This is a genomic window from Pseudomonas sp. HS6-2 (assembly GCF_049325675.2).
GTDB classification, from domain to species: Bacteria; Pseudomonadota; Gammaproteobacteria; order Pseudomonadales; family Pseudomonadaceae; genus Aquipseudomonas; species Aquipseudomonas putida_N.
The window spans coordinates 2,544,090-2,599,321 of the sequence record NZ_CM143906.1 but is presented as its reverse complement, the minus strand read 5'-3'; the positions used below and the strand labels follow the sequence as shown (position 1 = coordinate 2,599,321).

The 55,232-nt window shown below is 63.5% G+C and carries 54 protein-coding genes and 1 pseudogene (2 of these 55 cut by a window edge); 24 read left to right on the top strand and 31 right to left on the bottom strand.

The window, feature by feature from the left end:
- On the top strand, positions 1-703 hold the 3' portion of the coding sequence (locus tag ACOKS3_RS12225; protein ID WP_103446961.1) for a hypothetical protein. 29 nt of this gene lie to the left of the window's left edge; only the last 703 of its 732 coding nucleotides appear in the window; the start codon falls outside the window, past its left edge; the stop codon is at positions 701-703.
- On the opposite strand, the gene fnrB is transcribed toward ACOKS3_RS12225, so the two are convergent.
- Entirely contained in the window at positions 672-1,403 is a 732-nt protein-coding gene (gene fnrB, locus ACOKS3_RS12220) for a Crp/Fnr family transcriptional regulator FnrB (RefSeq protein ID WP_103446960.1), read from the bottom strand. The two genes, ACOKS3_RS12225 and fnrB, sit on opposite strands and share 32 nt — an antisense overlap.
- 180 nt (positions 1,404-1,583) lie before the next feature.
- Here fnrB and ACOKS3_RS12215 point away from each other — a divergent pair, with 180 nt between their 5' ends.
- Entirely contained in the window at positions 1,584-2,153 is a 570-nt protein-coding gene (locus tag ACOKS3_RS12215; RefSeq protein WP_103446959.1) for a GNAT family N-acetyltransferase, read from the top strand.
- A gap of 77 nt (positions 2,154-2,230) precedes the next feature.
- Here the strand turns inward: ACOKS3_RS12215 and ACOKS3_RS12210 are convergent, their stop codons facing one another.
- The 3 genes from ACOKS3_RS12210 to ACOKS3_RS12200 are packed head-to-tail and all read right to left on the bottom strand — an operon-like array spanning position 2,231 to position 5,159.
- The gene (locus tag ACOKS3_RS12210; RefSeq protein ID WP_422763211.1) at positions 2,231-2,818 is read right to left on the bottom strand and encodes a hypothetical protein; all 588 of its coding nucleotides are present in this window, start codon (positions 2,816-2,818) and stop codon (positions 2,231-2,233) included.
- A gap of 56 nt (positions 2,819-2,874) precedes the next feature.
- Positions 2,875-4,242, bottom strand: coding sequence for an MBL fold metallo-hydrolase RNA specificity domain-containing protein (locus ACOKS3_RS12205; protein ID WP_103446957.1), 1,368 nt, complete (start codon positions 4,240-4,242; stop codon positions 2,875-2,877).
- 2 nt (positions 4,243-4,244) lie between these two features.
- Positions 4,245-5,159 carry a universal stress protein gene (locus tag ACOKS3_RS12200; protein ID WP_422763085.1) on the bottom strand — a complete coding sequence of 305 codons (915 nt, stop codon included), beginning with the start codon at positions 5,157-5,159 and terminating at the stop codon, positions 4,245-4,247.
- A gap of 186 nt (positions 5,160-5,345) precedes the next feature.
- On the opposite strand from ACOKS3_RS12200, the gene ACOKS3_RS12195 reads away from it, so the two are divergent.
- The gene (locus ACOKS3_RS12195) at positions 5,346-5,894 is read left to right on the top strand and encodes a GNAT family N-acetyltransferase (protein WP_103446955.1); all 549 of its coding nucleotides are present in this window, start codon (positions 5,346-5,348) and stop codon (positions 5,892-5,894) included.
- A 28-nt stretch (positions 5,895-5,922) separates the two neighbouring features.
- Here ACOKS3_RS12195 and ACOKS3_RS12190 read toward each other — a convergent pair whose 3' ends face one another.
- On the bottom strand, positions 5,923-6,849 hold the full coding sequence (locus tag ACOKS3_RS12190; protein ID WP_422763084.1) for a universal stress protein: 927 nt from the start codon (positions 6,847-6,849) through the stop codon (positions 5,923-5,925).
- A gap of 200 nt (positions 6,850-7,049) precedes the next feature.
- On the opposite strand from ACOKS3_RS12190, the gene ACOKS3_RS12185 reads away from it, so the two are divergent.
- Genes ACOKS3_RS12185 through ACOKS3_RS12175 form a run of 3 tightly spaced genes read left to right on the top strand, consistent with a single transcriptional unit; the run spans position 7,050 to position 8,298 of the window.
- Positions 7,050-7,250 carry a hypothetical protein gene (locus ACOKS3_RS12185; protein ID WP_422763083.1) on the top strand — a complete coding sequence of 67 codons (201 nt, stop codon included), beginning with the start codon at positions 7,050-7,052 and terminating at the stop codon, positions 7,248-7,250.
- Complete coding sequence (locus ACOKS3_RS12180; protein WP_103446953.1) at positions 7,250-7,498, top strand: hypothetical protein; 249 nt, start codon at positions 7,250-7,252, stop codon at positions 7,496-7,498. Before ACOKS3_RS12185 ends, ACOKS3_RS12180 begins: the two co-directional genes overlap by 1 nt.
- Before the next feature lie 2 nt (positions 7,499-7,500).
- Entirely contained in the window at positions 7,501-8,298 is a 798-nt protein-coding gene (locus ACOKS3_RS12175; RefSeq protein WP_103446952.1) for a helix-turn-helix domain-containing protein, read from the top strand.
- Positions 8,299-8,439: 141 nt separating this feature from the next.
- Here ACOKS3_RS12175 and ACOKS3_RS12170 read toward each other — a convergent pair.
- Positions 8,440-8,827: pseudogene (locus ACOKS3_RS12170) on the bottom strand (chromate transporter); the annotation flags it as partial.
- Between the two features lie 239 nt (positions 8,828-9,066).
- On the opposite strand from ACOKS3_RS12170, the gene ACOKS3_RS12165 reads away from it, so the two are divergent.
- From ACOKS3_RS12165 to dsdC, 3 genes are read left to right on the top strand one after another with little or no spacing between them, the layout of a single operon-like run.
- A complete protein-coding gene (locus tag ACOKS3_RS12165) occupies positions 9,067-10,410 on the top strand; it encodes a GntT/GntP/DsdX family permease (RefSeq protein WP_103446951.1) in 1,344 nt (447 codons plus the stop codon).
- 34 nt (positions 10,411-10,444) lie between these two features.
- Entirely contained in the window at positions 10,445-11,794 is a 1,350-nt protein-coding gene (locus tag ACOKS3_RS12160) for a D-serine ammonia-lyase (RefSeq protein WP_422763082.1), read from the top strand.
- Positions 11,795-11,828: 34 nt separating this feature from the next.
- The gene (dsdC, locus tag ACOKS3_RS12155; RefSeq protein ID WP_103446949.1) at positions 11,829-12,767 is read left to right on the top strand and encodes a DNA-binding transcriptional regulator DsdC; all 939 of its coding nucleotides are present in this window, start codon (positions 11,829-11,831) and stop codon (positions 12,765-12,767) included.
- Between the two features lie 19 nt (positions 12,768-12,786).
- On the opposite strand, the gene ACOKS3_RS12150 is transcribed toward dsdC, so the two are convergent.
- Together ACOKS3_RS12150 and ACOKS3_RS12145 are read right to left on the bottom strand one after the other, a co-directional pair.
- Complete coding sequence (locus tag ACOKS3_RS12150) at positions 12,787-13,503, bottom strand: IclR family transcriptional regulator (RefSeq protein ID WP_103446948.1); 717 nt, start codon at positions 13,501-13,503, stop codon at positions 12,787-12,789.
- 238 nt (positions 13,504-13,741) lie between these two features.
- Positions 13,742-15,004 carry an OprD family porin gene (locus tag ACOKS3_RS12145; protein WP_422763210.1) on the bottom strand — a complete coding sequence of 421 codons (1,263 nt, stop codon included), beginning with the start codon at positions 15,002-15,004 and terminating at the stop codon, positions 13,742-13,744.
- Positions 15,005-15,337: 333 nt separating this feature from the next.
- On the opposite strand from ACOKS3_RS12145, the gene ACOKS3_RS12140 reads away from it, so the two are divergent.
- Together ACOKS3_RS12140 and ACOKS3_RS12135 are read left to right on the top strand one after the other, a co-directional pair.
- On the top strand, positions 15,338-16,258 hold the full coding sequence (locus ACOKS3_RS12140; RefSeq protein ID WP_422763081.1) for an SMP-30/gluconolactonase/LRE family protein: 921 nt from the start codon (positions 15,338-15,340) through the stop codon (positions 16,256-16,258).
- A 45-nt stretch (positions 16,259-16,303) separates the two neighbouring features.
- On the top strand, positions 16,304-17,644 hold the full coding sequence (locus tag ACOKS3_RS12135; protein ID WP_422763080.1) for an MFS transporter: 1,341 nt from the start codon (positions 16,304-16,306) through the stop codon (positions 17,642-17,644).
- A 4-nt stretch (positions 17,645-17,648) separates the two neighbouring features.
- Here ACOKS3_RS12135 and ACOKS3_RS12130 read toward each other — a convergent pair whose 3' ends face one another.
- Positions 17,649-18,875, bottom strand: a complete 1,227-nt coding sequence (locus tag ACOKS3_RS12130) for an MFS transporter (RefSeq protein WP_374755299.1) — start codon at positions 18,873-18,875, stop codon at positions 17,649-17,651.
- 80 nt (positions 18,876-18,955) lie between these two features.
- A complete protein-coding gene (locus ACOKS3_RS12125; RefSeq protein ID WP_422763079.1) occupies positions 18,956-19,633 on the bottom strand; it encodes an RraA family protein in 678 nt (225 codons plus the stop codon).
- 224 nt (positions 19,634-19,857) lie between these two features.
- On the opposite strand from ACOKS3_RS12125, the gene ACOKS3_RS12120 reads away from it, so the two are divergent.
- The 3 genes from ACOKS3_RS12120 (at position 19,858) to ACOKS3_RS12110 (ending at position 23,229) form a co-directional block, all read left to right on the top strand.
- On the top strand, positions 19,858-20,835 hold the full coding sequence (locus ACOKS3_RS12120; protein WP_103446943.1) for a hydroxyacid dehydrogenase: 978 nt from the start codon (positions 19,858-19,860) through the stop codon (positions 20,833-20,835).
- 82 nt (positions 20,836-20,917) lie between these two features.
- Positions 20,918-22,246, top strand: coding sequence for an MFS transporter (locus ACOKS3_RS12115; protein WP_422763078.1), 1,329 nt, complete (start codon positions 20,918-20,920; stop codon positions 22,244-22,246).
- Positions 22,247-22,374: 128 nt separating this feature from the next.
- A complete protein-coding gene (locus ACOKS3_RS12110; RefSeq protein ID WP_422763077.1) occupies positions 22,375-23,229 on the top strand; it encodes a LysR family transcriptional regulator in 855 nt (284 codons plus the stop codon).
- Here the strand turns inward: ACOKS3_RS12110 and ACOKS3_RS12105 are convergent.
- The 4 genes from ACOKS3_RS12105 to ACOKS3_RS12090 all read right to left on the bottom strand — a co-directional run bounded on the left by ACOKS3_RS12105 (position 23,226) and on the right by ACOKS3_RS12090 (position 29,682).
- Entirely contained in the window at positions 23,226-26,309 is a 3,084-nt protein-coding gene (locus tag ACOKS3_RS12105) for an efflux RND transporter permease subunit (RefSeq protein WP_422763076.1), read from the bottom strand. The genes ACOKS3_RS12110 and ACOKS3_RS12105 overlap by 4 nt on opposite strands.
- Positions 26,306-27,457 (bottom strand): efflux RND transporter periplasmic adaptor subunit, encoded by a 1,152-nt coding sequence (locus ACOKS3_RS12100; protein ID WP_422763075.1) that lies wholly within the window; start codon positions 27,455-27,457, stop codon positions 26,306-26,308. Before ACOKS3_RS12100 ends, ACOKS3_RS12105 begins: the two co-directional genes overlap by 4 nt.
- A complete protein-coding gene (locus ACOKS3_RS12095; RefSeq protein WP_422763074.1) occupies positions 27,454-28,887 on the bottom strand; it encodes an efflux transporter outer membrane subunit in 1,434 nt (477 codons plus the stop codon). The genes ACOKS3_RS12100 and ACOKS3_RS12095 overlap by 4 nt, the downstream gene beginning before the upstream one ends.
- A 114-nt stretch (positions 28,888-29,001) precedes the next feature.
- A complete protein-coding gene (locus tag ACOKS3_RS12090; RefSeq protein WP_422763073.1) occupies positions 29,002-29,682 on the bottom strand; it encodes a response regulator transcription factor in 681 nt (226 codons plus the stop codon).
- A gap of 134 nt (positions 29,683-29,816) precedes the next feature.
- Between ACOKS3_RS12090 and ACOKS3_RS12085 the strand changes: the two genes are divergently transcribed.
- The gene (locus ACOKS3_RS12085) at positions 29,817-30,503 is read left to right on the top strand and encodes a response regulator transcription factor (RefSeq protein WP_422763072.1); all 687 of its coding nucleotides are present in this window, start codon (positions 29,817-29,819) and stop codon (positions 30,501-30,503) included.
- Positions 30,484-31,851: a sensor histidine kinase gene (locus ACOKS3_RS12080; RefSeq protein WP_422763071.1), complete on the top strand. Its 1,368-nt coding sequence runs from the start codon at positions 30,484-30,486 to the stop codon at positions 31,849-31,851. Before ACOKS3_RS12085 ends, ACOKS3_RS12080 begins: the two co-directional genes overlap by 20 nt.
- A 40-nt stretch (positions 31,852-31,891) precedes the next feature.
- Here ACOKS3_RS12080 and ACOKS3_RS12075 read toward each other — a convergent pair whose 3' ends face one another.
- The 11 genes from ACOKS3_RS12075 to ACOKS3_RS12025 form a co-directional block, all read right to left on the bottom strand.
- Positions 31,892-32,113, bottom strand: a complete 222-nt coding sequence (locus tag ACOKS3_RS12075) for a co-regulatory protein PtrA N-terminal domain-containing protein (protein WP_422763070.1) — start codon at positions 32,111-32,113, stop codon at positions 31,892-31,894.
- A 363-nt stretch (positions 32,114-32,476) separates the two neighbouring features.
- Complete coding sequence (locus ACOKS3_RS12070) at positions 32,477-33,829, bottom strand: sensor histidine kinase (RefSeq protein ID WP_422763069.1); 1,353 nt, start codon at positions 33,827-33,829, stop codon at positions 32,477-32,479.
- Complete coding sequence (locus tag ACOKS3_RS12065) at positions 33,805-34,470, bottom strand: response regulator (protein ID WP_422763068.1); 666 nt, start codon at positions 34,468-34,470, stop codon at positions 33,805-33,807. The genes ACOKS3_RS12070 and ACOKS3_RS12065 overlap by 25 nt, the downstream gene beginning before the upstream one ends.
- 67 nt (positions 34,471-34,537) lie before the next feature.
- On the bottom strand, positions 34,538-34,948 hold the full coding sequence (locus tag ACOKS3_RS12060; protein ID WP_422763067.1) for a hypothetical protein: 411 nt from the start codon (positions 34,946-34,948) through the stop codon (positions 34,538-34,540).
- 16 nt (positions 34,949-34,964) lie between these two features.
- Positions 34,965-35,729 carry a COG4705 family protein gene (locus ACOKS3_RS12055; protein ID WP_422763066.1) on the bottom strand — a complete coding sequence of 255 codons (765 nt, stop codon included), beginning with the start codon at positions 35,727-35,729 and terminating at the stop codon, positions 34,965-34,967.
- A 98-nt stretch (positions 35,730-35,827) separates the two neighbouring features.
- On the bottom strand, positions 35,828-36,241 hold the full coding sequence (gene arfB, locus ACOKS3_RS12050) for an alternative ribosome rescue aminoacyl-tRNA hydrolase ArfB (RefSeq protein ID WP_422763065.1): 414 nt from the start codon (positions 36,239-36,241) through the stop codon (positions 35,828-35,830).
- A gap of 91 nt (positions 36,242-36,332) precedes the next feature.
- Positions 36,333-37,574: a cytosine deaminase gene (gene codA, locus ACOKS3_RS12045; RefSeq protein WP_103446939.1), complete on the bottom strand. Its 1,242-nt coding sequence runs from the start codon at positions 37,572-37,574 to the stop codon at positions 36,333-36,335.
- 4 nt (positions 37,575-37,578) lie between these two features.
- Positions 37,579-38,796: a PucR family transcriptional regulator gene (locus ACOKS3_RS12040; RefSeq protein ID WP_103446938.1), complete on the bottom strand. Its 1,218-nt coding sequence runs from the start codon at positions 38,794-38,796 to the stop codon at positions 37,579-37,581.
- Positions 38,793-40,058 carry a cytosine permease gene (codB, locus tag ACOKS3_RS12035; RefSeq protein WP_103446937.1) on the bottom strand — a complete coding sequence of 422 codons (1,266 nt, stop codon included), beginning with the start codon at positions 40,056-40,058 and terminating at the stop codon, positions 38,793-38,795. Before codB ends, ACOKS3_RS12040 begins: the two co-directional genes overlap by 4 nt.
- Before the next feature lie 239 nt (positions 40,059-40,297).
- The gene (locus ACOKS3_RS12030; RefSeq protein ID WP_103446936.1) at positions 40,298-41,194 is read right to left on the bottom strand and encodes a DUF2950 domain-containing protein; all 897 of its coding nucleotides are present in this window, start codon (positions 41,192-41,194) and stop codon (positions 40,298-40,300) included.
- Positions 41,191-42,654 (bottom strand): DUF3300 domain-containing protein, encoded by a 1,464-nt coding sequence (locus ACOKS3_RS12025; protein WP_103446935.1) that lies wholly within the window; start codon positions 42,652-42,654, stop codon positions 41,191-41,193. The genes ACOKS3_RS12030 and ACOKS3_RS12025 overlap by 4 nt, the downstream gene beginning before the upstream one ends.
- Positions 42,655-42,875: 221 nt before the next feature.
- Here ACOKS3_RS12025 and ACOKS3_RS12020 point away from each other — a divergent pair, with 221 nt between their 5' ends.
- From ACOKS3_RS12020 to ACOKS3_RS12010, 3 genes are all read left to right on the top strand, one after another.
- Positions 42,876-43,127: a hypothetical protein gene (locus tag ACOKS3_RS12020; protein ID WP_422763064.1), complete on the top strand. Its 252-nt coding sequence runs from the start codon at positions 42,876-42,878 to the stop codon at positions 43,125-43,127.
- 78 nt (positions 43,128-43,205) lie between these two features.
- Positions 43,206-43,589: a VOC family protein gene (locus ACOKS3_RS12015; protein WP_103446933.1), complete on the top strand. Its 384-nt coding sequence runs from the start codon at positions 43,206-43,208 to the stop codon at positions 43,587-43,589.
- Positions 43,590-43,693: 104 nt separating this feature from the next.
- Positions 43,694-44,413: a TorF family putative porin gene (locus tag ACOKS3_RS12010; protein ID WP_103446932.1), complete on the top strand. Its 720-nt coding sequence runs from the start codon at positions 43,694-43,696 to the stop codon at positions 44,411-44,413.
- Here ACOKS3_RS12010 and ACOKS3_RS12005 read toward each other — a convergent pair.
- Positions 44,410-45,288, bottom strand: a complete 879-nt coding sequence (locus ACOKS3_RS12005; protein WP_422763063.1) for a DMT family transporter — start codon at positions 45,286-45,288, stop codon at positions 44,410-44,412. The two genes, ACOKS3_RS12010 and ACOKS3_RS12005, sit on opposite strands and share 4 nt — an antisense overlap.
- Before the next feature lie 123 nt (positions 45,289-45,411).
- Here ACOKS3_RS12005 and ACOKS3_RS12000 point away from each other — a divergent pair, with 123 nt between their 5' ends.
- From ACOKS3_RS12000 to ACOKS3_RS11985, 4 genes are all read left to right on the top strand, one after another.
- Positions 45,412-46,053 (top strand): cupin domain-containing protein, encoded by a 642-nt coding sequence (locus tag ACOKS3_RS12000; protein WP_422763062.1) that lies wholly within the window; start codon positions 45,412-45,414, stop codon positions 46,051-46,053.
- Between the two features lie 220 nt (positions 46,054-46,273).
- A complete protein-coding gene (gene mrdA, locus ACOKS3_RS11995; RefSeq protein WP_103446930.1) occupies positions 46,274-48,166 on the top strand; it encodes a penicillin-binding protein 2 in 1,893 nt (630 codons plus the stop codon).
- 261 nt (positions 48,167-48,427) lie between these two features.
- On the top strand, positions 48,428-49,342 hold the full coding sequence (gene feaR / locus ACOKS3_RS11990) for a transcriptional regulator FeaR (RefSeq protein WP_422763061.1): 915 nt from the start codon (positions 48,428-48,430) through the stop codon (positions 49,340-49,342).
- A gap of 181 nt (positions 49,343-49,523) precedes the next feature.
- Positions 49,524-50,855 carry an alginate export family protein gene (locus ACOKS3_RS11985; RefSeq protein WP_422763060.1) on the top strand — a complete coding sequence of 444 codons (1,332 nt, stop codon included), beginning with the start codon at positions 49,524-49,526 and terminating at the stop codon, positions 50,853-50,855.
- A gap of 306 nt (positions 50,856-51,161) precedes the next feature.
- On the opposite strand, the gene ACOKS3_RS11980 is transcribed toward ACOKS3_RS11985, so the two are convergent.
- Together ACOKS3_RS11980 and ACOKS3_RS11975 are read right to left on the bottom strand one after the other, a co-directional pair.
- Positions 51,162-51,683, bottom strand: coding sequence for a nuclear transport factor 2 family protein (locus ACOKS3_RS11980; RefSeq protein ID WP_103446928.1), 522 nt, complete (start codon positions 51,681-51,683; stop codon positions 51,162-51,164).
- Positions 51,684-51,690: 7 nt separating this feature from the next.
- Positions 51,691-52,800 carry an amidase gene (locus ACOKS3_RS11975; protein ID WP_422763059.1) on the bottom strand — a complete coding sequence of 370 codons (1,110 nt, stop codon included), beginning with the start codon at positions 52,798-52,800 and terminating at the stop codon, positions 51,691-51,693.
- Positions 52,801-52,974: 174 nt separating this feature from the next.
- On the opposite strand from ACOKS3_RS11975, the gene ACOKS3_RS11970 reads away from it, so the two are divergent.
- Positions 52,975-53,454: a MarR family winged helix-turn-helix transcriptional regulator gene (locus ACOKS3_RS11970; protein ID WP_079228674.1), complete on the top strand. Its 480-nt coding sequence runs from the start codon at positions 52,975-52,977 to the stop codon at positions 53,452-53,454.
- A 29-nt stretch (positions 53,455-53,483) separates the two neighbouring features.
- Here the strand turns inward: ACOKS3_RS11970 and ACOKS3_RS11965 are convergent, their stop codons facing one another.
- The 3 genes in view from ACOKS3_RS11965 to ACOKS3_RS11955 are tightly spaced (at most 48 nt apart) and all read right to left on the bottom strand, a layout consistent with a single transcriptional unit that may run on beyond the window.
- Positions 53,484-53,981, bottom strand: coding sequence for a flavin reductase (locus ACOKS3_RS11965; protein ID WP_103446926.1), 498 nt, complete (start codon positions 53,979-53,981; stop codon positions 53,484-53,486).
- Positions 53,982-53,992: 11 nt separating this feature from the next.
- Positions 53,993-54,952, bottom strand: coding sequence for a PDR/VanB family oxidoreductase (locus ACOKS3_RS11960; RefSeq protein WP_422763058.1), 960 nt, complete (start codon positions 54,950-54,952; stop codon positions 53,993-53,995).
- Between the two features lie 48 nt (positions 54,953-55,000).
- Positions 55,001-55,232 carry the 3' portion of an SDR family NAD(P)-dependent oxidoreductase gene (locus ACOKS3_RS11955; RefSeq protein WP_422763057.1) on the bottom strand. The gene runs 500 nt beyond the window's last position, so 232 of the gene's 732 nt are visible here — the last part of the coding sequence; its start codon lies beyond the right edge, outside the window; its stop codon occupies positions 55,001-55,003.

The following is a 55,232-nucleotide window of genomic DNA, read 5'->3' as shown; positions in this document are numbered from 1 at the left end:
CTTGCTGCAAACGTTACCGGGCCCGGGCACCCAGCAATTCCTGCGCCTGGCCCTTTGCGGCCAGCCATGCAGCGAGGCAATGGCTGGCCAGTACTGCGTACTCAGCCAGCGTACCGAGTGCTGGCCATGCAGCTACGTGAGCCTGCCTGGCGTGGCCGGGCAATTCATTGTCAGTACCCACCATGCACAGCCCTTGGGCCACGCAGGGGACCGGTTCGACTATTCCGGGCCGCTTGGCAGTGCCTGGCCACTTCCGCTGCAAAGTGCGAAGTTGTTGGCCATCAGTCGCGCCGATGGCCTGCTGCCCTTGCTGGGCGCGCTGGATGAGATTGGCTGCTGGCTACCCTGGGTACAGTTGAAGCTGTCACATGACGGCATTGCGGCCGAACTGCTGCCAGACGATTGTCGAACCTGGCTGTCGGCGCTGCCACCATTGCCGCGTGACTACAGCGGCTGGCTGCAAACCAGGCACTTGCTGACAACTTTCCGCCCGGACACGGTGTACTGTTGCGCACCGCCACAGGTGGCGCGCCAGGTGGCCCGGTTGTGCTGGCAAGCAGGCGTAGCCCCGCAGCGTATCTGGATACGCACGGATCATGTGCCACGCCCGATCGGGGTTGCACCCTCCGAAAGCTGGCCTGTGCAACGCTATGACCGGGTGCTTGCCGCACTCAAGTGGGCTCCTCCAGGCGGGTCAGGTTGATTAGGCCTTGCATGTCGATGAGCCTGACCTCACGCCCGGCGCATTGCAGGAAACCTGAATGGACGAAGCGGCTGAACAGCCGGCTGACCGTTTCCAGCGTGAGGTCCAGGTAGTTGGCGATATCACCACGGGACATGGGCAGGTTGAACACATCTGCCCGCAACCCTCGCGCCTGGTAACGCGCCGACATGCCCAACAGGAAGATCGCCAGCCGCTGCTCGGCACGCCCGTGGCAGCAGCGCAGGTGCTCGTCCTTGCCCTGGATCCCCAGGCTGAGCATGTGCAGCAACTGATAGCGCAACCCCGGAATCTGGCCGGACAGGTCCACCAACTGGTCCAGCCTGATGGAGCAGACCAGCGAGACTTCCAGGGCCATCGCAAAGCTTCGGTAATGACTGGCACCAATAGCGTCCAGCCCCAGCATGTCCCCCGGCAGGATGAAACCGCTCACCCGCTCGTTGCCCTCGGCATCGAGCAGAAAATTCTTGATCGCCCCGGAGCGCAGGGCAAACACGTGCTCCATGGGCTCATTGGCCTTGAACAGGTACTCACCCCTTTTCAACGGGCGGTTACGGCGGACGATTTGCTCCAGCTTGTCCACTTCGTCGGCACTGAGGCTGGCGGGCAGGCAAAGCCGGCTCAACGAGCACGCAAGACACTTCACATGGGGCCTTGCCCCCATATCCGCAGAGCCTGACATGGCGATGCCTCCGCTTTTTGCAGGCGGGCATCTACTCAAGTTAGCGGTTCCACTAAAAGTTGGCCGCAAGACCGACCAAGGGTAGGACGCACGAGTGAAGCAATTGACAACGGTCAAGTCAGCGCAGGGCTCGTTGCCGAAACTGGACTTCCTTGTTCATTCGACACAGAGGACATTGCCATGACACCCGCCGAGACTTCCCGAGTACACACAACGCCTTCGTTTCCCAAGCCTTCGGGTGAACACTGGATCGAAGCCCTTGAGAATGGCGTTCACGTATTGATCAGGCCCTTGCAAGCCAAAGACCGACAACGCGAAAAAGCCTTCATCGAACGGCTGTCGCCCGAGTCGCGGCATTTCCGCTTCCTGTGCCAGCTCCGGGAGCCCGGAGAGGCCATGCTCGATCAGTTGATGAAAGTCGACCAGGATCGCCAGGCGGCCTACGTCGCCCTCGCCCACGTGGATGGCGAGTTGCAGGAAGTGGGCATTTCCCGCTACGCCAGCGGTAGCGGCAAGGACGAGTGCGAATGCGCCGTTACCGTCATGGACAGCTGGCAGCACCATGGCCTGGGTCGCCTGCTGCTCAAGCACCTGATCGACCATGCCCGGGCCAAGGGCTTGCGGCAGATGTATTCGATCGACGCAGCAGCCAACCAGGCGATGCGCGACCTGGCCAAGGCGGCGGGGTTCACCACCGTTATTGACCCGGATGATCCCAGCCAGGTCATCCACCGGCTCTCACTGATCTGACCCTGGGCCGCCGCACCTTGACGCATTTCAGCTTTCGATGGGGGCCGGTGATGGCTTCAAGGTGTGACTGCACGCTCTTACTCGGGCAGCAGGTCGAACTGCGCGAGGCAGCGCTGCTCATCAGCGGGGGTCAACGCCTTCAGGCCACTCACCTCCTGCAGGGGCGTTTCGAACAGGGCCAGGCGGATCACCCCATTACGCTCCAGAAAGGTCTGTGCCAGGCAGGTGCATACGGGTTTGCCGACCAGCGCAGCGAGCTTCTCATCCTCCGGCACGCCCACCTGGACCTGCAGGTTGGCCGTGCAATTTTCCACGATCTGCGCCACGGAGCGCCCCGCCAGCCACACGGTACCAGCACCGAGCACGAGCAGGAGCAGCAACACGCTCATCAACCTGTTCGATTCGCGGGTAATTGAACGGAGCAACGCCAGCCTGGCCTGCCAACCCGTCTCCTGGCCATTGAAAATGGCCTTGCCGACCGTGCGTTTCACGCCCCGCTGCACTGCCCATCCCAGCGCGACGCTCAACGCCAGCAGGTTCAGGAGCACTGCCGGATCGCGCATGGGCATGCGCCAGCTCGGGCTCAAGACGCGATAGACGGACGCCGCGACGAGTAAGGCGACAATGGCCACGATCAACCCCAGGCTACCCTTGGGCCTGTGCATCCAGGCTCGCAGTTTCGCCCTTGCTTGCGTACTCATGACTCACCTCCCGCGCCCGGTTAGCGCACAGGGTCGATTGCGACGGTTTCCTGATAGTCCGGCACGCAAACCTGCCAGCCGAGCTCGAGGCTGATGCGCCGTCGCAAGGTGTCGGCAGCGTGCGGCTCGCCATGAATGACGTAGGTCTGCCGTGGCGGCCGGGTAAACCCACGCAACCACTCCATGATTTCGTCGGCGTCGGCATGCGCGGAGAGACTCTCCATGGCGTGCACCTGCGCCCTAATAGGCACGTCTTCACCCTGCAAGCGCACGCTGCGGGCACCGGCGACGATATCGGCACCCCGCGTGCCGCCGGCCTGAAAGCCGGAAAACAGGATGCTGTTGCGTGGGTTGGGGGCCAGCGCCTTGAGGTGGTGCAGCACCCGGCCACCCGTGGCCATGCCACTGGCGGCAATGATCACCGCAGGTTCGCGCAGCTGGTCCAGATGCCTGGACTCATCGACCGTTCGTACGATATGCGTGCCTTGGCACATCGCCGCGCACTCGACTTCCGACAGCCGATGTTCGCCGCGGAACTGCTGGTAAAGTGCGGTGGCGTCGGTGGCCATCGGGCTGTTCAGGTAGACCGGGATATCCGGAATCAGCCGGTCGCGCTTGAGCGTATACAGGTAGTACATCAACAGCTGGGCGCGGCCGACGGCGAACGATGGCACCAGGGTGATGCCATGGCGCAGCAGTGTTTCATTGATGACCTTGGCCAAATACTGGGCGGTCGACTCGTCAGGGTGCTGGCGATCACCGTAAGTCGACTCGACCAGCAGTACGTCCGCCGTCCTGACCAGTTCAGGTGCACGCATGATCGGGTCCTGAGGGCGGCCCAGATCACCCGAGAACAGCACGGTCTGACCTTCGGCACTGATCTGCACCGTTGCCGCGCCCAGAATATGCCCGGCGGTACGCATCAGCAGCTCCATTCCTTCGGCAATCGGCAACGGCTGATGCAACTCCACAGGGTGCAACAGTGCCAGGGCCCGTTTCGCATCCTGCTCGGTATATAGCGGGCGCGCTGGCGTGTGCTTGGAGTAGCCGTGGCGGTTGGCATGCTCGGCCTGTTCCTCCTGCAAACGTGCACTGTCCAACAGCAAGATCTCTGCCAGGGCACAGGTAGCCGGTGTGGCGTAGATCGGCCCGCTGTACCCCTCCCGCGCCAGCACCGGCAGATAACCGCTGTGGTCGAGATGGGCGTGGGTCAGCACCACTGCATCCAGGGCGCGCAGGGCCGGTGGCAGCGGCTCCCAGTTGCGCAGGCGCAGTTGCTTGAAGCCCTGGAACAACCCGCAGTCGACCAGCACCCGGGTGCTGTCGCGGGTCAACAGGAATTTACTGCCGGTCACGGTGCCTGTACCGCCAAGAAAGGTCAGTTGCATGGCTATGGCTCCCAGGTTTCGGCCACGTCAGGGTGCACTGCGAGGACGCTGCAGGGCGGGTGGCTGACAATTCGCTCGGTGGTATCGCCCAGCAGCTTGTCCAGCCCTTTGGGCTGCACGACGCCCATCACCAGCGCATCGATATCCAGTGCGGCCACCTGTTCGCGGATCACCTGTACCGGGCCGCCTTCCATGAAGTGCCGACGCTCGGGCGCGACGCCCTCGGCGTCGGCCAAGGCGTCGAATGGCTCCTGAAGCGCTTCGCGCATCTCGTCGATCCAGGCCTGGGTCACATTCATGTCCGCGGCGAACACGCCAGCCAGGTTGTAAGCCGACAACAGGTGCAACGGCGCATCACACTGCAGGGCCAGTGCCTGGGCGGCGCGGATGAGCCCACGATTGAAGTGCTCCTGCACAGCGGGTGTTTCGCTGAACGCTGTATCCACGGCCACCAGGACGCGCCTGGGCAGCGTGACGGCGGATCTCGGCACAAACTGCGTGATGCCCTTGAACCCCCGCATCAAGGCACAGTCCATCGGCGTACTGAACAGCCGCGCCAGAGCCGAGGCGGTTTCGCTGTCCTTGATGACCATGTCGGGCTGCAGTTCGCTGATGTAGTCGATGGCCATGCTGCGGATGTCGTCTGCAGCCAGGGTGTCGACTGTCAGCGAGACGCCACTGCCGCGATGCCGCTCGATCAAGGCTATCAGCCCTGCCCGATAGTGTTCGTATTGGCGCTTGATGTCGGCTTCATTGAGCCGCTCCTCGCGCAACAGGTGCTCGTCGCTCGGTTCGAACAGCCCCAGCAAATGCACGCTGGCGCCGCTGACATGCCCCAGGGCCAGGGCCCTGCGCAGCGCCGCTGAATGCGCATCGATCTCGGTGAGCAGCACCAGCAGTTGTCGGTATTGACCCATGATGAACCTCCGGGCTTGCGCTACTGGGGTGTGATGCAGGCGATATTCCGCGCACCGCTTAAATGGCGCTTGATGCAGATCAGAAAAAACGGCCATCCGCCCTGAACTTGACCATTGTCAGAACTGAACGGGTTGGCCGCGTTACAACGGCTGCACCAGGTACAGGTCAGGTCACCGGGAGGCACCATGAACGGGCAGCAAATTGAACAGGCGCAAGCTTGTGAGCACTGGGTCGAAACGCTAGACGACGGTTCAGCCGTGCTGATCCGCCCGCTGCGCGAGGAAGACCACGAACGGGACAAGCGCTTTTTGAGCACGATCGCCTACGAGACCAGGCGCTTTCGCTTCATCGCCGGGCTCAGCGGCGCAATGCCCAGCCTCGACCCGCAGTGGATGCCGGTCGATCAGCACCAGCGCATGGCCTATGTCGCGCTGGCCCATGTGGACGGCAAGCTGCAACAGGTCGGTGTCAGCCGCTATGCCAGCATAGCGGGCAGCCTGAGCTGCGAATGTGCGGTGGCGGTGAGCGAGGACTGGCAGCGCAAAGGCCTGGGCAGGCGCCTGCTGCAGCACCTGATCGTGGCAGCACGACGCAATGGCTACCAGTGCATGGTCTCCCGGGACTTGGCGAACAACTACGCCATGCACCGGCTGACCAAGGCACTGGGCTTTACCGCACGCTACCTGGGCGGGGACGTCAGCGAGATCCTGCACGAACTTGACCTGCTGCCTTGAAAGGACAAGACCCTTGCGGGCCTTGTGCCTAGCCCTGGGAGTGCTCCGGAGCAATCACCAGCACGCTGTTGGACAAACGATGCAATACCCGCTCCGCCGTGCTGCCGATGAACCAGCCGATGTCGTGGTGGTGATAACTGCCCATGACCAGCACATCGATGTCATTGTTATCCATGAACACTGCCAGAACCTTGGCCGGATCGCCTATACGCATGTGACGGTGCTCCACGGCTATCCCGTTTCGCTCGGCAAGCAGCTGGAAGGCGTCGCTCTGGGCTTCGTGCAGGGTCTGGGCGAGGTTCGAATCGAACAGGAACGAATGTTCCCGGCTACCGCCCGCGTCCAGGTACATGGAACCCAGATCATAGGCATATAACAATTCGATCTGGGCATTGCATTGCAATGCCAGTTTCAGCGCTTCGCTGATGATCCGGTCGTTGAAACCTTCAAATTGATCTTCAGGCCGGGACAGGTCCACGGCCGCAAGGATTCGACGTGGCAACGCATGGCTGGCCTTGTGCACCAGGTGCAAGGGGATTCGCGTTTCGCGCAGCAGCTGGATATCGAGCGAAGTAAACATGGCTCGCATCCACCAAGGTTCATGCTCGAATTCCTTGATCAGCATGGCGAACGGCTGCTCGCGCAGGTGCACCAGGATCTCATTCAAGGGCTGCTGCACCCACACCACTTCGGTAGTGACCGTGACGCCATTGCGCCGCATCGGCAGCGCCTGGCTTTCCAGCCATTCACGGTGTTGCTGCACATAACCCTCGCGCATGACCGACAGCGCCTGATCATTCACCAGGCCCGCCGTGGCAAGCCCTTCCAGATAGTCGAAAGCCACGATGTGCAGCGCCATTCCCTTGGCCTTGGCCAGCGCCGCGGCACGGTCATAGACCGGGGTTCGACGCATCAGGGGGGATGCGATCATCAGCAGTCTTTGCACAGTTTCCATGGCACACCTCTGCAATAGCGATACGTTGCCATAGCTTCTGCCACCCATGTCTTGCGAATTTGATGTTTATCAACTGCAGGTCACTGCCGACAAACGGCATCGTCGATGGCGCAGGAACTTGATGCCGATCAATGCCTGCAGACTTTGCCAGCGCACCCTAAGCCCATATCAACAACAATTACGTGCTCTGGAGGCGTGCCATGGCGCTCATGAAAGCAGCGGTATTCGTCGACAAGAATCGTATCGTGCTGGATGCGTTGGTCCGCATTACCACCCCAGTTGTTCACCCACCAACGCGATGGTGTGATGAAAGTGGCGATCACGCCCTGAGCATCACCCCGCTGACGGCAGGGACGCCTTCATCGTGCAATGCTCGCTCTTACATGCTGTGGAGGCTCTGATGAACGTCTTCATTGAGAAAAATAGCGAGCAGGATCGCTGGTGGGTCCGCATGGATGACTGGCGGGTGAGTTTCAATACAGCTGCCGAAGCCGAGCAGTTTGCCGAGCGGCTCACAACCCGCCTGAACGCGCCCCACTCGCTTGACATGCTGGCTGACTGGTCGCCCCGAACTGGCGTCGCCGACGCGCGCAATGCCATCGCCGTCTTACCGGCCCAAACCGATCGCCGATGCGTGAAGGAGGCCTGAAGATGTCCGGCCAATTGAAGGTCACGCTGCTCGACCAGCCTGACTTGTCGCGTACGGCAAAACTTGTGCACCTCAAACCGCTGGCAACCCTCTGCAGTCACTGCCGTGTCAATGGCTTGTGCCTGCCCACCGGCCTGCCCGTCCACGATGAAAGCTGCCTGGGCGCGTTGATAGGCCCACGTATGCGCATTCGCAAGGGCACCGCACTGTTCAATGCCAACGATCCACTGACCACCCTCTATGCCGTGCGTTGTGGCAGTTTCAAGACCAACCTGAACACCGCCGAGGGGCAAGGCGTGGTGATCAATTTCTGGATGCCGGGCGATGTGCTAGGCCTCGATGCCATAGCCACCGAACACCATGTCTGCGACGCCATAGCCTTGGAAGACAGCGAAGTCTGCCCCGTACCGTATCGCCGCCTGCAAGCCCTGGCGCGCGACTTTCCCATCTTGCAACAAAGCCTGAACCGCATGATGAGCCGCGAGATCGTACGTGAACATGAACGCGTGCTGATGCTGTGCAACCTGACCGCCGAACAGCGTCTGGCCAGTTTTCTGGTGGGGCTATCCAGGCGCTTCGTCAGTCGCGGCTACTCTGCTCATGGCTTCCTGTTGCGCATGTCACGCGAAGACATGGCCTCGTACCTGGGGTTGCGCCTGGAAACCGTGTGCCGATCCGTCGCCCGCCTGCGCGCACTGGGTATCCTCAACCTGCATGGCAGACTGGTGGAAATTCTCGACATGCCTGCATTGAAGGCGCTCGAACAGGGCGGCGGTGAAAGTGAACACAAGGCCCCCTGAGGCTACCTCACTATTCTCGGGGCGATGTGGCTGCGATCGATGACATGAAAATGCCAAGCCCGCGTCACGGTATAAGGCCAAACAGCCAGCCCAGGCCGCCAGTGCCCAATACCACCAGCCATGGGGGCAAACTCCAGAACATCGTGCGGTCAGTGCCACTGCTACTACCTTCAATCCGTGCAGCGCACCTGGAGGCATGACATCGCCATGGCTGGAGATGCTCAGCGCGAAGAGTGTCAGGACAATCGCCGAGGGTAACGTGAACCCCATCCAAGCGGCTAGAGCACCACTGTAGCCTGAGCGGCAAAGGCCCAGCGCGATGCCAGCCTGACTACTGGCAGGGCCTGCTAAAAACTGGCAAAGCGCAACAAGATCCGCATAACTACGCTCGCTCAACCACTTCCGGCGCACCACGAATTCGTCTCGCAAGTACCCCAGGTGAGCGATTGGACCGCCAAAGGAGGTCAGTCCCCAGAAAGATCAAGAAAACTGCCCAAGGATTTCGGTCAGTTCGAGGGGTATCGGTCACGATCTTCAACTCTGTATTGGCAGATTCCACGAACAATAACTGAATAAAGGGAGAAGGTACGTGACCTGGTCCGCCCCCTAACCACTACCTCCTGAATACCAACTCGATGCCATGGGTGACATGAGTTCACCTGTGCCTTGAGAAGTGATCGTTTGAGTCGATCAAATCGCTGAAATCTAATGGTTGGAAACCAACAAGAAGCTCGCACGGAAGCGATCAGCGACAGAGATAACTACAAGATGACTCCAACGTTCTCGTTAATCGTCCTGGGCACCGCGATACTCCTGATCGTGGTGATGATCAGCAAGCTCAAGGTCCACCCCTTCCTCGCCCTGCTGGCTGCAAGCCTGGTGGTAGGCATCGGCACCGGCATGCCGCCTACGGCCATGGTTGCTGCTTTCGAAAAGGGCATGGGCAGCACACTCGGCTTTCTCGCCGGTATCATCGGCCTGGGCAGCATCCTCGGCAAACTGCTGGAAGAATCGGGCGGGGCGAAACGCATCGCCACCACGCTGCTGAACCTGCTGGGCGAACACAACGCGTCATGGGCAATGATGCTGGTGGGCTTCATCGCCGGCATCCCGGTGTTCTTCGAAGTCGGCTTCGTGTTGCTGATTCCGCTGATCTACGTGGTCGCCCGGCAAACCCGCATCAGCATGCTGTACCTCGGCGTGCCGCTGGCCACCTCGCTGATGGTGGTGCACTGCATCCTGCCACCGCACCCGGCGGCCACGGCAATTACCGGCATGCTCAATGCCGATATCGGCACGGTCATCCTCTACGGCCTGATCGTGGGTCTGCCCACCGCCATCCTCGCCGGCCCGATCTGGGTACGCTTTGCCTGCAAGCGCGGCGCGACGCCAGCACAACAGGCGTTCCTTGCCGCACGCAGCGAGGCCCAGGCCGACGACCAACCGCTGCCGGCCTTTGGCATCACGCTCGCCACGGTGCTGCTGCCGCTGCTGCTCATGGTCGGCAAGACCCTGGCCGTCACCGTGCTGGCCAAAGGCACCTCGCTGTACGAATGGGTGGCCTTTATTGGCAATCCGCTGATCGCCCTGGCGCTGTCGGTGGTGTTCGCCTACTGGGCGCTGGGCCTACGTCGCGGCCTGGACATGGCGCAGTTGCTCAGCCTGACTCAGCGCTGCTTCCCTCCCCTGGCCGGCATTCTGCTGATCATCGGTGCCGGTGGCGCCTTCAACGACATGCTGGTGGGCAGCGGCATCGGCAAGGCACTGGCTGACGTGCTCAACCAGACGCAGCTCAACCCGATCATACTCGCCTGGCTGATCGCCGGGATCATGCACTTTGCGGTCGGTTCGGCCACGGTGGCCATGATCAGCGCGGCCGGCATGGTGCTGCCGATGCTTGGCCAACACCCCGAATACAACCGGGAAATCCTGGTGATCGCCATCGGTGCCGGGGCCATTGGCTGGACGCACATTACCGACTCGGCGTTCTGGGTAGTGAAGGAATACCTCGGCCTGTCGCTGAGCGATGCGCTGAAGAAATTTACCGCAGCGACCGTGCTGGCCTCGGTGATTGCCCTGTGCCTGACCCTGCTGCTTTCGAAAATTGTCTGATCTACTGTGCAAAGACTGCGCTACAGGTGAAATCATGATTCACGGAAAAACCTTGCAAGCCTGGCAACAAAGCCACCCGATCATTGCCGAACTGGTCGCCCTGAAAGAAACCAGCTGGTTCAACCCTGGTATTGCCAAAGCGTCAGAGGCGTTGAACGACGTGGGCCTGACCGCTGCTGATGTGCAAGCCACGAGCGAGCGGCTGCAGAGGTTCGCGCCCTACCTCGCCACTGTGTTCCCCGAAACGGCCGCTACCGGTGGGGTTATCGAGTCGCACATCGCCCCACTGCCGCAGCTTCGCCAGCAGCTGATCGAAGAAGGATCACTGCAGCATGTGGGTAGCCTGTGGCTGAAAGCCGACTGTGACCTGCCCATTTCAGGCTCCATCAAGGCCCGGGGCGGCATTCATGAAGTGCTCAAGCACGCTGAGGACCTGGCCTTGGCCGCCGGCCTGATCACACCCTCCGATGACTATGCCGTATTGGCCAGCGAGCAGGCGCGGGCGTTCTTCAGCCAGTACAAGATCGCCGTGGGGTCGACCGGTAACCTGGGCTTGTCGATCGGCATCATGAGCGCGAAGCTGGGCTTCCAGGTGAGCGTGCACATGTCATCCGACGCCAGGCAGTGGAAAAAAGACAAGCTGCGCGCCAACGGTGTAACGGTCATTGAACACGCCTCGGACTACAGCGTTGCCGTCGAACAGGGCCGCCAGCAGGCAGCGTCCGATCCCAGCTGCTATTTCGTTGACGACGAGAACTCCCCACAACTCTTTCTGGGCTATGCCGTAGCCGCCGAGCGCCTGGCTCGGCAATTCGACCAGGCCGGCATCAAGGTGGACGCCGATCACCCACTGTTCGTCTACCTGCCCTGCGGTGTTGGCGGCGGCCCTGGCGGCGTCGCCTTCGGCTTGAAGCTGGTATTCGGCGATGCCGTGCACTGCGTTTTCGCCGAGCCCACCCACTCACCCTGCATGCTGCTGGGGGTGTACACCGGCCTGCACGATGAAACCAGCGTGCAAGACTTCGGCATCGACAACATCACCGCCGCCGACGGCCTGGCGGTCGGGCGACCGTCCGGGTTCGTCGGCAAAGCCATGCAGCGGCTGATCGATGGCTACTACACGGTGACCGACGAAGAATTGTACCGTCTGATGGTGATTGCCTTCGAACAGGACAAGGTCAAGCTGGAACCCTCTGCGCTGGCCGGCGTACCCGGCATGGTTCGGGTGCTGCAGGCGAGTGACTATCTGGCTCGCCTGGGCCTCTCCCCGGCCCAGCTGCAGCAGACTACCCACCTTGTCTGGGGAACGGGTGGCAGCATGGTGCCGGACGATGAGTTCAACGCTTACCTGGCGAAAGGACGAAGCCTGCAGGCTACGATGTAACAGCAGTCGATGCACTGCGCAGAAGGATTGGTCAATGAACAGACCTGGCAGCGGTACCACCGTGAAACTCAACGGCTCGCACCTGGGCAGCCTGCATGTTTTCCTGGTGGCCGCACGGCACCTGAGCTTCTCTCGCGCAGCCGATGAGCTGTGCCTGACGGCCAGTGCCGTGAGCCATCGCATCAACCGTCTGGAAGATGAGCTGGGGTTCAAGCTGTTTCACCGCATGCCGCGCAAGGTCAGCCTCACCGAAGACGGCGAGCGCCTGTTCACCGTGATGCAGCGGACCATGGACGAACTCGGCGAGGCCGTGCAGGAGCGCGCCCACGCCGAGGTCGCCGGCCAACTGACCTTGTATGTACGCCCATCCGTAGCACAGTGCTGGCTGGTGCCGCGGCTGGCTCAGTTCACCGCCCGCTACCCTGATATCCAGCTGGATATCAGGGTCGGTAACGAGAGCATCGACTACCGCACACGCAAGATCGACCTGGTCCTCTGCTACTCGGATGGCCACCATCCCGGGTTGCAGAGCATCCACTTGATGAATGAGCGGATCGCCCCGGTGTGCTCTCCCCATTATGCAGAAACCCATGCATTGGCAGGTGACCCGCACCAGGTGGATCAGTGCACCGCATTGCATGACGTTGCGGCCTGGGACAACGCCGCATTCGATGCAGAATGGCAGCTCTGGGCCAGCAGTAAAGGTGCCGGCATTGAACTCCCACGCCGATTCCTCACATTTGATCGTTCAGACCTTTGCACGCTCGCTGCGCTGAATCACGCCGGCATTGCCATTGGCCGGGAACAACTGGTCAGAGAGCGTATTGCGCGAGGTGAGCTGGTTCTGCCGTTCGGCGACTTTGTGGATGCGTCCAGCTACGGTTACTTCCTGGTCTATCCGCATCACGACCCGATGCCGAAAAGGTTACAGGTATTGATTGACTGGCTCATGGAGTGCGCCTCCAACTGCTGAACGAGGCACACAATCTCCCTCATCCAGCGGTCGTGACGTTGCCATCCGCGGCCTTGCAGCCAAGGCTGCGCATCAGATCGCGAGTAGCGTCGAAGAAGATGTCGTTGAAGGCATCGGCACATTCCGGGGTGAGCCTGCTGGAAGGGCCGGAAAGCACCAGCGCACCGACCAACTCGTCGCCAGCGCCGTATACGGGAAAGGCTACTGATGCAGCATGCGGGTCTGTGGCCCCCATGGAGAAAAACGGCCGTTGCATGGCGATACCGTTCGCGAACGGCGTACGCAAAGCCTGGGCGCCAGCAGCGTCGTCCATCGGTCGCATGTCGCCGGGCTGAACGTGCATCCGCAGTCGATGAGGTGAGTTCACTCGATACTGGCACATCCGGTAAGCGCCGTGACGCACGTAGAACGAGGCGGTCTCGCCAGTACGCTCTGCCAACAGATGCAGCCTGGGCATCACGTGACGCTCCAGATCGATGCCTTCCTCATACACCGCATTAAGCCGCATGACCTCGCTGGCCAGCTGGTAGCGCCCATCTGCCATGCGATTGACGAAACCATGATTTTCCAGCGAGACCATCAAACGCATGATGGTACTTTTGATCAGTCCGGTACGCTCGACAAGCTCCACAAGGGTCAAAGACGTGTCTCCCACCTGGAACGCAGAGAGCACTGTCAGCACGCGATCAGCCGAAGCCACGCCATTCACCGCAGGACGCGGCCGAACATTAACCATCAGTAGATCCTCACCTTTGAATTGCCCAAGTCTTTGTCAGGGCCCAGAAAAATCATTATCTGCCAATGCCCTGGCAACCGCCATCATGCCAGCAAGAGCCGATGCGGCACCATCATCGTTGACGGTTAAGTAGCCTGAACAGAAGACCAGCCGGCCGCTCACCGCGCCCACCGGCCAGATGGCCCCACACCTGAACGCCGGGCCATGCTCATTGCCCTCCAATCCTCCTGCTGCTGGCTCAGAACAACGCCACGGTATAGTTGACGATCACGCGATTCTGATCGCCATTGCGGGCCGCTTCGCTGCGGGACATGCCATTGCGCCAAGCCACGCCCAGCCCCTTGAAGGTACCGCTCTGGATGACGTAGTCCAGGGAGAAGTCTCGCTCCCACTCCGACTGCTCGGCACCGCCCGCGGTCTGGATGTGATCACCGTTGAGGTACATCACCGAGGCCTTGAGGCCAGGCACACCCAAAGCCGCGAAATCGTAGCCATACTGCGCAAAGCCGGTGCGCTCGCCAGCACGGGTGAAGCTCAGCAGCATCTTGTCGGTCCACAGGTACAGGCTGCTGCCACCGGCACCCTTGTCGATCGACCCCTGGTTGATCTGCACGAAGTTGCTGTCGTCGGAAACGCTCTGATAGCCCAGCATGAGCGAGTGACCGCCCAGGCGGTAGGTGAACGCCGCGCTCCACAGTTCGCTGTCGATCTCGCCGTCTCCATCGGCGGTATAGCCGCCTACCGTATAACCCTGCGCGCGCCCCGAAGCGCTGCCGTTGGCGCCGTCCGAGCGGGTGCGGAAGTAGCGCAGGTCGGTTGTCAGCGAGCTGTCGTCAGTCAGTGCCAGGGTGTGATTGAGGCCAGCGAAATGCTGCTGGTAATAGTCCTGCAACTGACCGACGTAGTACTGCAGCAGGAGCGCATCGGTGGCACGGTAATCGGCACCGGCAAAGTAGAAACGGTCACTTTCCTGGGTGCCGCCACTTACGGCCATGCCGGTCAGGTCGGTGGAAGCCCGACCCCGGGCGCGGTCCAGAGCGCCGCCGATCAGCATCAGGTCGTCGAACTCCTTTGATTGCAGCTGCACGCCCTGGAAAGACTGTGGTAGCAGCCGACCATCGGAGGCCACCAATACGGGCATCTTTGGCATCAACTGGCCGGCCCGCAGCTCGCTCTTGCTCGCTTTCAGCTTCAGGGTCGCGCCCGCACTGCCCCACTGATCCACCGCACGCTCGCCATCGGAGGGAATCATCGTGCTGCCCGCGTGCCGGCCACGGCCGCTGTCCAGGGTGACGCCCAGCATGGCGGTGGCATCCACCCCGACACCGATCACTCCGCTGGTGTAACCCGAACGCAGATCGAGCAGGAAGCCCTGCGCCCATTCCTCGGTCTTCGAGGGCTTGGCGGCACCGTCGCGGTTATCACTGCTGAAGTAGAAGTTGCGCATTGCCAGGTTGGCATGGCTGCCGGAAAGAAAATCCGCTTGCGCAGGCAGCACCATGAGGCCGCCACTGGCGGCAAGTGCAAGACCACAGAAGGAAGGTAAGGATTTCAAGACGAAAGCTCCCTGGGCACCCGAACCCGAGCGCCGGTTTTCTTGTTATTGGAATTAACGCCGAATCAGCCCTGCCTAAACTCCAGGCGCTGATATTTTGGAACGCCATTTCCTTTATAGGAACTCACAAAATCCTTACCCTCGTCAACATCCAGAAATAAGGCGACGAAATTGATCGTCTTTCGTCACGCAATGGGCTATTTTGCAATTTCATTTCATTATACAAAACAAACACTAGTGACCTGGACGCTCACGCGCCCCTTGCCGCCAGGAGCCATCATGAGTTTTTTTGCTGCCCCACCCACCGTCGAAACCACCGTCTTCACGCGCCTGCCCGACCGTTTCCGCGACCCGCGCCCAACGGCCTGGGCCAACGCCAATCGGCAGGGCCGGGCAATCGATTCGTTCCTTGAGGGGCCAGCGTTCGATCGCCAGGGGCGCCTGTACGTGACCGACATACCCAACGGGCGGATCTTCCGCATCTCGCCCCAGGGCGAATGGGAACTGGTCTGTCAGTACGATGGCTGGCCCAACGGCCTGAAGATTCACCAGGACGGGCGCATCTTCATTACCGACTACAAGCGCGGGATCTTGCTGCTCGACCCTCAGACCGGCGCCATCGAGGTGCTGCTGGACTCGGCCGGTTCCGAAGGTTTCAAAGGCGTCAATGACCTGGTGTTTGCGCCGAACGGTGACCTGTACTTCACCGACCAAGGCCAGACCGGCCTGCAGGACGCTACGGGGCGGGTCTACAAGCTCGACGCCAACGGCAACCTGAGCTGCCTGCTGGGCACCATTCCCAGCCCCAACGGCATCGTCTACGACCCCCACCTCAATCACCTGCTGGTGGCGGTGACGCGCGCCCAGCAGATCTGGCGCATCCCGCTGGGCAACGGCTCGATCATCGGCAAGGTTGGCGTGTTCGCCCAACTGCACGGCGGCCTGGGCGGGCCGGACGGCCTGGCACTGGATGCGCAGAGCAACCTGTACATCGCCCACACCGGCTTCGGCTCGGTGTGGAAGCTGTCGAAGGTCGCCGAGCCGCTGCAACGCATTGTCTCCTGCGCCGGTATCAGCAACACCAACCTGGCCTTTGGTGGCGACGACGGGCAAACCTTGTTCATCACCGAATCCGAGACCGGCAGCATCCTGCAGGTTCGCACCAGCGCGCCGGGGCTAACGATGTTTTCCCACAGCTGAAGCCGCGCCTGTCAGCGCACACAATAAATACAAAAGAGTGACGATATGACCCAAGAAACCCCCGCTGCCCAGGCGCCGCTCAGCGACGCCGAGGGCGAACGCCTGATGCGCCGCGTGCTGTGGCGCCTGGTGCCGTTCATCTTCATCTGCTACGTGATCAGCTACCTCGATCGCACGAACGTCGGCTTCGCCGCCATCAGCATGAACCAGGACCTGGGCCTGACCGCGACGATGTTCGGTTGGGCGGCCGGCCTGTTCTTCTTCGGCTATTTCATGTTCGAGATCCCCAGCAACCTGCTGATGCAGCGCTTCGGCGCTCGGGTGTGGATAGCGCGGATCATGATCACTTGGGGGCTGATCTCCATGGCCACGGCGTTCGCCACCGGCCCCATCAGCTTCAGCATCGCGCGCTTCCTGCTGGGGCTTGCCGAAGCGGGCTTCACACCGGGGGTGTACCTGTATTTCACCTACTGGTTCCCCGGTAAATGGCGAGCCAAAGCTACCGCAACGTTCCTGCTGGGCATCCCGGTGACCAACATCGTCGGCTCGCCGCTGTCGGGCTGGCTGATGGAACAGCACGGTGTCTGGGGCCTGAAGAACTGGCAACTGCTGCTGGTCACCGAATCGATACCTGCCGTGTTACTCGGCATCGCCTGCCTGTTCGTGCTGGTCGATAGCCCGGCCAAGGCGAAGTGGCTGAACCCACGGGAAAAGGCCTGGCTGACCCAGCGCCTGTCCCAGGAGCAGCAGGCCATAGGTGCCGCCCACGGCAACACCCTGCGCGCCGCACTGACCAATCCCAAGGTGTTCACCCTGGCGGCGATCAACTTCTGCTGCATCGTCGGCTCCATCGGCATCGGACTGTGGCTGCCGCAGATCATCAAGAGCCTGGGGATTTCCAGTGGCGTGGTCGGCCTGGTAGTGGCGCTGCCTTACCTGCTAGGCGCCTTGGCCATGACCTTATGGGCGCGCCTGGCCAACCGCAGCAGCCACCGTCTGCCCTACGTGGTCAGCGCGCTGGCGTTCGCTGCCCTGGCCCTGGTGAGCGCGGCGCTGATCGACCAGCCACTGCTGAAGATTGCCAGCCTGTGCCTGGCGGTGGCCGGCATCCTGTCGTTCCAGGCCACGTTCTGGGCGATTCCCTCGACCTTCCTCACCGGCCGCGCCGCGGCGGGCGGCCTGGCGATGATCGTCTCGATCGGCAACCTCGGCGGCTTTACCGGGCCGTTCCTGATAGGCCTGATCAAGGATGCCACGCACAGCTTCACCCTGCCGTTCTTCGCCGTAGCGTCGATCCTGCTGATCGGTACCTGGCTGATGCTCTGGCTGGGCGACCCGGCCAAGCAACAAACGCCGCAAGGCCAAGGCCAAGGTCAGGCCGCTTGAGCGATCAGGTGCGGCGACGCAGGCCGTACTGCCCGAGCAACCCCAGCACCAGCACTGCACCCGCGACCCCCAGGGTCGCCGGTGCCCCCCAGCGGGCTGCGACCAGCCCGGCGATCATCCCGCCCAAGGCCTCGAAGCCAAAGCGCATGGCGATGTAGAAAGCGATAACCCGACCACGCAGGTGGCCCGGCGCACCACTCTGCAACTGCATGTTGGTGCTGACATTGCTCAAGGTGATGCCAAAACCCAGCAACGCCAGCGCCAGCAGCGCCAACGGCAGCACGCCGGCCAGCCATAGCCCGACCAGAGCGGCCGCGCACAGCAGCGCCCCGGCATCGGTGAACTGGCGCAGGCGAGGCAATGCACCGCCGAATGCCAGCACCAGGGTCGCCACGAAGGCACCAGCCCCCGCCGCTCCCCACAACCAACCCAGTACCCGCGCATCCCCGGCAAACACCGCCTTGGCCAGGATTGGCAGCAGCGCTGCATAGCAGGAGGCAAACAGGTTGACCATGATCACGTTGACCAGCAGTTGGCGCACTTGGCGGGTCTGCCACATGTATGCCAGCCCCTCGCGAAACACCTGCGCAGTCGAACCACTGGCCTTGGGGCTGGCGTGACCGCGCACCTTCAGCAAGCCGAACAGCAATGCCAGGAAGGCTACGGCCGTCAGCGCGAAGCAGGTTGCCTCACCGGCGAACGCGATCAGTGCCCCAGCCAGTGGCGGGCCGACAAAGCGTGCGCCGTTGATCAGCATGGCATTGAGCACCAAGGCGTTGGGCAGGTCGGCCGGGTCATCGACGAAGCTGCCGATCAAGGCTTGACGCAACGGTGTTTCCAGGGCGTTGAGCAAACCCAGCAGCAAGGCCATGCCGGCGATAACCGGGCCATCGACCCAACCCAACCAGGTACAAAGCGCCAATACCGACGACTGCAAGGTCAGGATCACTTGCACGATGATCAGCAATCGACGCTTGTCATGCCGGTCGATCCAGGCGCCGGCCAGCGGGCCGATCAGCAGTTGCGGAGCCAGCGAAAGAAAGGTGATCAGCCCCAGCAGCACGGCCGAACCCGTGAGGTGATAGGCCAGCCAGGCCAACGCCACCTGCTGTACCCACTTGCCCAGGGTGGAAACACCCTGGCCGACGAAATAGATCTGGAAATTACGGTGGGCGAGCGCCCGGATGGCCGACGGCCACTGGTTACGATGTGACGACGCTGAATCGGTCAAGTCTGCGAATCCTCATTAGACCCGCGCCAGCCCAGCGCCCGCTGCGCACCCCATCGCAAGGTGCGCAGCAGGTCAAGGGGTCAACCTGGCAGCAGGCAGCCTTTCTTCTTCAAGGACTCAATGACCCAGGAGCGGTCGTTGGTGCCTTGGGCAATATGCTCCATCTGAGCAGTTTCGGCAGCATGCTTGGCCGTGGCACGGGCATAGACATCGGCAACCTGGTCGTACGGGATGCATAGCAAACCATCCTCATCGCCGATCACCAGGTCACCCGGCTCGATCACCATACCATCAATGGCAATCGGCACGTTGATCTCGCCCGGGCCGTCCTTGTAGGGGCCACGGTGCGACACACCGGCGGCGAACAACGGAAAGTCACCCGCACCAATATTGGCCGCATCCCGGATGGCGCCATTGATGACGATGCCCGCCACACCGCGCTTGACTGCATAGGCCACCATCATTTCGCCGATCAGGGCGTTGGTCAGGTCGCCGCCGGCATCGACCACGATCACATCGCCCGGCTGAGCGATGTCGAGGGCGTAGTGCAGCATGAGGTTGTCACCTGGACGCGCCTTGACGGTGAGGGCCGGACCACACAGCACGCCTTCGCGATGCATGGGCCGCAGACGGGCACCGCCTGCGGTCATGCGGTTCATCGAGTCGCTGACGTTAGCGACCGGAACCTCACGGTAGCGGCCAACCCATTCTTCGCCAATTTTTCGCGTGCGCTCAAGCACTTGGAAGCCAATGCTCATGTGACATACCTCTATTGATTTTATTCGGTGTCATCGGCGGCCGCCGAATCTGTTTTTTAGAATGGCATTGCAATAATCATTTATCAATCGGTTTTTTTGCCGATTATCTCCGGGCATACGAGCATGGAATTTATTTCCTTGCAACGTCGTTTCATTATGATAGGGTCACACCATCGCTGTCTCCGAGCTACAGCGACTGCCCTGACAATAAAAAGGTGTTCACGATGCCCCGTACCATTCTGCTTACCGGCCCCGAACTTGCCTCCGAGGCCATGAAACTTGCCGCCGACCAGGGCGTCCGGGTCGTCCCCACCACGCCCTACCTTCCGGAAGAAGAGCTGGTAGCCATCATTCGCGCGGAGCAGCCCGACGCCATCGTGGTTCGCCAAGGCAGCCTGACCCGCGGCATGATCGAGGCCAGCGCGAAGCTGAAGCTGATCGCCAAGCACGGTGTCGGCTTCAACACCATCGATATCCAGGCCGCCGCCGAGCGCGGGGTACCGGTGTCGATCGCGGTAGGTGCCAACGCACAGTCGGTGGCCGAGCATGCCTTTGCCCTGATGTTCAGCGTCGCCCGCCAGACCGCCCTGCTCGATGCGCGTATGCGTGAAGGTCACTGGGACAAGGCTTCGGCCAACGGCATCGAGCTGTCCGGCAAGACCTTGGGCCTGATTGGCCTGGGATCGATCGGCAGCGTTCTGATGGACCTGGTGGCGCCGCTACGCATGAAGGTCAAAGTGTTCGACCCTTACCTCAAGCAGCTGCCAGCGCGCGCCCATGTCGAGCGTGAAGAGGATTTTGATCGCCTGCTGGCCGAAAGCGATATCATCAGCCTGCACTGCCCGCTGACCGAGACCAATCACAGTCTGATCGGTGCTGACCAACTCGCGCGCATGCGCCCGGGCACCATCCTGATCAACACTGCCCGCGGTGAACTGATCGACACGGACGCCTTGGTACAAGCACTGAGCGAGCGCCGCCTTGCCGGTGCTGGCCTGGACACCTTCCACCCAGAGCCACCACCGGCCGACAGCCCGCTGTGGGGCTTGCCGACCCTGGTCGCCACGCCGCACGTCGGCGCCAACACCACCGAAGCCCGAGACCGTGTCGGTCTGGTCTGCGTGAGGCAGGTTCTGGATATCCTGGCGGGCAATGCCCTGGATCCTCGTTGCGTGGTCAACCGCCACCTGATTGACAGCTGATTGCAGCCCTCCCGCGCCGCTTCGTGAGAGGGGGCGCCTTTCACCACGCGTCACTCCAGAAAAAAAACAATTGGAGAGCCTCATGACTTCAGTGACATCCACGCCGGACGACCTCGAACGCAGCACCATGCGCCGTGTTGCCTGGCGCCTGCTACCTTTTCTGATCGTCTGCTACCTGATCGCGATCATCGATCGCGGCAACATCGGCATGGCTTCGCTGCAGATGAACCACGACCTGGAACTCTCGGCCAAGGTCTTCGGTTTCGCCAGCAGCCTGTTCTTCTTCTCCTACTTCCTGGTTGAAGTGCCCAGCAACCTGGCCATGCAACGGTATGGCGCGCGGATCTGGATCGCCCGCATCATGATCACCTGGGGACTGATTTCAGCTGGCACGGCGTTCGTCCAGGGCGCCAACTCGCTGTACGTGATGCGCTTCCTGCTTGGCGCTGCCGAAGCTGGTTTCTTCCCCGGCGTGCTGCTGTACCTCACCTACTGGTTGCCGTCTGCCTACCGCGCACGCATGGTGGCGCTGTTCATGGTGGCGATCCCGGCCGCCAACTTCATCGGCTCACCACTGTCCGGCCTGCTGCTGAGCCTGGATGGCTGGATGGGCATGCGCGGCTGGCACTGGCTGTTCATCCTCGAAGGCATCCCGGCAGTCCTGCTGGGCATCGCCTGCCTGTTCGTACTGACCGACCGCCCAGAACAGGCCAAGTGGCTGAGCGACGAGCAACGCGGCTGGCTCACCCAACGCCTGGCGACCGAGGCCGCCAAGAAGACCGCCATCGGCCATATTTCGCTGTGGAAGTTGCTGCGCCACAAGGACATCTGGGTACTGGCGCTGATCTACTCCGGGGCTTCCGCCGCCGGTAGCACCATGAGCGTCTGGGCACCGCAACTGCTGAAAACCTTCGGCCTCAGCGCCATGGAGATCGGCCTGGTCAATGCCATCCCGTATGGCGTCGCCTCGGTTGCGATGATCATCTGGGGGCGCAGCTCCGACCGCAGCGGCGAGCGCCGCTGGCACACCGCGATGACCATGCTGCTGATCGCCGCTGGCCTGCTGATGACGCTGTTCACCTCTTCGCTGCCAGCCACGGTGGTGATGCTGACCATGGTGCTGGTGGGTGCCTATTCGATGAAGGGCCCCTTCTGGGCACTGGTCTCCGGCTGGCTGTCCTCGTCCACCGCAGCCGCCGGGCTGGCGGCCGTCGGCGCCATGGCCAACCTGATCGGCGGGGGCCTGATGGTCAACGTCTACGGTGCCATCCACGACGCCACCAACAGCTACGCCCTGGCATTGATGCCCCTGGCGACACTGTGCACCCTGGCCGCCATGGGTGTACTGGTGATCGGTCGCAAGCGCCAGCGCGAGCAGGCTGAAGCCGCTAGCGTGGCAGGCGCGAAGTAAGCCCTGGCCGTAGCGCTGCGCTGCCCACCTTCCGCAGGGAACGTGGGCATCTGCCAAGCGCATGCTTGCCTCGCACGTTGACCGGATCGATACTCATGGCCATTCATCCATGGTTTTTATCGATACCCATGCGCTACTCCCCCGAAGCCCTCGTCGCCTTTGTCGAAGCCGCCGCCCTCGGCTCGTTCTCTGCTGCCGCACGCAAACTGCGCAAGAGCCAGTCGACCATCAGCATCGCCATCGCCAACTTCGAGGCCGACATCGGTTGCCCCCTGTTCGACCGCGCCGGTCGTCACCCGACGCTCAATGCCGCCGGCCATCATGTGCTGAACCACGTCGAGGCGATCCTCGATGCCAGCGCCAAACTGGATGCCTTGGCCGTGCGCCTGGCTGACCAGGTTGAACCGCTGGTGTCAGTGGTGATGTCAGACAGCTACAGCGTGACCTTCCAGGGCGCGGCGATGGGCCGCTTCGCCGAACACTACCCGCACACCGAGCTGCGCTGCGGCCCGTCCGAAGATGCCGACGTGATCGACTTGGTGCAGCAAGGCCTGGCGCACATCGGCATCCTCGCCGCGCAGGACCGTTACCCTGCAGATGTCAGCGTGGCGCGGCTGCCCGAGCAGGCGGAGTTCTGCCTCTATGTCAGCAGCGAACACCCGCTGGCGAAGCTGCCGGCGTTGCAACCGCAGCACCTGGAAAACGAACGCCAGCTATATATCAAGACCTACGCCCCGAGCCTGCCCCATGGCCACGGCCAGGCCTGGTCGGCACCGGACTACCTGACCTTGCTGGAGTTCGCCGTGCGCGGCTTCGGCTGGGCCGAACTGCCCAAGGCGCTGGTGGCGCGCTTCGGCAGTGGCCTGGTGGAGTTGCCCATGGCCGGTTACCCGCGGCGGGTGGCCATGGATGTGGCCTGGTCGCGCCAGCGGGCGCTGGGGCCCGCCGGGCAGTGGCTGGTGGGGCAGCTGCTGGGGCGCTAGGCGAACTCGCCCTGCCCCGCCCGCACTTCGCGCCGGGCCTGCCAGCGCTCGAACCACAGGTAGACGGTCGGGGTCGAGTACAGGGTCAGCACCAGCGACACCAGCAACCCGCCGACGATGGCGATGCCCAGCGGCTGGCGCAATTCGGCGCCGGCACCGTGGCCGAAGGCCAGGGGCACCGCGCCCAGCAGCGCCGCCAGCGAGGTCATCAGGATCGGCCGCAGGCGCAGCAGGCACGCGGCCCGTACCGCCTCGACCGCCGTCAGCCCGCGACGGCGTGCATCGAGGGTGAAGTCGACGATCATGATCGCGTTCTTCTTGACGATGCCGATCAGCAGGATGATGCCGATCATCGCCAGGATCGACAGGTCCAGGCCGCTGAGCCACAGCGCCACCAACGCGCCGAAACCTGCCGACGGCAAGGTGGAGATGATGGTCAGCGGGTGAATGGCGTTTTCGTACAGCAGCGCCAGGATCACATACACCGTCAGGATCGCCGCCAGGATCAGCCACGGTTGCGACTTCATGGCGTCCTGGAACGCCTGGGCCGAGCCCTGGAACGAGCCCTGCACGGTGTCGGGCATGCCGAGCTTGGCCGACACCTGCTGCACTGCTGTCACCGCATCACTGAGCGCCATGCCGGGCGCCAGGTCGAATGACAGCGTGATGGCGGGGAACACGCCCTGGTGGTTGATCAGCACCGGCACCAGCTCGCGCTCGACCCGGGCCAGCATGTTCAGCGGCACCAGGTCGCCGCTGGCGGCGCGTACGTACAGGTGCTCAAGGGTCGACAACGATTCCTGCCAGTATGGGTCGAGTTCGAGGATCACGTGGTTCTGGTCGAGCTGGGTGAACATCGTCGCCACCTGGCGCTGACCAAAGGCGTCGTACAGCGTATTGTCGATGGCTTGCACATCCACGCCCAGCCGCGCCGCGGCAGCGCGGTCGATCACCAGCGTGGCCTGGGCGATGCCCTGCTGCTGGTCCGAGCTGACATGCTGCAATTGCGGCAGTTTCTTCAGCTCACCCAGCAGCTTGTCGGCCCACTGGTCGAGCTCGTTCGAGTTGGCATCCTGCAAGGTGTACTGGTACTGGGTCTTGCTGACCTTGCCGCCAAACTGGATGTCTTGGTTCGGCTGCATGAACAGGCGGATGCCCGGCACCTGCGCCAATGGCGCCTGCAGGCGGTTGATTACCTGCCGGGCCGAGTCGCTGCGTGACTCGAACGGCTTGAGTCCGATCACCATGCGTGCCTGGCTGATGGTCGGGTTGGGGCCGACCCAGTAATAGACTTTGTCCACCGCCGGGTCCTGGCCGACGATGGCAGCCAGCTGGCCGACCTGCTCGCGCATGCTGGCCGGTGAACTGTCCGGCGCCGCTTCAGCGATGGCGGTAATCAGGCCGGTGTCCTGTTCGGGGAAGAAGCCCTTGGGGATGCTGGTAAACAGCAGGCCGGTGGCCAGGACCGTGGCCAGCATCGCCGCCAAAGCGAGGCGCTGATGGCCGAGCACCCAGTCGAGGGAGGTTTCGTAACCGCGCTGGATCGCCTCGAAGCAAGCCTCGCTGACCCGGGCAAAGCGGCCCCGCGGGGCGTGCCCGGCATGCGGCTTGAGCAGCCAGGCACAGAGCATGGGCGTCACGGCCAGGGAAATCACGCAGGACACCGCCACGGCCACGCTGACGGTAACCGCGAACTCGCGCATCAAACGCCCGACCATGCCGCTCATGAGCAAAACCGGCAGGAACACCGCAATCAACGACACGGTCATCGAGACGATGGTCATCGCCACTTCTGCCAGCCCGTCCAGCGCCGCCTGCAGGCGTGACTTGCCCATTTCCAGGTGGCGGACGATGTTCTCCATCATCACGATCGCGTCGTCCACCACAAAGCCCACCGCGATTGCCAGGCCCATGATCGACAGGTTATCCAGGCTGTAGCCGAGCAGGTACATCACGGCGAATGTCGCGGCCAGCGACAGCGGGATGGTCATGGCAGGGATCAGCGTGGCGACCGCGCTGCGCAGGAACAGGAAGATCACCAGTACCACCAGGGCGATGGTCAGCAGCAGGGTGAACTGCACGTCGTTCACCGAGGCCTGGATGGTCTGGGTGCGGTCGCCGGCGATGTGCACCTGGACGTCGGCGGGCAGCTGGGCCAGCAAGCCTGGCAGGCGGGCCTGGACGTTCTCGATGGTGCTGATCACGTTGTAGCCGGGCTGCTTGTGCAGGTCGGCGATGACCGTCGGCTGGCCCTCGAGCACAGCGGATTGCTGGGTGTCTTCGGCCGCCTGCACCACCTCGCCCAGGTCGCCAAGGCGAATGGGCATGCCGCTACGGTAGGCGACCACCTGGTCGTGGTACTGCTGCACATTGAGCATCTGGTCGGTGGCACCGAGGCTGATCGACTGCGACGGGCCATCGAGGCTGCCCTTGGGCTGATCGATGGTGCTGACGCCGATGATCGAGCGCACGTCTTCCAGGGTCAGGCCCCGGGCGGCCAGCCGGTCCGGGTCGATGCGCACGCGCACGGCAGGCTTCTGCTCGCCATGGAAGTCGATCATCCCGACCCCGGGCACCTGCGACAACTGCTGGGCGATGTAGTTGTCCACGTAGCGGTCGAGCTCGGGCATCGTGCGTACCGGCGAGGTCACGGCAATCGACAGCACGGTGGCTTCGGACGGGTTGACCTTGTTCAGTCGCGGTGGCGTGGTCATGGTCGTCGGTAGGCTGGCCGATGCCGTGTTGATGGCCGCCTGCACATCCTGGGCGGCGCCATCGATGTCGCGGTCGAGGTCGAACTGCAGGACGATCTGGGTCTTGCCGGCGGCGTTGCTCGAAGACATGGAGGTCACCTGCGGCACCGTGGCGAACGCCCTTTCCAGCGGCGTCGCGACCGAGCTGGCCATGGTTTCGGCGTTGGCCCCCGACAGCACGGCGGTAACCTGGATAGTGGGGAAATCGACGGTGGGCAAGGCCGCCACCGGCAAGCGAAAATACGCGGCAGTGCCCAGCAGCAGGACCGCCAGCGCCAGCACACTCAGGCCCACCCGACGGCCGACCAGCCCAAGCAAGAATTTCATCGTTGAGCCTCCGTCGCAGCCACATCCTGCCTCGCGTCCATCACCTTGACCCCAGGCGCCACGCGGGACTGGCCATTGGCAATGACCTTCTCGCCCACCTTCAGGCCGTCACGGATCCACTGCTCGCCGGCCACCACCAGCGGTGCGGCATCGACCTTGCGCACCTGCACCTGCTGTTGGCCATCGACCACGTACACGTAGTTACCCTCGCGCCCCATCTGCACGGCGCTGGCCGGCACTGCGGTAACGTTCTGCCGGGTATCGACCAGCACCCGTGCACTGACCAGCTGGCCGGGCCAAAGCTGCTGGGCGGCATTGTCGAACTGCGCCTTGAGCTGCACCTGGCCACTGGCCGCCGCCACCTGGCTGTCGATGAAGGTCAGCTTGCCGCGGGCGATTTCCCGCTGGCCATCGGCACTCATTGCCACCACCTGCAGCGGCGCCCGCGCCTGCTGCTGGAGGATACCGGGCAGCTCATCCTGGGACACCGCAAACGACACCGAAATCGGGTCCATCTGCGTCAGCGTGACCAAACCGGTGGCCTCGCTGCCATGGATGATCGAGCCGACATCCAGCTGCCGCTGGCCAGTGCGCCCGGCGAACGGCGCGCGCACCTCGGTGAACGACAGTTGCAGCCGGGCATTGTCCACGGCGGCCTGATCGGCTTGCAGGCTGGCCTGCTGCGCGGCCAGTTGCGCCTTGTAGGTATCGACATCCTGGGTTGGGCCGGCCTTGGCCAGGGCCAGTTTGCTGGCGCGGTCGAGGCTGACCTTGAGGTTGCCGATCTGCGCCTGGTCACGGACGACCAGCGCCTGTGCCTGGGCGAACTGCGCCTTGTAGGCGCGCGAGTCGATGGTCGCCAGCACGGCATTGGCCTCGACCATCTGGCCTTCGTCGAAGCGGATGCCGGTCAGTTCGCCGTCGGCGCGCACGCGGATATTGACCTTGTTGAGGGGTTGCACATTGCCGATGGACGCCAGCCAGACCGGCATGTCCTGCCCGGTCACCTGGGCGATCTGCACTGGGATGGGCGCTGCCTGCACAGCCTTGGCCGGGGCCGCGCCGTCGTAGCGCATGTAGCCGAAGGTCAACAAGCCGATGCCGGCGATGGCCAGGCCCAAACGGCGCGGGTGAGTTGTGAACATCATCGTGTTGTCTCCGTTTGCAGAGGCGCCGCTGGGGCGTGGCTTGCCAGCTGTTTCGTCACTGAAGGGTCGAAGTCGCCACCGAGCGCCCGGAACAGCCCGACCGCCGCCTGCAGCTGCTGCAGGTCGATCTGCAGCAAGGCATCCTCGGCCTGGTACTGGGTGCGCTCGGCGATCAGCAGGGTCTGGAAGTCGGTGGCGCCCAGGCGGTAGCGCACCTGCGCCAGGCGCGAGGCTTCGCGCGCCGACGCCACGGCCGCGGTATTGAGCGAATAGCTTTTGGCCGACTGCTGGGAGGCGCTGATTTGGGTCTGCACGTCCTGCAGGGCTTCGATCCACAGTTCGCGGTAAGTGGCGAGCAGCTCCTGCGCGTGGGCCTTGGTCACGGTCAGCTGGCCGTTGAGCAGGCCGCCGGTGAACAGCGGCTGGCTGACGGTACCCACGGCGCTCCAGATGCTGCCGCCACCGAGGGTGTCGAGGCCGCCCAGCAAGTTCAGCGAGACGTTGGGCAGGAATGCTGCCCGGGCAGCGCCGATATCGAAGTTGACTGACTTCAGGCGCGCTTCGGCCGCCTGGATATCCGGCCGCTGGGCCAGCAGGTCGACTGGCAGGCCAAGGGCTGGGGCCGGCACTTTGCTGGCAGCCTCGTGCGCCGGCGCCAAGGAGAACCCTTGAGGGGTCGTGCCCACCAGCACGGCAAGCTGGTAGAGCGCCTGGTCACGTTGCTCCTGCAACGCCGGCAGGCTGCCCTGGTAGGTCTCTAGCACGTTGCGTTGCTGGGCGACTTCGAGGTCGGAGGCGGCACCGAGATTAGCCTGGACTTGCACCAGATCCAACAGCTGCTGAGCATCGGCGACAATCCTCTGGGCCAATGCGATGCGCCGATCCAGCGAACGCACCTGGAAATAGCTGTCAGTAATGCTGGCGGCCAGGGTCATGTGCACGGTCTGCGCATCGAAGGCGCTGGCACTGACCAGCTCGTCCGCAGAGTCCGCAATCGCCTGCTGCTTGCCCCAGAAGTCGACCTCGTAGGTCGCGCCGATGGAAATGCTGCGTTTGGCGGTGGTCGAGTAGTTATTCTGCCGCTGGTAGTTGCCATCCAGGGTGACTTGGGGGTACTGCCCTGCCCCGGCAACGGCGGCGCTGCCACGTGCCTGCTCGACCCGCGCGACGGCGGCGGCCAGGGTGTAATTGCCACGCAGGCCACGATCGACCAGCGCGTTCAGCGCGTCATCGTGGAACTCGCGCCACCATTCACCGCCCCGCGCCGCAGCGCCTGGTTGATCCGCGGCCCGCCAGCTTGATGCGCTCGGCACATCCGGCGTGTGATAAGCGGGCACGAACGAGCAGCCCGCCAGTGACAGCAAGGCACAACAGCCGAGGCCGCGCATGAATGAAAAGAACGGGCGGTTGGCCCGCAAGGGAAAAGCCATGACAAAGCGTCTCCATCAACCCCTGAGTGGACAGGTGTCCAGCGTTGGGCACGACGATACGCAGGCTTGCCTGGCAGGCCATTCGCCTGAAAATAAACTAAATGTTAGGTAGTGTCAGGGTTGCGGTTCGAGCAGATACCCCGCCCCGGGGATAGTCCTGATCAGCGACTGCTCGAACCCTTCGTCGAGCTTTCGGCGCAGCCGGTAGATGTGTTTGTCGATGACGTTGTCTTTCGGGTCGAAGTGATAGTCCCAGGCGCTTTCGAGCAGCATGTCGCGGGTCACCAGCTGGCCGCTGTGGCGCATCAGCTTGGCCAGCAGCAGGGTTTCGCGGTATTGCAGCTGGATCAGCCTGCCGCCACGGCTGGCCTGGCGGGTGCGGCAATCAAGCTGCAGGCCGGGCACGTTGAGCAACTCGCCGGTAGCACTGGCAAGGCCGGCACTGCGCAGAAGCGCATTCAGGCGCGCCAGCACTTCGACAAAGGCATAGGGTTTTACCAGGTAGTCGTCGCAGCCGGCGCGCAGGCCCTCGACGCGGTGTTCGGTGCTGGCCAGGGCGCTGCACATCAGCACCGGTATCGTGATGCCTTCGCTGCGCAGGCTGCGCACCAGCTCCAGGCCATCCAGCAGAGGCAGCTTGCGGTCGACGATGGCCGCGTCGTAGAGACCTTCCAGGGCCATGTCCAGGCCTTCTGCCCCGTCTTCGGCAATGTCCGCGACATGGCCGGCCTCGGCCAGCCCACGCTGCAGGTAGGCGGCAGCCACCGCGTCATCCTCCACCAGCAGTATTCGCATTGGCGCGCTCCCTGAACCCGATAAACTTTAGTTTAATTAGCGGCGACCTGGCTGTTCACCGCAAAGCGCAACACTATGCCCGTGAGGTTGTGAAACCTCCGTGATACAGCGCAACCGCCCAAAGCGAGGCATTCATGACGCACGTACTGGTCGTCGAAGACGACATGGCGACTGTCCGGGAAATCGAGGCAGCCCTGCAAGACCACGGTTTCGAGGTGACCCTGGCCCACGATGGCCGCGAGGGTATCCTCAAGGCCATCAGCAGCCCGTTCGACCTTATCGTCCTCGACCGCATGCTGCCGCAGGTCGATGGCCTGGGCGTGCTGACCTCCATCCGCGCGGCGGGCAACAGCACGCCGGTGCTGGTGCTCAGTGCCCTCGGCACGCTCGATGAGCGCGTGCGCGGCTTGCAGGCTGGCGGCGACGACTATCTGACCAAGCCGTTCGAGTTCATCGAACTGACCGCGCGGCTCGACGCGCTGATCCGCCGCGGTCAGGCGCCACGCCCGGTCCAGCAGAGCCATGAGCTGAAAGTGGGCGACCTGGTCATCGACCAGGTACGGCGCACGGTCCAGCGGGGCGAGCGCAAGATCAACCTGCTACCCAGGGAGTATGCGCTGCTGCACTACCTGGCCGAACATGCCGACCAGGTGGTGACCCGCACCATGCTGTTCGAGGCGGTCTGGGACTATGCCTATGATGAGCGTACCAACGTCATCGAAGTGCACATCGGCCGGCTGCGTAAAAAACTGGAAGCCGAAGGCGATTCGGCGCTGCTGCACACCATCCGGGGGGCGGGCTATGTCCTCCGTGCGTCTTAGCGAAATCCCGCGCACCAGTGGCTTTCGCACCGGCCTGCTGTTCCTGGTGCTGTTCGGTGCCTCGTTCCTCGGCCTGTTCGGCTACACCTACTGGAAGACGGCCATCTACCTCAAGCAGGAAGTCGACGCCAACCTGCATCGCCAGATCGACAGCCGTAGCGCGCAATCGCCCGAAGTACGCCTGCAAGAGATGACCCGGCATGCCGAACAGGACCGTGAAGGCCGCGTGCCGCACACGCTGTTCGCCCCCAACGGCACGGTACTGGCCGGTGCGCTGCAGGCAATGCCGGATGCGCCGGCCTTCGACAAGCCCGACGAATTTCGCTGGGACAAGCCCACCGGTGGCCATCGCCCCATCCGTTTCATCAAGCACGTGCTGAGCGACGGCAACGTCCTGGTGGTCGCCCAGGATGTCTACGACATCCACGAATTCGACGAGCTGCTGGTGCAGGCGCTGGCGTCCGGTGGCGCCTTGCTGTTGCTGGTCGGGCTGTTCGGCGCGGTGTGGCTGGGCAACGCCACGCGCCTGCGCCTGAACTCGCTGAGTGCGGCCATCAGGCGCATTGTCGAAGGCGACCTGAGCCGGCGCCTGCCGATCAAGGGCAGCCTGGACGACATCGACCGGATCGCCACCGTGGTTAATGGCATGCTCGATGAACTCGAGCGCCTGATGAGTGAAGTGAAAGGCGTGTGCGACGATATCGCCCACGACCTGCGAACCCCGCTGACGCGCCTGATCGCCGGCCTGGAGCGGGCCCAGCGGCGCGGTTTGAGCGAGCAGGAATATGCGCAGATGATCGACTCGGCACTGGGCGACGCCAAAGGCCTGCTGTCGACCTTCCGCGCCTTGCTGCGGATTTCGGAAATCGAAGACAGCGTACGCCGCAGCCACTTCGCGTCGGTGGACCTCAATCGCATCGCCGAAGATGCAGTAGAATTCTTCGAGCCGCTGGCGGAGGAGCGCGGCATCAGCCTGCGCCTGGCCACCGGCAAGGGGACCGCAATGATCTCAGGCGATCCGCAGCTGTTGTTCGATGCGACCTGCAACCTGTTGGACAACGCCATTAAATTCTCGCCCGATCATTCTGTCATTACCGTCGAGGTCGTGAAAGCCAATCGGGGGGTGACGCTGACGGTGGCCGACCAAGGGCCGGGCATTCCGGAAGCAGAACGCGAAGCGGTGTTCCGCCGGCTTTACCGCTCCGAGAGCAGCCGCCATACGGTGGGCAACGGGCTGGGTTTGAGCATGGTTGCTGCGGTGGCGCGCCTGCACGAGCTGTCGCTGGAGGTCAGCGATGCCAAGCCTGGCTGCCTCATCACCATCAAGGGCCGCGAACTGGACCACTGAACCTGCCAGGGGCTTGCACCCCTGACGGTTCCGCCCGGCATCAACCTTGATCCTGGGCGGGATCGACCTTGAGCTGTGCTTGCTGCCCGGCCTGTATGTGGTCGGCGGCGCGGGCCTTGACCACCTGGCGCAGATGCTCGATCGAGCGTTGGCGGGCGGCATCCATGTGCGCGGCCACGTTGTCACCGCCGCCTTCGGCGAACGCCGTCAGCGAAGCGGTCAAGAGCGTGGCCGTTACCAAACCGGTGATGAGTGTTTTCACGTGCAATACCTGTTGAGGTTGGATCAAGGGGGGTTGTTTTCCAGCCCGGCCAGATTACGACGCCTTACCTCGCAGCCTCTTCGTCACTTCCTGAACTTTCTGACAGGTATCCGCAAGTGCAATCCTTCACAGCGAGGTTCCGGGTATCGCTCCAGGTCAGCCGATGCCGTGATGAGCCGGCGCGCGCTATGGCACCCGTTTGGGCTACCACCCGAGCACATTCCGCGCCACCGTGCAGAACCTCTTCGACACTGCCTACTGGTCAGGTGTCGCGTCTTACGGGCGTTATCGCAAAGTGCACCACGCTAGCTGCTGCTCTCTGCAACCGTGGATTTCTGATTCACTCTGGCCGTGCTCCAGGGCTCAATCGTCAGCAACCCGCCAACGCAAGCAAACGCGCCAGCCGGTCTGCCCGGCCTCGTCCGCGTAACCTGCCGTGACCTCGCCGCCAGTGCGTTGAACGATAGCCCGCACGATCGAAAGCCCAAGGCCGGCGCCCTCCCCGCGTTTCTCGTTGCCACGGTAGAAGGGATCGAATATGCGCTCCCACTCCTCAGGGGGAATTCCAGGGCCATCATCACGCACGGTCAGCACGGTCCATTCAGCGCTCTGCTCCGCTTGCAGGTCTACATGCCCACCCTCTGGCGCGTGACGAATGGCGTTTTCAACCAGGTTCTTGATCACGGTCCGCAGTTCGACTTCCTGCATCGGCAGTTGCGCATCGTCACCTTCCAGGCCGATGTCGAGCTCCTTCTGCTCTGCTAAGGGCATCAAGTCCTCCAGCACCAGGCGACAGGTTTCATGCAGCGACACCGAGCCTGGCGACGGATCGGCCAGTTGCGCGCTGGCCAATGCCAACAACTGCTCGACCAGCTTGCGACTCCTGCCGATGCCGCGCCGCAGCTTGGCCACTTGCAGCTGAGCACGCTCCGACATGGCTTCCTGTTCGAGCCCCTCCGCCTGCAGAGACAGCGCGGTAAGCGGTGTACGCAGCTCATGGGCCGCATCGGCGACAAAGCGCTTCTGGCCTTCAAGGGTCCGCGATACGCGCCCGAGCAGCCGGTTGATCGCCTGGACGAACGGGCGAATCTCGGTGGCCAGCAAGTGCTCATCGATCGGGCGCAAGTCCTGGTCGTCGCGGGTGTCGAGCATGGCCGCCAAGGTCGAGACCGGCCTGAACAGCTCACGGATCAGGTTGGCCACCACCAGCAACAGGATGGGGAAAAGGATTGCAAAGGGCAGCAGCGCACGCCAGGCGCTGTTGCGCGCGTCGCGATTGCGGCTGTCGATCTCCTGCGCCACGGCAAAGCGTCTGCCTGCCGCGTCAGTCCTGACCAGCACGCGAAAAGGCTCATTGCCCACCACCACCGTCGACAGGCCTTCCGCCACCGAGCCTGGTATGGGCAATGGCAGCTGGCTGTCATCGGCATGGCTGACCGCTTGGCCGTCAGCCAGGTACTGGATGACGATACGGGTCTCTTCATCGTCCGCAGGTGCCGCGTGCGCGCTGTCCGGGTAGCGGAACGCCAGGCCTTGGCGCATGTATAACGCGGCCACCTGGTGCAGGCTGTTGTCTTGCAGGTCGAGCGCTTCATCGTAGGCGGTGAGGTAGCTGAACGTCCCGCTCATGGCCGCCACCAGCAGGATCGCGACCGACAGCGCCACTGACAGGCGCAGTTGCAGCGACTGTTTCAGGCGTCCTTTGAGACCATCCATCCCAGCCCCCTGATATTGCGGATCACGTCCTTGCCCAGCTTGCGGCGCAGCGCATGGATGATGAACTCCACGGCGTTGCTTTCGACCTCGTTGCCCCAGCCGTAGATCCGGTCTTCCAGTTCATTGCGCGAGAGGATCGCGCCGGGGCGCACCAGCAAGGCCTGGAGCAAGGCAAACTCGCGGTTGGAAAGCTGCACGGGCTGCTGATCCAGAATACGTGCGCATTTGCTGACCGGGTCCAGGCTCAGCGTCCCATTGCCCAGTTCAGGCGCTGCGCGCCCGCCCTTGCGGCGCATGACGGCGCGCATCCGGGCCAGCAGTTCAGCCATCTCGAAAGGCTTTTGCAGAAAGTCGTCCGCCCCGCCATCCAGCCCGCACACCCGGTCATCCAGCCCCGAGCGTGCGGTGATGATCAGCAGCGGCACCGGGTTGTCGGCTGCACGCAGCGCCTGCAGCAACTGCAGGCCGTCCTGCCCGGGCAAACCCAGGTCGAGCAGTACCTGGTCGTAATGTTGCGTACGCAAGGCGGCCTCGGCCAACAGGCCATTGTCGACCCAGTCCACGGCGTACCCCGCCGCACCCAGGGCGTCCTGCAGCGCCTGGGCGATCATGCCGTCATCCTCGACCAGTAATACCCGCATGGGCTTCCCCGCTGTGAACCTGTGGCGCCAACGATAGCGCGACCGGCCGGTGGCCGACAGGCAATCTTCAACCCTGGCCCTGCAATGTGTCGAACGCTTTGAGCAGATTGCTCATTGCGGCCTTGCACTCGCCCTGCTGTGGCTGGCTGGACCGCAGCGCATCCAGGGCGTGGTCGATCGCCTTGTCCAGCACGTGCCAGTCACTGGCGGCACGCGGCTTGATGCCGGCCTCGGCGTCGTCCCAGGTCTTTTCCAGGTCCCTGATACGTGCCTTGGCGCCCGGCAGGTCCTGGGCATCCACCTTGGCGGCGACATCCACGGCAATGGTGCGGAATGCGCTGAGGTCACCCAGTTTGGTCGGGGCATGGATGCCTGCGGCCTGGGCCGGCTCATCCGGTTTGGAACAGCCTTGGGTGACCAGCAGTGCGCCTGCGACACAGGCAACGGCCAGCGTTTTGAGCAAAGTGTTGGAGATCATGGGTGCGGCCTCGCTATCAAGGGGTAATTCGTTTGGATTGGCTGGCGGCGAACTGGGCCGCACAGACCAGGATGAAAATGACGCAAAGGAAGATCGCGCTGGTCCAGGTGGCACCCATGCCGAGGCCACCGTACTCATGGGATTGGGTCAGCAAGTCCCCCAGGGAAGCCCCCAGCGGGCGTGTCAGGATGTAGGCCACCCAGAACACCAGTACCGTGCTGGCGCCCAGGACCCAGGCGAGCAGGCAGACCCCGATCAGCGCGGCGAAGATGACGCTGCCTATACCGAAGCCCAGCCCCAGCGCCTCGGTTGCCAGATCACCCCCCGCAGTGCCCAGGGCGAAGGTGCACAGCACAGTGGCCCAGTAGAAGCCTTCACGCCGGGCGCTGACGATCTCGCGAATGGACAGGTTGCGTTCGACCGCGTACCAGATGCCGAAGTTGGCCACCAGCAGCACCGAGAAGAACGCCGTGCTGGCGTACAGGCTGATGTCCAGCTCATCGGTGAGGATGTCGGTGATCTGCGTGCCCAGGATGCTCACCAGCACCACGCACAGCCAGTAGATCCAGGGCTCGCAGTTGCGCTTGCGCATTTGCAGGGTCAAGGCGCCAGCCAGAAGCACGGCCATTACCGCACTGGTGATGGCTAGCCCCCAGCCGACATCGACTGCGAGAAAGTCGGCGAAGGTCTCGCCGACCGTGGTGGACATAATCTTGATGATCCAGAAGGACAGTGTCACTTCCGGTACCTTATTGAGCCAACCGCTGCTGGCAGTGTTCATCGGGTGTACCTCCTACAGTCCCTTCAGGGTGTGTGCAGCGGAGGTTACGGATGAAAACTTAGGTGAGCCTGAGGGTCCTGCGAGCAGGCTTGGAAAGTCTAGAAATCCACCTTGCCCCGGCCCGCCTTGACCGTGCTGCGCCTGGCTTTGCCTTCGAGGCGGCGGGTCTTCGAGCCGAGGGTCGGCTTGGTGGGGCGGCGCTTCTTCTCGGTCTTGCCGGCCGTGATGATCAACTCGGCAAGGCGCGCCAGTGCGTCAGCGCGGTTCTGCTCCTGGGTTCGATACTGCTGGGCCTTGATGATCAACACGCCGTCGGCGGTGATGCGACTGTCCCGCAGCGCCAGCAGCCGCTCCTTGTAGAACGCGGGCAGCGACGAAGCGGGAATGTCGAAGCGCAGGTGCACGGCGCTGGACACCTTGTTGACATTCTGCCCACCGGCGCCCTGCGCGCGGATGTAGCTCAGTTCGATTTCGGCATCGGGCAGATGCACGTTATTGGAGATGGTCAGCATGGCGTGGCCCTTGTGATTCCCCTCCATTATCACAGGCTTTGCCGCTCGTGTATTTCACCAATGCGTGCTTGATTGCCGCTCGCGCAAACTGTCAGGCAAAGCGTTCGACCTGCGCTGGCGTGCGGCGCATCAACACCTTGCCGTTGCGCACCGACACCAGCGCATGGCCCTGGCTGCGGACCATCTCGTAGTCATCCGGCGCCGACAGCAGCAGCAGGTTGGCCGGCCGGCCGACCTCGATGCCATATCGCTCGCCAAGGTTGAGGGTGCGGGCACTGTTATCGGTGATCAGGTCCAGGCTGCGTTGCAGGTCTTCGTAGCCGAGCATGTGGCAGATGTGCAGCCCGGCTTCGAGAATGCGCAGGATATTGCCATTGCCCAGCGGGTACCACGGGTCGACGATGGAGTCCTGGCCGAAGCACACGTTCATCCCGGCGCGGTCGATTTCGGCCACGCGGGTCAGCCCGCGGCGCTTGGGGTAGCTGTCGAAGCGACCCTGCAGGTGGATGCTTTCGGTGGGGCACGAGACGAAGTTGATGCCCGACATCTTCAGCAGGCGGAACAGCTTGGAGCAGTAGGCATTGTCGTACGAGCCCATGGCCGTGGTATGGCTGGCGGTCACCCGTGCGCCCATGCCGCGCACCCGTGCCTCTTCGGCCAGCACTTCGAGAAAGCGCGACTGCGGGTCGTCGGTTTCATCGCAATGCACGTCCACCAGGCAGCCGGTACGTTCGGCCAGGTCCATCAGGAACTTGATCGACGACACGCCCTGGTCGCGGGTGTTCTCGAAATGCGGAATGCCGCCGACCACGTCGGCGCCCATGGCCACCGCCTCGGTCATCAACGCCCGGCCATTGGCGTACGACTCGATGCCCTCCTGGGGGAAGGCGACGATCTGCAGGTCGATCAGATGGCGCACTTCCTCGCGCACCTCGACCATGGCCTTGAGCGCGATGAGCTTGGGGTCGGTGACGTCGACATGGGTGCGCACGTGCTGGATGCCATGATCCACCAGCATGCCGATGGTTTTCTTGGCGCGGGTCTTGATGTCGTCGTGGGTGGTGATTGCCTTGCGTTCGGCCCAGCGCTCGATGCCTTCGAACAAGGTGCCGCTCATGTTCCACTTCGGCTCACCGGCAGTGAGGGTGGCGTCGAGGTGGATGTGCGGCTCGACGAAGGGCGCCACCACCAGGTTCTGCTGGGCGTCCAGGTCTTCCGGGCTGGCCGGCGCGGCCAGGTCGGCCTGTGGCGCGATGGCGGCGATGCGCTCGCCGTCCAGTTCGATGCGGAACAGACCGTTCTTGCCACGCAGGCGGGCGTTGATGATGTTCATGGCGTTACTCCTTACCGTGGTCTTCGTTCATGCGCCACACAAGCATGGCGACAGAAGCGTTCATGCGAAACAGCGGGTCGTCGAGGGACTGCCCGCTCAGTTGTTCGATGCGTTGAATGCGCTGGTTGATGGTGTTGCGGTGCAGGCCCAGGCGCTGGGCTGCCTTGAGGCCGTTGCCGTTTTCCTTGAGCAGGGCGTCGAGGGTATGCACCAGTACATGCGGCTGCTTGCGCCCAGGGGTGATCAGCGGGCCCAGGGTCTGGGCGACAAAGTCATCGATCAGCGAACGGTCGACGATGCCTTGCAGCAGGCGCAGCACACCCAGCTCGCTGAAATCGCAGAAGCCGTTGGCCGGGTGCAGGTGCTGCGCCACCTCCAGGGCCTGTCGCGCCTCGCTGAGCGCCTGGCGGTAGTGTGCGCAATCGGCAGCCAGGCTCGACAGGCCCATGTACAGCGCCAGCTCGCCCACCACCGCGCTCAGTTGTCGGTGCAGTGTGGCCAAGCACATCGGCAAGTCGGCGGCATCCACCAGCAGCAGCACCTGCAGGTCGCCTGGCAGTTGCGCGGTGACCGTCCCCGGTCGTTCGCGACACCAGGATTCGAGCCGGTCTTCCAGGGCCTGGCGGGTAGCCTGCCAGAGGCGCTCGCCCTCGGCCAGGCCATGGCGCTCGAACAACGGCTCAACGTGCAGCAAACGCAGCGCCACCACGCGACGCGGCTCATCCAGTGCCAGTTCAAGGTGCGCCGCACGCTGGCGGACAATGGCCAGGCTCGGGTAATCGCCGCTGAGCAACTGGCCGAGGATGTCGTTACGCGACCGGCGCACCTGGCTCATCTGCACCAGGGCCGTGCCGATCAGGTGAGTAACGATCACCATCTTCAGGGCATAGGGCTGCTCGATCAATGGCAGGCCCAATTGTTCGGCACGGGCGATCACTGCCGGCGGGATGGTCTGGATGAAGGTGCCGCCCGTGAGGATCACCATCCCGGCAATGCCCACCGCCTCGCCGTCCTCGACCAGGCTCAGCAGGTTGGCCTCGCCACGCGGGTGGTTGATGCCGGTGACGAACACCAGTTCGCCGCCCATTACCCACTCGGCGATGCCTTCGTTCTCCGCCACGTAAGGCCAGCGCACCCGCCGCTGCAGGTTGCGTGCACCGGCGCGCACGGTCATCTCCTGCAGGCCCGGCAAGTGCAGGATCTCGTCCAGCGCCAGGCTCACGGCTCGACGCCCGCCTGGCCCAGCGCCCGGCGCCGGCCGCTGATTTCAAGCAGGACGATGTAGCACAGGGCCGAGGCGCCAATACCCACCAGTGGCGCGACCCACGGCGAGGCATAGGCCAGCACCGCACCCAGCGCATAGGCCCCAAGGCCCAGGAGGTTGTAGCGCGGCAGCTGCACCGAGGCCAGCGCCGGGTACTTGCCGCGGTGGCGATACCAGAAGTCGGCCATGATCACCCCGCCCACAGGCGGAATGATCGAGCCCAACAGCACCAGAAACGGGATCAGCATTTCATACATGCCGCCGATCGCCAGCACGATACCCACGGCTGCCGCGACCAGCGTGGCGGTGCGTCGGCGCTCGCTGCGCAGCAAGTGGCAGGCAGCTGCCGAGACGTTGTAGATGGTCGGCCCCTGAATGGTCCAGAGGTTCAGGCAGAGCATCACCACCGCCGCGAACGACAGGCCTTGCAGCATCATCACTTCGACGATGTCGGCCTGCTGGTAGACCATCGCGCACCATGCCCCGGCGACGACCATCAGGCCGTTGCCGAGCAAAAAGGCAACGATGCTGGCCACTACCGCCACCCGCCCGCTGCGCGACAGCCGGGTCCAGTTGGTGGCCTGGGTGGCCCCGCTGGCGAAGGTGCCGAAAACCATGGTCACCGCTGCCGAGAAGGTCATGGTTTCGTGGGGTACCACTGCCGCAAGGCCGGCAAAGCCCCCGGCATCGGCGGTGGCGATGTACATCGACACCAGCAGCAGCGCGAACATCAGCGGCACCGACACCCGCGACAGCAAGTCCAGGCCCTTGAAGCCGATGATCGCGGTGATGCTGAAGCCCAGGCCGAAAAGCACCATCAGCGGTACGGTGAACCCGCCCGCCAAGCCCAGCAACTTGACTAACACGATCGCCACGGTCGCGGTGCCCCAGGCGTACCAGCCCAGCTCGGCGAAGCCCAGGATAAAGTCGGAAAGCCGGCTGCCCGCCTCGCCGAAACAAAAGCGCCCCATCAGTACGGTGTTCAAGCCACTGCGCGAGGCGATGAAGGCCAGGGCCGCAGCGTACAACGCCAGCAGCGTGTTGCCGATGGCGGCGACCCACAGCATGTCGACGAAGTTGAAGGCCATGCCCAGCTTGCCGCCAGCGAACATGGTGCCGGTGAAGAAGGTAAAGCTGAACAGCACCATGGCAATGGGCAGCAGCCCCTTGCGCGACGATGGCGGGGCTTCGCATAGCGGAAATTCGGTAGGTGAGCTCATGGCACGGTGCTCCGGGTTGTCGTTGCGACTAGGGGGAGCAATATGCGAGCCGCTTTTGCTAACCGCGAAAAACGGAAAATTTGCGGGCAACCGGCACAACCATCCCTGTTCGCTCTGCACACTTTTTATCGACTTGAAGAATGCAATCTGTGCGTCAAGACCTGTTTTGAGGCGCACGCGCACCAAAGCGGAACAGCACTGGGTAGTTTTCACCCAGCCGGCGGTGCGCGCGCTGGCCGTCATTCGCTGGCGTTGACGTCTACTTCTTTCCAGCTGTCATCCGGGTCAAAGCGCTTCATGGCCTTGGCAATCTTGTCGCCCTGCGGCCCCAGGTCCTTTTCGAACACCTGGCCGTCGTGGCTGATCATGAAGCTCATGACACCACTGTCGTTGTATTTCGCCGGCCAGGCGACCAGGGCGAAGCCACGGCTCATCTGGTTGCCGATCAGGTAGCTGTAGGCGCCACCTGGTGCCGACGGGCCCTGGGCATCGAGGATGTGGAAGTGGTAGCCGTACCAGGCATCACCCACCACATCGTTGCCGAACAGCGGCCCCAGCGGGCTGACTTCGCCGCCCTCTTCATCTTCCCAGAACAGCCCGTCATGCTTGCCGGGCGTGCTGAAGATCTGCTGGGCATATTCCAGCGCGCCGTTGCCGTTGCGGTCCTTCGAGGCGTAGTCCATCTGTGCATCGTGATAGGCGAGCACCGACTGCAAGGCGGCCAGTTCGTTGCGGCCGATGCGCCGGGCGCGGATTTCGGCACTGCCGGCCTTGAGGTCGAAGCGCCAGCCGTTGGTCGCCTTGGTGAGCGGAATGGGCAAGGTCCAGTGATCGGGGCCCACGGCGAGGATGGCCTTGTTGTCGCCCTGCTTGTCGATCTGATGCTCGGCCTTGTACTGCGCCAGGAAGGTATCGACATCACTGCGTTGCACACCGCCACGTGGTATGTAGGTGCGCCAGTCATCACCGAGCAACTGCCCCAGGCGCGCTTCGTCGGCATGCTCGACGCCCAGCGCCTGGACGAACGCTTCGACCGCTTTATCGGGGGTCGGGAATGCTTCCTGCGCCGTGACCAAGTTTGCCCAGGCCAGGCCCAGGCCGATCAGCAACGCAGCAATCGTTGTCTTGTTGTTCATCGACGGCCACCTCCACCACCGCGACGCGCCGGCGCACTGGGCCGGGATATCTGATGCCCCGCTGCGCGCGAGGCGTTGGGCCGCTGGGCGAACGACTGGCTGGTACGACCACGGTTGGCCTGGGCCACGGTGCGCGACGGTGAACGTACCCCGTCGAAGGCATTGTTGCGGGCCCTGCCTGTACTGTTGCCCGAGCGGTTCTGCACGGCCTGCCTGGCCTGGCCTTCACCCTGGCGGCGCTGCTCGAGCTGGTTGCGCGCCTGCTGGTTGTCACGGGTATTGCGCGGTTCTGTGCGGCGATCGGCGGGGCGCACGTTGTTCGCGCCGCCTTGCATGCGGTTGCCCACGCCGCCTTCGGCCCGGGCTTCGCGCGCACTGTTGAGGGCTTCGCGGTTACTGGTGGCCGGGCGCTCGATACCTGCACGGTCCATCGAGGCCCTGGCGCGGTCACGCGCCTGGGTGCGCTGGGCATCATCGCCGCGGAACGCGGCGCGCTGGGTTGCTCCGTCGAGCTGGCGACCGTACTGCTGGCGGCTGCGGTTATCGCGGTACGGGACGCCATCACGGTGTGCGGCATTGTGCTGCCACTTGTTCTGGTTGTTGGTGATGCGGTTGTTGGCGTTGATGTTGTTGTAGCGATTGACGTTGATATCGACGTCACCGTGCCCCCAGTCGCAATCGCCCCAGAGCGAGTTGACGATTGCCACACCGGCGCCGAACGCCAACCCGGCCATCAGCGCGGTGCCCGCGTAGTACATCGGCGACGGCGGGTAATACACCGGTGGCGAGGCCGGATAGGCCCAGGTGCCGTAAGTGGTGGTCGGATTGTAGGTGGGTACGTACACCACCTGCGGGTCGGCCGGCTGAATGATGATGGTGCTGGTTGAAGAGCTGCTGGCAGGTGCGGCCTGCGAACCGCCCGAGTTGGCCGGAGCCGGAGCCGCTGCGGGCGCAGCCTGCACCGTGACGTTCTGGTACTGGTTGCTGGTCAGGTTGCCAGCCGCCTGGGCTTGATGGCGCAAGCGCTGTACGCCGGCCATGACGTCATCGGGTTGCGCCAGGAAGGCATCCCCCAACCGCTGGACCCAGACCGGATCCTGGCCGAGCACCACCAGCACCTGCGGGAACGCCACCAGTGCCTGCACGCTCGGGTCCCAGGTCTGCTTGGCCACCTGCTTGACCGCATCATCGCCCTGGGCCTTGGGGTTGGCCTTGGACCAGGCCACCGCCTCGGTCACCTCGCCCGGATAAGTCGAAGCCATCAGCACCTGGGCCAACAGCGCATCGGGATACAGGGCAATCGGTGCGAGCATCTGGTCGAGCTGCTCCTGGTTGAACACCGCCTGCTTGGCTTCGGCAGGTGCCGGGTCAGGTGCTGGCGGGTCGTCGGCCAACGCCAGGCTGGTAACACCGTCAAGGCACAACACCAACGACAGGACGCATAACAATGGCAGGCGCATCGCAGTTCCCCATCTGGTCAAGATACGTGAAATGAAAGACTTGCAACGCGGGCAGTCGACGCCGTGCGATAAGGGTAGCAAAGGGTCAGCTTTCAACCACTGCGCTGCGACTTGCAGAAGCCTCAATAGTCACTATCGACACCACCAATTTCTACCCATCGTCAGCAATCAATAACCTAGCCCCATCGATTCCCACCGCCCGAATCCTGGAGCTTCCCCCGATGAACACCACAGCCCGCCTGCTGCTCGCTGCACTCTCTGCCACCGCGATCACCGTGCTCACCGGTTGCGCCAGCCACCCTGAACTGCGCCCCTACACCGCCGAAGAAACCCGCCAGTTGCAACTCGAGTCCATCCAGCGCCAGAGCCTGTCACTGGACGAATACGAGCTGCGCAAACGCGTCATCGAGCGCTCCACCAGCCAGCAGGCGGTCACTGATGTCGCCGAGGCTCAGCCTGCGATCAAAGGCTGAGTTGAAAGACCGGATCAGCGCACTATCATGGCCCTGGCCGGACTGATCGCCTTCAGTCCCTGTCACCGAGGCTGGCCAATGATCGATCACCTGGACCATTTGGTCCTCACCACCACCGATGTCGAAGCCTGCACCGATTTCTACACGCGTGTGCTGGGCATGCAGCTGGAAACTTTCGGCAATAACCGCCTGGCGCTGCGTTACGGCAACCAGAAAATCAATATCCATGTACGCGGCCATGAGTTCGAGCCCAAAGCACATTTACCGGTACCCGGCGCTCTGGATCTGTGCTTCATCAGCCAGGTAAGCCTGGAACAGGTGATCGCTCACCTGCAGAAGGTGCAGTGGCCAATCATCGAAGGCCCCGTTGCACGCACTGGTGCAACCGGCCCGATCCGCTCGGTGTACGTGCGTGACCCTGACCTGAATCTGATCGAAATCGCCGAACCACTCGGGGTATGAACTGCCCTGACCAATGGTCGAGTAATGGCCACCGCCGGTAGCCTCCTGGCGGCCAACACAGGTATCCTCAGCTGCTCAAGCGCAAGCCTTCCAGGACGGTGACCATGACCAGGCCCTTGCTGTTGCTGACGCTGGCCCTCCTCGCGAGCCCGCCATTGCACGCGCAACAGATCCAGCGCCAACTGGGCGCTTTCGACTTCAAGCTCGGCACCACACCCTCGCGCAGCATGGCCCAGGGGCTGATCTCGCCGAGTGCGGTGGGCACCTTCCACGGCGGCATCGACCTCAGCCATCCCAACGGCTGGTACCTCGGCCAGTACGCGCCGAGCATGGGCGTGACGCCCGACTCGACCCTGCGCCTGGACAGCTACACCGGCTACAAGCACCACTTCGACAGCACCCTGGGCTACGAAGTGGGCCTGATCCATTACAGCCAGCCGAATATCGCCGGCGCCGACAGCTTTGCCCTGTACGGCGGCATCTCGGTACTGGGCAGCCGTTTCGGCGGCGCCTGGCGCGACAACCCGGACAACCGCACCGGCACGCTGTTCGCCGACTTTGGCCAATTGCCGTTGTTCGATGTCGACCTGACCGTCAAGCTCGCCCACCACCGCTTGGGCACCCCCTTCACCATCGGTGATGGCAGCCAGATCAACGGGTTTTCCGACTGGTCGCTGGAGCTGTCGCGGCCATGGCTGGGCATCGACCTCAACCTGATATACAGCAACTCTGACCTCAGCGGCAGCGGCTGCGACGCCTATGCCGGCATCAACACCTACTGCGAAAGCATGGTCACCCTCAAGGCCCAGCGCAGCTTCTTCTAACGTGTCCTGACTGGTAGCAGCGCCAGTGCCACGCCACCGAGCACCACCAGCGAGGCGAGCAGCAGGCGCAGCGACATCGGCTCGCCGATCAGCACCACCCCGCCCAGCGCGGCGATGACCGGCACACTGAGCTGCATCGTCGCCGCCTGCTGGGCACTGACCTGCTTCACCACCCCGTACCACACCGCATATCCCGCGCCGGAGGCCAGCACCCCAGAGGCCAGGGCATACAACAACCCTGCCGGGCTGACGTGGGTGCGCGCCAGTGCCAGCATGACCACGCCAAGCACCAGTAGCAGGGGCAGACTGCGGACGAAGTTGCCGGCGGTGTCGGCCAGCGGATTGGGCGAACCTTTACCCAGCAGCGAATAGGCGCCCCAGGCCACGCCGGATGCCGCCATCACCAGGGCACTTAGCAGCGGGGGCGCTTCAGCACCGGGCAACAGCAGCAGGACCAGGCCGGCAAACGCGATGAGCATGCCCAGCAAGGTACGTGCGCTGAGGCGTTCGCCCCTGAGCCAGGCGACGGCGAACATGGTGATCTGTACAGCACCGAACAGCACCAGGGCACCGACGCCGGCCCCCAACTGCAGGTAGGCCACGGAAAACAGGTAGGCATAGAGGTACAACGCCAGCCCGCCCTTCCAGCACCCCCCCAGGGCCATGCCCCGCTTGCGCAGGCGAATCAGCAGGAGCAGAAACACCGCACCGCTGGCCAGCCGCACCACGGTGAACGACTCGGCATCGATCGCCCCATCGCGCAGGGCCAGGCGGCAGAAGATCGAGTTGGCGGCGAAGGCCACCAGGCTGAACAGCGCCGGCCAGAGCCAGAATTTGTTGCCTTGACCGGCGATGGCGGTGCTGCGGACACTCATGGTGTTGACACCTCTGAGATAGAAATTCTTGTTTGTGAGTGTTTTAGAGGCTTTATCGAGATCTCACAACAGCTGATCATAGGTGGGTACCTGTCCCGGCCTTTCAATACCAGGAAAACCGCCATGCTTCCGGACCGCCTGAACGCCGACCTGACCTTGCCCGCCGTCATGCACAGTGCCGACCTGCCCTGGCTGGCCAGCCCGCTGCCCGGCGTCGAGCGGCGCCCGCTGTTTCGCATCGGTGGCGAGAAGGCCCGCGCCACCAGCCTGGTGCGCTATGCACCCGGCAGTCATTTCAACGCTCACCAGCATCCTGGCGGCGAGGAATTTGTGGTCCTGGAAGGTGTGTTCGAAGATGAGCGCGGCCAGTACCCCGCGGGCAGCTATGTGCGCAACCCGCCTGGTAGTGCTCACGCGCCACGGTCTGGCGAGGGCTGCACGATCTTTGTTCGCCTGCAGCAGTTTCATCCTGAAGATGGCCAACAGCTGGTCGCAACGTTATCGGCGCTGGGCGATCAACTGCTGTTTTCGAACACCCATGAACAGGTGTATCTGAAGCACGTGCAACCCGGCGCCACTGTCCATCTGGACAATCCGCGTGGACTGGAATGTCTGCTTCTGCAAGGCAGCCTGGACGGCGCGAACTTCAGCCTCCAGCCGCTGAGCTGGATGCGCCTGCCGGCAGGCACGCCCTTGCAGGCAAGCGTCGGCGCTCAGGGTGCTCGTTTCTGGATCAAGGACGCAGCACTCACCCTGGGCCTCTGATCTTGCGCTGGTTCAGCTGCTTCAGCCCTGATTCTGAAAGCACATGAACAAATCTTCACGTTGGCCGTTAACGCCCTGATGGTGGGGGGGATGCGCGATCCGGGGCTGTGGGCGGGTCGCGCATGCCTTGAGGCGCGGGGCCGGGTTGCGTAGCATCGCCGGCCCTGGGGCCGCTAGGCGGCCCAATCGCGGGACAAGCCCGCTCCTACACAGAGCCCCCATGCCGCAACCGATCCCCCTCAAGGACCACGAAAAGGAAAAACACCTGGTCAACCGCCGGCTCCTGGCCTGCGCCGCCCTGGTGTTCAGCCTGTGCGCCGTCCTCGTGGGCCGCCTTTACGTGCTGCAGGTGCTGCAGCACGACCAGCAGAGCGCGGTTTCGGAAAACAACCGCGTGCATATCCTGCCCATCGCCCCAGAGCGCGGGCTGATCTACGACCGCAACGGCGTGGTGCTGGCCGACAACAAGCCCAGCTTCGACCTGACCATGACCCGCGAGCGCGCCGGTGACTCGGCCAAGGTGCTCGACAGCCTGGCCGAGATCCTCAGCCTCGGCGAAGACGACCGCAAGCAGTTCGACAAAGACCTGCGCCGCGGCCGCAAACCGTTCGAGCCAGTCACCCTGATGGTCGGCCTGACCGAAGAGCAGATCGCCCTGATCGCGGTCAACCAGTTCCGCCTGCCCGGCCTGGACGTCGAACCGCAGTTCATCCGCGAATACCCGCTGGCCGAACACTTCGCCCACTCGGTCGGCTACGTCGGGCGCATCAACGAAAAAGAAGCCAAGACCCTCGACAGCACCGAATACCGTGGCACCCAGTCCATCGGCAAGACCGGCATCGAGCACTTCTACGAAGCCCAGCTGCACGGCCACGTCGGCTACGAAGAAGTGGAAACCAACGCCCAGGGCCGAGTGATGCGCGTGCTCAACCACAAGGACCCGATCCCCGGCAAGGACATCGTCCTCAGCATTGACTCGCACCTGCAGGTGGCCGCCGAAAAGGCCCTGGGCGACCGCCGTGGCTCGGTGGTGGTGCTCGACCCGGCCAACGGCGACGTGCTGGCGATGGTCAGCAACCCGAGCTTCGACCCCAACCTGTTCGTCAAGGGCATCAGCTTCAAGCAGTACGCCGCACTGCGCGACTCTATCGACCGCCCCCTGTTCAACCGCGTGCTGCGCGGCCTGTATGCACCCGGCTCGACGGTCAAGCCGGAAGTGGCCATTGCCGGCCTCGACAGTGGCGTGATCACCCCGGGCAGCCGGGTGTTCGACCCGGGCTACTACGAGCTGCCCAACTACGACCACAAGTACCGCAACTGGAACCACAGCGGCGATGGCTGGGTGGACATGTACACCGCCATCATGCGTTCCAACGACACCTACTTCTACGACCTGGCGCACAAGCTCGGCATCGACCGCCTGCACGACTACATGGCCGAGTTCGGCCTGGGCCAGAAGGTCTCGCTGGACATGTTCGAGGAAGCGCCCGGGCTGATGCCTTCGCAAGCGTGGAAGCGCGCTACCCGCCGCCAGGCCTGGTTCCCGGGCGAGACGCTGATCCTCGGCATCGGCCAGGGCTATATGCAGGTCACCCCGCTGCAGCTGGCCCAAGCCACCAGCCTGCTGGCCAGCAAGGGCGTGTGGCATCGCCCACACCTGGCCATGACCGTGGGTGGCGAAACCCCGGTCGACCCCAACCCGATGCCCGACATCGTGCTGCGCGACAAGCACGCCTGGGACCAGGTCAACGTCGGCATGCAGATGGTCATGCACGACCCGCGCGGCATCGCCCGCGCCGCTGCGGCCGGCTCACAGTACCGCATCGCCGGCAAGAGCGGCACGGCGCAGGTGGTGGCGATCAAGCAAGGTGAGCGCTACAACCGCAACAAGACCCTCGAGCGACACCGCGACAACGCCCTGTTCGTCGGTTTCGCCCCGGCCGACCACCCGAGCATGGTGGTGGCGGTGATGATCGAGAACGGCGAGGCCGGCGGCCGCGTTGCCGGGCCGGTGGTGCGCGAAGTCATGGATGCCTATCTGCTCGATGAGCAGGGCCATCTGAAGCCTCAGTTTGCCGGCACGCCGGCGGCCAAGGCAGTGCCACACACCTGAGGCGCAGGTGGAAACACTGCGGTCTCAAATTGCTACATTTCGAAGCGCCATCAGGGCGCTTGCCGCATGACGGGTGCGCTCCAAGCGACCAAAACGCACCAATTAATCTATTTTTATCAATGCCTTACCTCGTAGTCAGGATAATCGCGGAGGTCTCCAGGCCTGCTTTTTGCTTGAATATTCAAGTGATTTGTAATGCAAGCCCTAAGACCAAGAGTTCGCCCGAGCGATCCGCGCCAAGTTCTACTGCGTGAGGCATCCATGACCCCTGCAAGCCGCGTTTCCGACGACCACTTCCAGGCCTGGCTGAGCCAGGTCAATGAAGCCTGCGGCCATTTCAACGGCCGCAAGCTCGACCCCGGTTTCATCGGCCAGCTGGAAAAGTGCCAGGTGGGCCAGATATCCATGAGCATCGTCGACATGACCCAGGTCAACCTGTTCCGTGGCCAGCGGGAAATCCGCGCGAGCAGTGCCGACCACTACTATGCCGTGCTGCAGATGGCCGGCACCTCGCGCATCGAGCACCAGGACGCCTGTATCGAACTGCAGGCCGGCGACCTGACCCTGATCGATGCCAGCACCCCGCTGGACATGCACTTCCACCAGCGCTCGCGCCAGCTGTCGCTGATCCTGCCGCGCAGCCAGGTGCAAAGCGGCACCCGTGGCGTCGGCGTGGCCTGCGCCAGGCGGATCGAGGCCACCACGCCCCTGGCCAGCATCGCCCGGCAGATGATGCTCGAAGCCGGCCGCACCCAGCACATGGCCAACCACGAAAGCCAGGCGGTGCTGGATGCCCTGGTCACCGTGTTGCGCCCCGCCATTGCCCAGGACGCAATACCGGGCAGCCACGAGCGCATGTTCCGCAAGGCCTTGGCACTGATCGACCAGAACATCACTTGCGAAGGCCTCTGCCCGGAGTTCATCGCCCGTGGAGTGGGCATCTCGATGCGCAGCCTGTACCGCATCTTTGCCAAGCACGAGCTGGTCATCGCCCAGTACATCCGCAACCGCCGCCTGGACTTCTGCGCCGAAAGCCTGCGCAACCCGGCCATGGACCAGAAAGTCTCGTCGCTGGGCTACGCCTGGGGCTTTTCCGACTCCAGCTACTTCAGCACCGCGTTCAAGGGCCGCTTCGGCATGACTCCCGGCGAGTACCGCAAGCGCCACGCCAACTGACAAACCGAGTAAACACAGCTGGCCCCGCAACGGGGCCTCCTGCATTGGCGCGCTGCTGTCACCTTGGCACAGCACCCAAACCAACTGGCAGCCAGCACAAAAGCCGGCCCCCGGGCTTCCTGCATGATCCTTGGCATGTCTTCGGAACTTCTGCCAAACCCATAACAAAGGAAGCCAGACCATGCACCACCGTCCGTTCCGTCTCACCCTGGCCGCGGTCCTCGCCGCAGTCCTGGCGGGAGCCTCGCTGGAGGCGTCAGCCCAGGAGCTCTACGGCGATGACGAGCGCCACCTCAATGCCAATGTGGAGGCCGTGTTCGGTGTGTTCCACAGTGAAGAAAGCTACGCCATCGCCCGCGACCAGCCCGGCTCCATCTCGTGGCGCGAGGGCTACATCAAATACGGATTGAGCGGCGATCAGCGCGTGGCTGGCAACGGCTCGCTTTACGGCGCCTTCGCCCTGCTCAGCTCCGGCACCTGGGGCGATGGCGACGCCGCCGGCTTCAGTGACGGCAGCGAACGCACCACCAAGATCGAGGATGCCTACCTGGGCTGGAAGTCCGGCAATCTGGTGCCAGCGCTGGGCCAGGACGGCATCGACCTGTCGTTCGGCAAGCAGACGGTCGCGGTCGGTGATGGCTTCCTGATCCAGGGCGACTCGCTCAACGTGGGCCACGGCCTGGCCGATGGCCAGTTCAACCGCGGCGGCGCCTACTACCTGGCGGCGCGCAAGAGCTTCGACAAGACCGCCGTGCTGCGCCTGGGCGGCAAGCAGGGCTGGCGCAGCGACCTGATGTGGCTGCAGTCAGACAACCGCGCCCAGGCCAAGACCGAAATGCACGTTGCCACCCTGGAGCACGTGGCCGATGCCGGCACGGTCGGCCTGACCTACATCGACACCACCCACGTAGATAAAGCGTTTGCCTCGCCGCAGCAGCTGGAACGCGACGGCATGAAGACCTACAGCCTGCGAGGCCAGGGCAATGCCGGGGTAGAGAACCTGTTCCTGTCCGGCGAGTACGCCAAGCAGGACAAACCGCACACCGCCACCGAGGATGCCTGGTACCTGGAAGCCGGCTGGACCTTCGCCGACGTGCCGTGGCAACCGAACCTCAGCTACCGCTACAGCCGCTTCTCCGAAGGCTATGACACCTTGTTCTACGGGCTGGGCCGCGGCCTGGGCACCTGGTTCCAGGGTGAAGTGGCCGGCAACTATGCCGGGCCGTTCAACAGCAATGCGCGCATTCAGAAAGTGGGGCTGACGGTGAGCCCGACCCAGTCGCTCAAGGTCGGGATCCTGGGCTTCGACTTCGACACCATCGACCGCAGCCTGGGCAATGCCGACGGGCATGAAGTGGATCTGTATGCGGAGTGGACAATCAATGATCACCTGATGATCGTGCCGCTGGTGGGCCTGTACCAGCCGGATCACAGTGCCGAGCAAGGTGGCACGCAGCTTGGCAATGACAACCGCAACCTCTACAGCCAGGTGGTGTTCGTCAGTACCTTCTGAGGCTTGTTCGCTTGTGTGCGCTTGAGAGTTGTAGGGCGGCGTAGATCGAGCGCCGCTCGCGCGGCGCATCGCGAGCTGCGCTCGCTCCTACGTTTGTTTCTGGCCAGTAACGCCTGTGGCAGGCGCGCGCGACCGCCTTGTTGGTACGACGCGATATCGAGGCATGCGCCAAGGCGTTCGCGCGCAAAATCCACAGGAGATATTGGCCCGAAACAAACGTAGGAGCGAGCAAAGCTCGCGATGCGCCGCGCGGGCGGCGCTCGATCTATGCCCCCCTACAAAACCCAAGTCATACACCCGGCTGCGTCAACGCACCGACCGCTCAGGCACCGGCAACGGCGCCTCACTGTTCCAGGCCGTCACCGGCCGACTGAACAGGTTCTCGGTCTGGAAATGCGCCATCCGCCACTGCCCTTCTTCCTGCGCAAAACGCACCGTCAGGCGCGCCGCATTCAAGTGCGAGGTACCATCGGCAAAGGTGCTGGTCTGCAGCATCACCCAGCGCCCCAACCCCTGCCCGCCGTCCACCTCGATGACCTCACTGGTCAGGAAGTGCACGTTCAAGGCAAAGTGCGCCGGGGTCTTCATGTAGGTGGCGAACATCGCCCGGATCGCCTCACGCCCCCGGTAGCCGCCAAAGCTCGCGGCATACTTGGCGCCCTTGCCTTCCCACAGGGCCTCGCGGGTGAACAGGCCGGCCAGCTCGTCCAGCGGTGTGCTGGCGTCGAGCTGGTCGCACAGTTCCATGTAGCGGTTGATGCACACGCGGATGGCCTGCTGGTCTTCAAAGCGTTGCAGGCGGGCCTGCAGTTCATGGATATCGGTCATCGCCACCTCAGTACAGGTTCAGCAGCAAACGCTCGGCCACGGCCAGCAGCTTCTCGTCGGCGCCCTTGGCCGCCACCAGTTGCAGGCCGACCGGCAGGCCGGCTTCGCTGCCCAGCGGGATGCTCAGGGCCGGGTGCCCCGACAGGTTGAATGGCCGCACCAGCGAGGTCATGCCCAGCACGGCACGGGTATCGGCGGCGTCTTCCAGGCGCAGCGGGAAGTCCGGCATGGTCGGCAACGCCAGCACATCGTAGCTGGCCAGGGCCTGGTCGACTTCCGCAGTGAAGCGTCGGCGCACTTCTTCGGCTTCGGCCAGCGCCGTGTCGGTGGTCTGCCCGGCTGCTGTCAGGCGCCCGGCGATATCGGCGCCGACCTTGCCGGTTTCCAGCAGGTGGCCGCAACCGGCGAAGGTCTCGCGGTTGATCACCACCATGCCAGCCTCGTAGGCCGCACCGAAATGCTTGAGTTCGACATTGCCCAGGGGCAGGCCGCTGGCCGTCAGGGCACCCTGCACCACTTTGTGGATCGCCGCTTCGGCGGTGACCCGCAGCACGCCGATACGGGCCCTGGCCGGGACCTGCGCCGGGGTGAAGGTCGGGTCGATCAGGGTCATCGCCCGCACCAGCATTGGCAGGCTCGCGGCAAACGGGCCGATGCAGTCGAGGCTGGTGTGTGCCGGCATTACGCCTTTGCGGCTGACCCGGCCAAAGGTCGGCTTGAGGCCGAACACGCCGCAGCAGCAGGCCGGTATACGCACCGAGCCACCGGTGTCCGTACCCAGGCTGAAGTCAGCCAGGCCGGCAGCCACCGCTGCTGCCGAGCCACTGGACGAGCCACCCGGAATGCGCCCGGGGAAGCGTGGGTTGGCCGCCGTGCCGGTGTAGTGGTTGATGCCGGTGGTGCCGAACGCCAGTTCATGCAGGCTGACCTTGCCGGTCAGGCGCGCGCCGTTGGCCAGCAAGTGGCTGACCACTTCGGCATGCCGTTCGGCCAGCGGTGCGTGCTCCAGCGCCTGGCTGCTGGCGCGGGTCGCGGTACCAGCGACGTCGATGGTGTCCTTGACCACGACCCGGGGGCCGCTGCCGCCCAGATCAAGGGTTTCTACTATGATTGTCATTTTCGTGGAGCCCTTTTCAAGAATGGATGCCGGACCGTGGCCCAGCCATGAACATGCGTATCAATTACTGGAAATGTCAACTGAACATTCCCGTAATCCCTGGCACGGTTGCGGTGGTCAAATGCGCGGAAAGGTCTATGATGTCGCGACTATTTCCGCACAAGTAGTGAATCGATGAGCACTTCGAAAAACAAAGGCCACAGCCATCACGACCCGGCCAGCGATGAATTTCGCAAGGAAGATTTCCCCTTCTACTGGCTGGCCCGTGTGCACGGCCGCTATACCCAGAACATGGAACGTCTGCTGAAGAAGGTCGACCTCGACGTGCCGCGCTGGCGCGTGCTGTGGATCCTCAACGAGAACGGTGAATCGAGCATTTCCGAGATCTCCACCCACGCCATCGCCAAGCTGTCGACCATCACCAAGATCGTCTACCGCATGAAGGAAGATGGCCTGGTCGACACCGCGCCCAGCCCTGAAGACGGGCGCGTGACCCAGGTGCGCATCACCGAGGTCGGCCTGCAGAACATCGAGCGCATGCAGGATGTGACCCGCGAGCTGTTCCAGCGCAGCTTCAAGGGGTTGACCGAGGCGCAGGTGCAGCGGTTGAACAAGATGCTGGAAGTGGTGTTCCACAACCTCGAAACCTTGTGATTACCGGGGCCGCCAAGCGGCCCCTGCTTTCAGCAAGCTTTTGAAGACTCGCACACCCGGTGATAGGCCCGGTTGAAATACACCAGTCCGTCATCGGCTCCGCCGTGGCGAATATCCTGGATCTCGCAGTAGAAAATGCTGTGCGAACCCACCTCATGCACCTGGGCAATCCGGCAGTCGAAGTTCACCAGGGCTTCCTGCATCACCGGTGCGCCACTCTCCAGCACTGTCCAGTCGGTAACGGCAAAACGCTCGTCCATGTTCAGGTTGCGGTTGGCAAACGCCCCCGACAGTTCTTGGTGGGTACCCGCCAGCACGTTCACGCACAGCGCGCCATTGGCCTTGAACTGCTCGTTGGAATACGAGGAGCGGTTCATGCACACCAGCAAGGTGGGCGGCGAGTCGGTCACACTGCACACTGCCGAGGCAGTGAAGCCGAAGCGGCCGGCGGGGCCATCGGTGGTGATGACCGATACGGCGCCACCGAGCAGCGCCATTGCGTTGCGAAATTGCGATACGTCTACCATGGTCATGCTCCTCAGATATCCAGCACCAGCTTGTTCGACTTGGCCCGCGAGCAGCACACCAGGATCTGGTCGTTCGCGGCCTTTTCTTCATCGGTCAGGTACACATCGCGGTGGTCCGGCTCGCCTTCGAGCACTTCGCACATGCAGGTGCCACACACGCCCTGCTCGCACGAGATGTCGATCTTGATCCCCACCTGCGCCAGGGCATCGAGAATGCTCTGGCCCTCGGCGACCTGCACGGTCTTGTTGCTGCGTGCGGCTACCACTTCGAAGCTGACGCCGCTGGCGTCGACCTCGACCTGGAAGTACTCCTTGTGGATGTGCTCTTCGCTGTAGCCTTGCTGCCGCGCGCCGGCGATCACCCAGTCCATGAAGCCCGAAGGGCCGCAGGTGTACATATGGGTGCCGGGCGTGCCGCTGCCGAGCACATCCGCCAGGTTCAGGCGCTGGGCCGCATCCTCGTCGTCGAAGTGGGTGAACACCCGGGCGGCGAACGGTGCGCTGGCCAAGGCATCGAGAAAGGCGCTGCGGCTGCGCGAGCGCCCGCAGTAATGCAGTTCGAACTCAGCGCCCTGCTGATGCAGCGCATGGGCCATGGCGATCATCGGCGTGATGCCGATGCCGCCACCCAGCAGGATCGAGCGTTGGGCATCGGCCGCCAGCGGGAACAGGTTGCGCGGGGTGCTGATCTGCACCGCGTGCCCTTCCAGCAGGGTGTCGTGCACGCTCACCGAGCCACCGCGTGAGGCCGGGTCTTTCAATACGCCCAGGCGATACACCGAGGCATCGGCCGGGTCGCTGCACAGCGAATACTGGCGCACCAGGCCCGGGGCGACATGGATGTCCACATGCGCGCCCGCCTCGAAGGCTGGCAGCGCCGCGCCATCGGCCCGGCCCAGGTCGAGCACGACCACGTCGGCCCCTTGGATCTCGCGCTTGCGCACGACTACGTTCAACAGTTGTTCATTCATGGCCGGTGTCCCGCCTAACAGAGGGGCGCGTGGGCGCCCCGGAAAATATCAACGCATGAACAGGCCGCCGTTCACGTCCCAGGTCGCCCCGGTGGTGAAGTAGGCCTCGGGCCGCGCCAGTTGCACGATCAGGTCGCCAAGAAAATCCGCATCGCCCAGGCGCTGCACCGGGATGTTCGCCAGCAGGCCCTGCATACGCTCGGCCGGCACTGCGGCGTGTACCGCAGGCGAGTCGATCGGGCCAGGGGCGATGGCATTGACGGTGACTCCACGGGCGGCG

Excerpts from the sequence above, each read along its gene's own strand:
- ACOKS3_RS11985 (WP_422763060.1), top strand. The coding sequence starts at position 49,524 with ATGCACCACCGTCCGTTCCGTCTCACCCTGGCCGCGGTCCTCGCCGCA.
- ACOKS3_RS11970 (WP_079228674.1), top strand. The coding sequence starts at position 52,975 with ATGAGCACTTCGAAAAACAAAGGCCACAGCCATCACGACCCGGCCAGC.
- ACOKS3_RS12010 (WP_103446932.1), top strand. The coding sequence starts at position 43,694 with ATGACCAGGCCCTTGCTGTTGCTGACGCTGGCCCTCCTCGCGAGCCCG.
- ACOKS3_RS12165 (WP_103446951.1), top strand. The coding sequence starts at position 9,067 with ATGACTCCAACGTTCTCGTTAATCGTCCTGGGCACCGCGATACTCCTG.
- ACOKS3_RS12185 (WP_422763083.1), top strand. The coding sequence starts at position 7,050 with ATGGCGCTCATGAAAGCAGCGGTATTCGTCGACAAGAATCGTATCGTG.
- ACOKS3_RS12030 (WP_103446936.1), bottom strand. The coding sequence starts at position 41,194 with ATGAACAACAAGACAACGATTGCTGCGTTGCTGATCGGCCTGGGCCTG.
- ACOKS3_RS12105 (WP_422763076.1), bottom strand. The coding sequence starts at position 26,309 with ATGAAATTCTTGCTTGGGCTGGTCGGCCGTCGGGTGGGCCTGAGTGTG.
- ACOKS3_RS12150 (WP_103446948.1), bottom strand. The coding sequence starts at position 13,503 with ATGGTTAATGTTCGGCCGCGTCCTGCGGTGAATGGCGTGGCTTCGGCT.
- ACOKS3_RS11965 (WP_103446926.1), bottom strand. The coding sequence starts at position 53,981 with ATGGTAGACGTATCGCAATTTCGCAACGCAATGGCGCTGCTCGGTGGC.
- ACOKS3_RS12095 (WP_422763074.1), bottom strand. The coding sequence starts at position 28,887 with ATGGCTTTTCCCTTGCGGGCCAACCGCCCGTTCTTTTCATTCATGCGC.
- ACOKS3_RS12145 (WP_422763210.1), bottom strand. The coding sequence starts at position 15,004 with ATGGTGCTGCCTGCGCAAGCGGATTTTCTTTCCGGCAGCCATGCCAAC.
- ACOKS3_RS12000 (WP_422763062.1), top strand. The coding sequence starts at position 45,412 with ATGCTTCCGGACCGCCTGAACGCCGACCTGACCTTGCCCGCCGTCATG.
- ACOKS3_RS12080 (WP_422763071.1), top strand. The coding sequence starts at position 30,484 with ATGTCCTCCGTGCGTCTTAGCGAAATCCCGCGCACCAGTGGCTTTCGC.
- feaR (WP_422763061.1), top strand. The coding sequence starts at position 48,428 with ATGACCCCTGCAAGCCGCGTTTCCGACGACCACTTCCAGGCCTGGCTG.
- codA (WP_103446939.1), bottom strand. The coding sequence starts at position 37,574 with ATGAACATCATCAACGCCCGCCTGCGTGGCAAGAACGGTCTGTTCCGC.
- ACOKS3_RS12160 (WP_422763082.1), top strand. The coding sequence starts at position 10,445 with ATGATTCACGGAAAAACCTTGCAAGCCTGGCAACAAAGCCACCCGATC.
- ACOKS3_RS11980 (WP_103446928.1), bottom strand. The coding sequence starts at position 51,683 with ATGACCGATATCCATGAACTGCAGGCCCGCCTGCAACGCTTTGAAGAC.
- ACOKS3_RS12195 (WP_103446955.1), top strand. The coding sequence starts at position 5,346 with ATGAACGGGCAGCAAATTGAACAGGCGCAAGCTTGTGAGCACTGGGTC.
- ACOKS3_RS11975 (WP_422763059.1), bottom strand. The coding sequence starts at position 52,800 with ATGACAATCATAGTAGAAACCCTTGATCTGGGCGGCAGCGGCCCCCGG.
- ACOKS3_RS12200 (WP_422763085.1), bottom strand. The coding sequence starts at position 5,159 with ATGGGTCAATACCGACAACTGCTGGTGCTGCTCACCGAGATCGATGCG.
- ACOKS3_RS12100 (WP_422763075.1), bottom strand. The coding sequence starts at position 27,457 with ATGATGTTCACAACTCACCCGCGCCGTTTGGGCCTGGCCATCGCCGGC.
- ACOKS3_RS12215 (WP_103446959.1), top strand. The coding sequence starts at position 1,584 with ATGACACCCGCCGAGACTTCCCGAGTACACACAACGCCTTCGTTTCCC.
- ACOKS3_RS12135 (WP_422763080.1), top strand. The coding sequence starts at position 16,304 with ATGACCCAAGAAACCCCCGCTGCCCAGGCGCCGCTCAGCGACGCCGAG.
- ACOKS3_RS12205 (WP_103446957.1), bottom strand. The coding sequence starts at position 4,242 with ATGCAACTGACCTTTCTTGGCGGTACAGGCACCGTGACCGGCAGTAAA.
- ACOKS3_RS12175 (WP_103446952.1), top strand. The coding sequence starts at position 7,501 with ATGTCCGGCCAATTGAAGGTCACGCTGCTCGACCAGCCTGACTTGTCG.
- ACOKS3_RS12005 (WP_422763063.1), bottom strand. The coding sequence starts at position 45,288 with ATGAGTGTCCGCAGCACCGCCATCGCCGGTCAAGGCAACAAATTCTGG.
- ACOKS3_RS12180 (WP_103446953.1), top strand. The coding sequence starts at position 7,250 with ATGAACGTCTTCATTGAGAAAAATAGCGAGCAGGATCGCTGGTGGGTC.
- ACOKS3_RS12210 (WP_422763211.1), bottom strand. The coding sequence starts at position 2,818 with ATGCACAGGCCCAAGGGTAGCCTGGGGTTGATCGTGGCCATTGTCGCC.
- codB (WP_103446937.1), bottom strand. The coding sequence starts at position 40,058 with ATGAGCTCACCTACCGAATTTCCGCTATGCGAAGCCCCGCCATCGTCG.
- ACOKS3_RS12115 (WP_422763078.1), top strand. The coding sequence starts at position 20,918 with ATGACTTCAGTGACATCCACGCCGGACGACCTCGAACGCAGCACCATG.
- ACOKS3_RS12015 (WP_103446933.1), top strand. The coding sequence starts at position 43,206 with ATGATCGATCACCTGGACCATTTGGTCCTCACCACCACCGATGTCGAA.
- ACOKS3_RS12025 (WP_103446935.1), bottom strand. The coding sequence starts at position 42,654 with ATGCGCCTGCCATTGTTATGCGTCCTGTCGTTGGTGTTGTGCCTTGAC.
- ACOKS3_RS12020 (WP_422763064.1), top strand. The coding sequence starts at position 42,876 with ATGAACACCACAGCCCGCCTGCTGCTCGCTGCACTCTCTGCCACCGCG.
- ACOKS3_RS12120 (WP_103446943.1), top strand. The coding sequence starts at position 19,858 with ATGCCCCGTACCATTCTGCTTACCGGCCCCGAACTTGCCTCCGAGGCC.
- mrdA (WP_103446930.1), top strand. The coding sequence starts at position 46,274 with ATGCCGCAACCGATCCCCCTCAAGGACCACGAAAAGGAAAAACACCTG.
- arfB (WP_422763065.1), bottom strand. The coding sequence starts at position 36,241 with ATGCTGACCATCTCCAATAACGTGCATCTGCCCGATGCCGAAATCGAA.
- ACOKS3_RS12140 (WP_422763081.1), top strand. The coding sequence starts at position 15,338 with ATGAGTTTTTTTGCTGCCCCACCCACCGTCGAAACCACCGTCTTCACG.
- ACOKS3_RS12055 (WP_422763066.1), bottom strand. The coding sequence starts at position 35,729 with ATGAACACTGCCAGCAGCGGTTGGCTCAATAAGGTACCGGAAGTGACA.
- ACOKS3_RS11960 (WP_422763058.1), bottom strand. The coding sequence starts at position 54,952 with ATGAATGAACAACTGTTGAACGTAGTCGTGCGCAAGCGCGAGATCCAA.
- ACOKS3_RS12060 (WP_422763067.1), bottom strand. The coding sequence starts at position 34,948 with ATGATCTCCAACACTTTGCTCAAAACGCTGGCCGTTGCCTGTGTCGCA.
- ACOKS3_RS12065 (WP_422763068.1), bottom strand. The coding sequence starts at position 34,470 with ATGCGGGTATTACTGGTCGAGGATGACGGCATGATCGCCCAGGCGCTG.
- ACOKS3_RS12125 (WP_422763079.1), bottom strand. The coding sequence starts at position 19,633 with ATGAGCATTGGCTTCCAAGTGCTTGAGCGCACGCGAAAAATTGGCGAA.
- ACOKS3_RS12190 (WP_422763084.1), bottom strand. The coding sequence starts at position 6,849 with ATGGAAACTGTGCAAAGACTGCTGATGATCGCATCCCCCCTGATGCGT.
- dsdC (WP_103446949.1), top strand. The coding sequence starts at position 11,829 with ATGAACAGACCTGGCAGCGGTACCACCGTGAAACTCAACGGCTCGCAC.
- ACOKS3_RS12110 (WP_422763077.1), top strand. The coding sequence starts at position 22,375 with ATGCGCTACTCCCCCGAAGCCCTCGTCGCCTTTGTCGAAGCCGCCGCC.
- ACOKS3_RS12090 (WP_422763073.1), bottom strand. The coding sequence starts at position 29,682 with ATGCGAATACTGCTGGTGGAGGATGACGCGGTGGCTGCCGCCTACCTG.
- ACOKS3_RS12070 (WP_422763069.1), bottom strand. The coding sequence starts at position 33,829 with ATGGATGGTCTCAAAGGACGCCTGAAACAGTCGCTGCAACTGCGCCTG.
- fnrB (WP_103446960.1), bottom strand. The coding sequence starts at position 1,403 with ATGTCAGGCTCTGCGGATATGGGGGCAAGGCCCCATGTGAAGTGTCTT.
- ACOKS3_RS12085 (WP_422763072.1), top strand. The coding sequence starts at position 29,817 with ATGACGCACGTACTGGTCGTCGAAGACGACATGGCGACTGTCCGGGAA.